The organism is Helicobacter pullorum NCTC 12824, assembly GCF_017979475.1.
Taxonomy (GTDB): Bacteria; Campylobacterota; Campylobacteria; order Campylobacterales; family Helicobacteraceae; genus Helicobacter_D; species Helicobacter_D pullorum.
Map to the genome: position 1 here is coordinate 1 of NZ_JAERIT010000009.1, position 54,835 is coordinate 54,835.

Below are 54,835 nucleotides of genomic sequence, written 5' to 3' on the forward strand. Positions count from 1 at the left end.
TAAGAAGTAGCACAATGAGGAATCTCAAATGGGAATACCTAGATGAAAAAGAAAAACTTTTAAGAATCCCAGCAAGTGTTATGAAAGCCAAAGAAGAATTTCTTGTGCCACTAAGTCAAAGTGTGCTAGATAAAATCCTATCTATTAAAGACTTTGCCTATCCAAGCCCTTATATGTTTCCAAGCGAGATTAGCAAAAATAAATCCATAGCAGAAAACACTTTAAATTATGCCATTAAACGCTTAGGTTTTGGAGAATTAATGGTATATCACGGATTTAGAAGTAGTGCTTCAACCTTTCTTTACGAGAATAAGAATAAGCACAAGCAAGACTCTGAAGTGATAGAGCTTTGCCTTGACCATAGAGAGAGAAACAAAGTAAAAGCAGTTTATAATAGAAGCCTGAGGTTAGAGGATAGGCGAATCTTAATGCAATGGTGGAGTGATTTTATAGAAGAGTTGAAGAGGTAGAATTAAAGTATTTATTCACAATCTTATTAGGTCGCCAATTATGGCTACCTGCTAAATGGGCATTATAGGTGCTACCTCCAGCGAGATTTTCATAAGCATTATTAATAGAATTTAATAATGTAGTATCACTTACACCATTGTATCCATATGCCATTCCATTAGCATCAATAATCCCTGTTGGATTAAACATATCCCCTCCAGCCAAAACTTCACTCCTGCATACCCCTCCAGCTAGCCATTCTCCTTTTTCGATGATATTAAAAGCATTGTAGGAATAATATGTTGTGATTTGGTATCTCATCATCTCTTCTGCTTTTGCTAACATATCCCCTATTGTATAGGCTTGATACATTAATAAAGCAAATGTAAGAGCAAGTGAAGTCCCCAATGTAAAAGGCGATAGTATTACTCCAAGAGCCATACCAGCACCATAAATCATTGTCTTAAAATCAAATTCAATAATTCCCATTCCAAGAGTATATAAGCCCTCTCCTATTTTATCAAATAGGCTTGTGCCTGTGATTTTAGATAAACCCTTAAAAGCCTCTCTAACAGCCTTTACACCCCAGCTTGATACTTCCTTTACTGCGTCTTTGATAGGGTCAAAGACAGAGTCAAACAAATCATCTATAAAGCTACCACCACCCATTTGCTACCTCTTAAAATAAAAATTATAATTATTGCTACCTAAAGTCGCTCTAATATGTCCTCTTAGATTTTCTTGTATGGATTCTTTGGGTAAATGTGTTTTTATTTTCATTCCCCTCAAAAATCCCCTTATCACACCAAAAGCCAATTTTACATTTGCCCTATTTCTATGATTAGGTTCAATGTATCCATAAGTTATAAATCCGAGTTTCTTTTTTTCGCTCCTAGCTAAAGCCAAAAATCCCACAATCTTTCCTCCAAACTCTAATACCCTAACCAAACTAACTCCATAATCAATTCCCTTAATATGCCTTTTTAATTCCCCTCCGATTCCTTTTTGATTTAAAATAGGCTTGAGAATATTAACTATGGATTGTATATCTTTAAAAGTCGCAATCCTAGCCTTATATGCTAGTTCCATTGCTACCACCACTAAGAAGTGTATTAATAGTATTGAAATATCCCTCATAGAGATTTTCAGAAACAGCAGTATTATTAGAAAGTGCCATACCAATGATATTGGAGTAAAACTCACCACTTTTAATAAGCCTATTATCCTTTGTCGCTTGTTGCATTTCATTGATTTGTGAGAGTTGAAATTTCATTGATTGTTCTGCTTGTGTAGCAGAATAAGCAAATTGCATAGCGGTTTGCAAAGCTCCCAAATAAACATTAGCATACAAAGATTCTGTAATTCTATTGTTGTCAAATTCCTCCCTAACAATAGGTTGAATAGTTTTCATTATAGATTGTAAATTTTTATTTCCCTCCTCAATAATATTTTTTACAATAAGCTCTACATTGTTTTGGTCATATTTAATAGAATCATCTGGCGTTACAATTAATTCTTTTATTTCTTTAATTGCTTCTTGTGTTGTTTTGTCTAGTTCTTGCTTATAGGTTTCTATATCAATGGTATTTAAAACTCCAATAATTTCATTAATTTTATTATTTTGAGTCGCATCATAAGAACCCCATACTCCACCTTGTATTGCTTCAATAGCCATTTTACACTCCTTTTAATTGATTAATTTCTTCTTGCAAATCTTGATTTTGACTTTTTAATAGCTCTATTTCTTGCCTTAAAGCATTGATTTGCTCTTGTAATTCAAGCCTTATATTTTCCCCAAAGGCTTGATTGTTGTTACCACTTTGCTTTACTCTACCTAGCCCTACTCCAAGCGGTAGATTATTTAATTGTAATCTCATTATTTACTCCTATACAATCTTTCAATGTCCTCTCCACTTCCAAAAAATAAATCCCCAAAGCTTTGTGTGATTCAAAGCTACCATTTTCTTTTGGTTTTTTGGGTATTTCTAAATTGCATTTTATGGGGATTAGAATCTCTTTAGTTTGCACTTGCACACTAGAAGCACAAGCACTGAAAATCAAGCTTAAAGAAATTAAGTAAGTTTTTTGTAGAATCTTTTTGAGGTTTGCTCCAAAGAGGCGGCAACCTCTTTGGAAGTAATTTATAACCTCGAAAGCGAGGTGAGTTAAATGCACTACCAAACTGCAGTGATAATTATACTCCTTTGTCTCTTTATAGTCAAGGCGTATTAATTTTAGGGGCTTTTTGCCCCACACTGCAAAGCCTCTTTTCATTCTATCTCCTTTGTTTAGATTTTAAGTTTCCATTGCCTTTAAAGTTTCCATACTCCACTAAATTCTAGCACACTCCAAATTCTAGCAGTTGCGTATCTGCTTTAGCAGTTTTGAAGGCTTTTAGGGGTAAGAGTTACCTAAGGGTAATGACTGCCTCTAAAAGCCTTCAATCTACTAAATGAGACTACCAAATGCGAATTTTTCATCTCCCCATCTCCTTAAAAAGTTTCTTATAACCCATAAGTTCTGATTCACAACTAGAATCTTTGAGCTTGATTTCCTTAATTACTTCTATTTCCTTTGGTGGCTTGCTTGCCTTTACCTCCAAAGCTTTAATCGCCAAATTTTGTTTGTCAATCGCCTCTTGTAGAGCCACCACATTTGCCTTGCTTAATTGCAAATCCTTTTTTAGCCCTGCAATTTCCTCTTTTGCTCCCACATAAAGCCAAAAGATAAATCCCAAAGAAACAACCAAAACCAAACACACTCCACCCAAAATGCTTTTAATATCCATTGTATCCCTCTAACTCCTTAATCCCAAAAAATCTTATAAACAACTCTTCCTACAAAATCAGGATTCAACACTTCACCATAATTAGCATAAGGATTGATAGGCATTAACTTAAAATTATTTCTTCCTCCTTTGGGAGTGTAGTTATAAGATGAATTGAGAGTAAAACCTTTTTTTAACATAGCAGGATAAACAACCTCTTTGATACTTAGCACATTTGCAATTCCCCAAGTTTGACCAGGGAGATAGTATCCTCCACTCTTTTCCTCTACACTTGTTTCATAAAGATAAAGCCCACATCTATCCTGTGTATTCTCACTCAAAGTTAAATTTATATCAATCCAATAATTTACTCCAATATCTAAGACTTTATAATGCCCTTTCCCATTTTTATCTGAAATCCCCCAATTAGCTGTCATAGAATTTGTTACCTCATTGACAATCTCCAAGAAATTATTATAATATTTTCCATTAGAGGCTACTGCCCCTCCACTTCCTACTATAAACATCTTTTAGCCCCCCCCCCCCCTACACAGCATAAACATTTTATCTCCTTAGTTATAATATACTTCGACACTTGCCTTATGGAAGCTATCATACCAACCACTACTAGCATTTGCACTTCCATTGTTATAGTTATGAAAAATAATCCCCACTGCATTTACTCTAGCTTTAAAGCTCTTTTTAGTTACCTCTCCTTTTGCTCTATATCTTGCATATCCAGTTAGCTGCACTTGAGCAATTCCGCCTCGCAAGAAACTCGCTTCACTCCTTGTTTTCCAAGTATGTCCCTTAATGCAAGTATTAGTTACCACAAAGGCACATTCTTTGCCCACACAGCTTGTCGGCAAATTTTGTGGTGTTTCACTACAATTTGGAAAATTCAAAACCACCTTATTGCTATATTCCATTTTACTCCCATTAACATCTATTTGTATGGTAGGACTTCCAAAAAACATTTCACACTCCTAGTTTTATAAATATTTATCATTTCATTTATACTCCCACCTTGCTTTTTTACCCCTTGTATCCAAATGCACAAATCCTGCATACTCATCATTCGGATTATTTTTAACTGCTATTCCTAAAGGTAAATCACCATATTTCTTTAATATATGATGATAGACTACTTTTGTTGGCACTTTTGGGATAACAAAATCAGCAGCACTCCCTATTGTGTGTTGTGATCTTGGAGAACCACCTACTTTAGCATTGTGGTCTTTGCAACGATGCCCACTATTTATTTGTGGGTGAGTGCCAAAAAATTCCTCAATCTCACAAAGCAAATCTACTAACTCATCGCTAGGCACATCGGGCGGTAATTCGCATTTGCCACATTTGCATTTGAATTCATCTTCTTTAAAATATTTGTTAGGCTTCATTTTTATCCTTTTTAAATTTATCTTTGATTTTTTTAACAAAATCTTTATAGGTGCTATAAAATCTCACACACAAATACATAAAGCTTCTTCTAACCATACCCACACCCTCATTTTTAAGAGCTGTTCTAAAGGTTTTATCACACACTTTCCTTTTACTTATTTTGCCTTGTATATACAAATTTAAAAGATAATCGTGTAGAACATAGGCTCTGGTTGGAGAACCTATTGGACTAACTAAGCTTTGAAATAATTGTGGAATGCTTCCAAAATCAGTGTTAAATCCCTTAGGGATATTGATATAATAAGTCTTAGTGTATCTATTATCATATTCTTTAGCAATTCCATTGACTATTAATTCCCTCTCTATTGCCAAATCTTGTTTGAATTGATAGTTAAAATCCTCTATTAATTTGAAGTTTTTTCTACCCAAAAACACTACTTCCAAATAGGTTTTATCCAATGGCTTTCCATTTACATACTCACACATTACTTCAACTCCTTTTCTATTGATTTATTAATATATCTCTCAATATCCTCTTGTCTTATTTGCTCTCTAAAGCCCTTTTGCTCATTGATACATTCTGCCAAAATAGCATTGCTCTCTTGTAACTCTTTTAAAAGCCTTATGTTATAGGCAAGGCTTAGGATTAAAGCCAAGATAATGATTACAATTTGCAGGTGTAAAAATGCCTTGAAGCTCACTTGCCACCTCGCTTAAAGCTTAGAATCTCTTTAGCATAAGAAATAGCCTTTTCAATTCCCAAAAACCCAATGCAAGCACTAATCCCTACCCTTGCTAGATAGGGTAAGTCTGTGGCACTAAGTATGGAGTAAGCCACCACGCACAAAAAGCTAGATAGAACAATCCGCTTGAGTGCGATTTTAAAGCATTTTCTAATATCCTCACTATTATCCAATGCCCCCATAAATCCTGCCAAAAGCCCCACTAAAGCAATGGGCAATAATTCTAAATAAGGGTTAAGAGATTCCAAATAACACCTCTATGAATCTAGCACTTGTTAGGGCGACACTCAAAATAATAAATAACCACAAAGCCTTATGGATACTCCAATAGTAGGGCTTCAAGTGCTTTGGAACATTGCAGTGGTATTTTCCTATCAAAAACCACTTAAACAAAAAGAAATAATATTTCATCTTAGATTTTACTCTTCCCATACTACTGCCTCTACTTCCTCTTTTGTTTTTGCATTAACCACCTTATCTTTGAGGCTTCTAGCTTTAAAGGTAACTTGCTCTATAAATAAAGCCAGTGCGGTTGCAAAAGCAACAAATTCTTGCGGATTAAAAGTAGTGATTGTATTATCTTTGGCTATCCAAGAAATACTTTCGCTAGGGTTGAGTTGTGCTTGAGTAACTTTACCTAGTATCAAGGTTTGGTCATAAGTCTCGCATTGATAAACCTTATCTTGATGGCTAAACCCTTGTGAGATAACCTCTTGTTTTTTCTCATCGATTTGCAGATTCTTAACTTCTTTGATATTCTCTAGGGGCTTATCTATTAGCTCATAAGTGATTTTATAGAGATTTTCTTTCTCCACATATTCTTTAATCTCTTTGACTTCTTGATACAAAGAAACTTCACTAGGCATTTGCCCTCGCTCAACCTTAGCAATACCCAGCTCTTTTAACTCCTCATTGCTTAACCTATCCAAAAATATCGTATCCACTCCCTTAAACTCTTCTACCTCTCCATTTTCATTTTCTGCTTGAAAGCTTGTTTCTTTTAAATAAATATTGTTATAAAAGATTTCATTTTTTGCTATATCATAAAACTCCATTTTAACTCCTTACGATTCGAATTAGATTACTTGCATAGCAGTAATAGCTAAACACCTCTGTTCCACTAAATCCACTTTGTGCGATTCTGAAATTGAAAGGGGCTTTAAATCCTGTTATCCTGTTTGCATTCAATATTGTGATAGTCCCACTTTTCCCAGCTACACCTCCCCAATTTGCTACGCTAATTTGGGCATTAGCCGACAAATTAACCATAAAATGATTTCCTTTTCTAAAATCAATAGCAGCTCCAGAACTAACCACTCCACCTAGATTATCCACATAGAGTTTGTTAGCCAAATGATTATTGCCTGTTGGCTTAACTGCACAATTTGGAATAAGTTTAAAAGTAGTATTTCCATTTAATGCAATCGCCCCATTTGCAGTGAGTGTTCCAGCTATTGTTGTATTTCCAGTTACTGCTAGTGTTGATTTAGCAGTGATTGCACCATTTGCAGTTAAAGCAGCAGTTGTTGTAGCACCGCTAAAGGTTTTATTTCCAGCGATAGTTTGATTCCCACTTAAAGCCACTTTAGTATTACCCACAGAATCTACATAAGCCTTATTTGCTACTTGATTATTATCTCTAGGATTAGTTGCGGAGATAGGTGGAGTTGTGAAAGTTTTAACATCGCTTATGCTTTGGTTGCCTGTAAGTTTCACATTTTGAGAATCTTTTTGATTGATTGTCTCATTGATACTTGTAATATCTGTGTCTATATCATCTAATCTTGCTACTTCAGCAGAAAGAGAAGCAATCGTTTGATTAACACTTTCTTTAAAAACCTTAAACTCATTCAAAAAGGCTTGTGCTTCAATCTCTTGTATTCTTGCTTCTAAGTCCGCCTTTAAAGTTTCATAAGCCTCTCTATCCTCTGTGATTGCTTCATCGTGTTTAGCAATGTTTTCATTCACTTTGTTTTGCAAATCATTCTTTAAAGATTCTATCTCTTGAGTTTTGGTTGCAATTAATTCATCAATCTTAACCTTAAATTCCTCTTTATACCCTTGCAGTGTTGGAGGAATAGTGTCTAAAACTTCTTGCGTTTTGGTTCTTAATTCCTCTAAAATCTTTGTAGCATTAGGGATAATCACTCCATTATCTAAGGTTACATCTCCAGCTTCACTGCTTGTCCAATCCCTTATAATTTCTAATTGCTTCTCTGTTTCTCCACAAACTTTTAAGAGTGCATCAACTGCTAGAGATAAAGAAGTCTTGAGAGTTTCATTAACCGCTAAAGCCTCGTCCATTTTAATAAAAAAATCTTGTAAATTATCATTTTGCAATTCCATTGTTTTCCTCCATTTGTTTAATTCCTGTTTCTTCTCTTAAGTCTCCCAATTCAACTCCTGCTAAGAGTATTTTAGAATATAAAGAGGGTTCAAAAAGCTTCAAAAGTCTAAGCCTTGCTATTTCCTCTCTTAAAGCATTTGCTCTCTTTTCTAATGCTTCTATTTCATTACTAAAGTCCTCCTTTTGTAATTCTTCTATTTGTCTTTGTAGCTCTGCTATCTCCGCTTCTTTTTGAGATATGATTTCCTCTGCATTCTCTTTTTGCTCTTCTAGCCCTGTCTTTTCTGCTCTTAGCGTTGTGATTTCTGCCTCTTTAGCTTTTATTTCATCGCTTAGAGCTTTAATCTCTCTATTTAGTGCATTTATAGCCTCTGCAAGCTCTTTGTATGCTTGCTTCTTTTGTTCGAGTAGAGCCTCATTTTCAGGCACTTTTAATTCTGCATAATGCTTCCTTGTTTCAAGCTTTGGGATTTCTTGATTATGCAAATTTATTTGTTCTTGCAATTCTTGTGCTTGTGCCTCTAAGTTTGCTATTTGTGATTCTAATTCTGCCTTTTTAGCTTTAAGAGATTCTAGATTCGCATTTGCATTTTGCAATTCTTGCTCTTTTAAGGCTTTTTGTGCCTCTAATTCCGCAATGCTTTGTCTAAGAGATTCTAGCTCCTCATTATCTGCACTTCCCGCATTAGCAATTTGCTCTTCTAATTGCTTGATTTGCTCTTGCAATTGTGCTTCTTGTGCTTTTAGAGATTCAATCTCTTTTAGCACTGCTTCATTCTCCGCTTCTTTTTGTGCTAACTCCTCTTGTTTTTTTGTGAGTTCTTGCTCTTTTTGTGCTAGATTCTCTTTGCTAGTTTCTAACTCCAAGCTCGCATTATCCAAAATAGCATTGATTGCACTCAAAGTTTGGTTTAATTCCTCTGTTTTTGCAGCAATGCTATCGATAATCTCTTTTAGCTTCAAATCTTTGTGAGCTTGAGAGGGGAAATAAGCAATAGCAATCTCATTTCTAGTCGCTCCGCTATATTCTTGATTGTGAATAATTGCTCCACCAAGTTTAATGGTAACTCTATATTTTGCTAATCCACAATGGGGATTACCTTGAAAAGAAAATTTAGAAAAAGCATTTTTGGGTAGAGTGTAAGTTAGAGTTGCACCCACGCTACTTGCATTCCAAGACCATTGACTACCGGGATTTTGATACAAAGGATAATAACAATAATAATATGAGCCATTGCTATAAGTGCTAGGGGCTGAAATGCTTCCTTGTATTTCATTTTCACCTAGTTGATAACTACTAGGAATTGCACTGCTTCCACCACCATTACCACTATAACTTGTAGGAATCTTACCATTTCCATCTAGCCTTAAGATGAAGTTTGCAGAGGTTCTATTTCCTGTAATATAAGGCACACTGCAAATTCTATAATCTTTATCATAAAATACAAGCCCACTAATTCCACCTATAACATTGGAGTTGTATCTAGTGAGAATTGTCCAAACAATCTCTAAAGGATTATCATCTCCTACATCTGCACCCTCTGCTACTCCAATTTTTTCATTATAACTCTTATCTTGCTCTAATTTCTCAATCTCTTTTTCTAATTGTGCTTTTTGTGTATAGAGTTGTGTAAGGCTCATTTGATTCCTTTTCCATCGTTAATAACTAAAGCTTTTTTGTGATTAATCAATTCACGCAAAATAGTTGGAGTTTCTATCTTTTCTAATAGCACTACAAAAGCTTCCTCCTCTTTTAAAATAAATGGTGTTCCTACCACTCCTATTACTTCTGTATTTACATTTTCTATCACTTCTAGCGGATAATGTTGCAATTTCAATCGTTCATCATTTAGGCTTCTAAATATCATTACTCAAACTCCTTGTGGGATAATGGCTAGAATTTCAATATCAGAATTGCTAAAAGGTGCTATTCCAAAAACTACTTTAGAATCTTGCAAGGAATAATCCTCACATTTCATTCCCTCTACAAAAACATTAATCAATGCTTTATCCTGCGTATCTACTCCACTAGGCAAAGCAAACTCTGTGGTTTGATTATCTCCAATATAACTTTGCTTTGTTACACTCACTCCCCCTATTAAACTTGTATTTTCTTCTAAGTAACTAACAAATACACTTCCTCCACCATTGATTTCTACTTTTAATTTTTGGTTAGCATTCAAATAGATTCCTCCCAAAAACAAAAGCTCCCTATCTGCAACAATATAAAGCTCTTTATCGGTGCTATCTAAGACACTAATTTTTACTTTAGAGTTAGGCGTGGTTGGTGTAACATATACATTAGCCTCGCAACTAAAGGCAAAAACATTCACAAAAGGGCTAACCCCACCAGCATTTCTAATCATAAACAACTCCTTTTTTTAAGAGATAAAAACAAAATCCCCCTATGTTTTAGTGCAATATCTTCTTTTAGCGTTTTGATAGTTTCTAAATCGGTTCTGATTAAAGCATTCATTGCTTCGCTTTGTTTGTGGTTGTAATAGCTCTTTGCATTAAGCATTTTATTTTCATACAAAAAAGCTATACTTTGGGCGTTATTTACAAACCCAAAAGCTTGGAATACCATTACCTTAAAGGGCAACCCTTTATCTGCAATAAAATCTTTTGCTTCATTGATTTTATCTAGGGTAGTTTCTATTCCTTTGTGGATTGTTTCAAAGGCAACTTGTTTTTGTTCTAGCTTTTGTTCTTGAGCATTAAAAAGATTTTCTAGTTCTAGTTTCTCTGCTTTTAGACTTTCATCAAAGCTAACTTTAGCTTCCTCTTTAATATTTGTGATAGTTTGGATATTTTGGGCTAAAGCCTCTTGTGCTTCTTGTGCTTTTAGCTCTATTGTTTCTTTAAAACCAGCAATATCGCTTTTAATTCTAACCCCAACTTCAACAATGCGTTCCAAATAAAGCGTTACTTTCTCTTTAGCTTCAGTGCTAGTTTTTAAAACTTCACTCAATATTTCTTGGTATTTTGGTGTAAGGATTAAAGATTCTAAGATTTTTGCAAAGCTCTCTTGTGTATTTAAATCCTTATTTAAAATACTTCTTATTAGGCTTTCTATATCTAGGCTTTCTAACTCATTACTAATTTGCTCTAATTTATCTATAATGGCTTTTGTTTGGTTATATTTAGATTCTAGTTCTGCTTTATTTTCCTCAATCAATAAAGCACTGCTAATCGCTTCTTCCAAAGTAGTTTTGTATTTGTTTAACTCGCTAGAAAAAGTATTATAAAGGCTTTGTATTGCACTTGAAAGCTTTGTAGCTTCTGCCAAATTGCTTTCAAAATCTCCATAAGCATTTAATACACTAGCAACCAATTCTCTAAATGTATTGACATTTGCCATTATTTCACTCCCTCTTGAATTAATTCTTTTGTCGTTTTACAAAACAATAAATCCAAGCTTTCATTAATATTTTCAAAATGCTCGGTGCTACCAAACTTCTTGTTATAATATTTGTCTTGATGGTCTAGCCACTCCTTAATCGCTCTTTGTTCGCTTTTATTTAATGCAATAGGATTAACTAAATACTTATCTAACTTTGCAATAAAACTATTTTCCCAAACCACTTCAATTTGAGTGTGGGATTCCTTTAGTGTGTAGTATTCTAATACCCCTGCTTTTTCTTGCTTTTTTCGTATCTCATTAGCAGAGTAATTATGAAATCTACTTCCCTCTTTTGCAATATATTCCATTTAGTAATACCCTATCCATAGTGATTCGTCCTCATCACTTCTACTTAATGCCTCATAAGTAGCAAACCTATGTTTCCCTAATTCCTCTTGATATTTCTGCTCATAATACTTTCTCCTATCCACAATCACAATGCTTGAAGCCACCTTAAAAAGTAGTGCTAATTCCAAAGAAGTATCAATGAGTATCTCATCGTCTTGCATTTGTGGGGTAATTGGTTCTCTAATATAATGCAATCTATCAATTTGCCTAAGAATCGGATAGCGTTTATAGTCTTTGGTTAAAAGCACCACAGGCACTACTTGCATAGCTATATCCCTAAGAGCCAAAGAGATATTAAGCCTAATCACTTCCATATCGTCTTTGCCCTTACTCTCTCCTAGTAGCAAAGTCTTTAATTGCTTAGAAAACTCCCCTAAAGTCATTAAGGTTGCCCTGCCCCTGCATTATTGGTGTTTTCGGATACATCAATCCCTACCACTGCAACAAAGGCATCGGCATTCTTAACAATCAAAGTTGATTCAGTTTCAAACGCCCAGCCTTTAGAAGTGCGGTTTGTTTCGTATTCATAATGATTAGTTGGGATAAGCAAACCATTTTTCATATACTCAAAATTCCCAGCAATCAGCACACCCTCCATTTTGTGTAACTTAGATAAATAGCGGTGTAATTGCAATTCCACCACCCCAAAATCCGTAGCAATTTTTGAAATTAAAGGATTTAGTGTATCTCCATCACGAATAATCCTCCTGTCCCATTGCTTAGAAAAAAGCTCCTCAATCTTAGTTTTTGTTTCTGCCCCTACAAGAATCTTTTTAGGTGTTTCGCCATTGTCATAAATCACCTGCAAATATTCCATAAGTTTTCGCCAAGTTAATTGCCCAGCATTACCAGTCCAATTTTGCTTATCATCAACAGCAAAAACATTCCCTCTCCTGCCATTTTTAAAAGTAGTTTCCCCTTTGGCTAAAAAGTGAAAGATACCAGCAGAAATGCCCGGGTCAGTATCGCTTGTTCTTGCGTGTGGTGCAGTCCATACACTCACTTTAGGGTCTGCATTATGCCCTAGTCCAAAGAATGAATACTCAATATCTAATGCGTGTTCTTTTGCAGTTTTACCTCTTTTATACTCAATCTTATCTACATTCCCATAAGTCTTAACCGCTTGTTGTGTATTGGTTACTTCATATTGATTAATGTGGTGTTGCACCGCATTAGTATTTTTTTGCACTGTAGATTTATCGGTATCTTTGCTAAACTCATAAAGTTCCGCTTGTGGTTTATTTTTTGGTTCTCTTAGTTTATCAATATGCCAAGAGTGTGAAATATTTGTTACGCTCTCAGTCCCAATCATTGATAAAATCGGTGTATCATACGCCCCTACTTGCACTATTCCATCATACACCGATGGGACTAAGCCCTCCCTACTTGTAGCAGGTGTTTGAAAGGTTGTAGTTGAAATCGCCATTTTTTGCTCCTAATTGTAATTTCAAAATCCAATTTTTTAGGAATCCTAAAAAATATTTTGAATTTTTACACATTAAAAAACCAAAAACTACCCTGCCTTTTTTCTTTAAAATATGTTATAATAGAAAAAAATTTTGAATAACAAAAAGAGAAATTAGAAAAAGAAGTTCTACAAGAATGTGGGCAAGAAGCCTATTAGTCCTCCTGCTTTAATTTTTTCCTTAACTCATTGATATTATAGGATTTTGTATTAACAAGCAATGTGCTAAGTAATGATTCTAAACTGCTTCTTTCATTATAAATTTTACTTCTTCTATTTTTATCTTGCTCTATTGAATTAACCAAAGCATTTGCCCCTTTACCAAAAGGCGCAGGCATAGCAAAATTAAATAATTCTACTCCCCTATCCATTGCCCCTTTTGCACCCTCTCTCCTTGTATAAGGACGATTCATAGCAAGATTATAATTGAGGGCTTGTTGGAAGAGTTGTTGAGGGATTCCATTGGTTGCAAGTTTGGCAAAAAATTCAGGAATTATATTGCCCTTGATATTTCCTAGTGAAGCAAACTCTAATAATCCCAAATGAGGTATCATAGATTTAATTCTAATTGTTTGGACATCATTGCCAATTCTAAATATTGGCAATTCACTTCCATAATATCCATTTGGCATATCTCCATTAGTTAGAGTTTGATTAAGCCCCTCATAAATTCCATACATAACAGCCATTCCAAAAAGCTTTTTAATGGGTGCATACTCTCCCTTAGCATTCTTTTGGAGTGGATTGATACTCTTTAATAAAGTTGGCGTGCTATAATAAGTCCAGCGAATAAAAGGCATTAACCCCCAATTATCAGCTCTCCTAAGCCACGCAGGAATAGGCTTAGTATAATCAGGCAAAATATTATTAGTAATAGCTACTGCATTATCTAAACTATACCCCTCTTTAAGATAAGATTTTACCAGCACATATCTAGCCAATGCGTCTTCTGCATTATAAATTCCGCTTAACTTTTCATCAATTCCCTTTAGAACTCCTATTGCTTTATTATCTGCTTTAAAATCTACCTTTGTTTCTTTATAGATTTGTTCTGTTACTGCATTTAAGTTGCTCCGATTAAAAATACCATAATCATCAAGCTCTTTAAGTAGTTTCATATTATTATCATTTTTGTATTTGTTGTAAATTGCAATTTGTTCTTTGGAAGCTTTAGAAATAAGATTATTTTCTATAATAGTCCTTGCTTCTTTAAATTTATTATATTCTCTTAATATGCCTCCAAAGTTAGAGATATTTTTAAGATAATCCTTAACTGCACCAAACTCCCCATTAATCATTAGCAAATTAAGATTACTAATAGTATTATTAAAGTGCGTTGTTGGATTATAGGAGGTTTTGCCTTTTTTCCAAAAAGTAACTGCACTACTCCAAGCTCTTATATATTTATTAAGCTCATCATCAATAGCTAAAAACTCACTTTTTAAGCTATCAGCAATTTCTTTTCTCACATAAAAGCGACTTAATGCACCCCACTTTTTACCCTCCAAACTTGCATAACCTTGTGGAGCTTCTACTAAGCCTTTTTTATTTAATACAAGATTAGAATCCTTACTTAAGTTAGCCAAGAATTGATAGCTATAAATATCCCTATAAATCTTATCTAAAGTTCTAGGTAGATTATAGGCATAGTTATCAATCTGCCCCCATTTATCCCTTTGCTCTCTGCTCCAATCTCTGCGTAAATGGATTTTTCCATTATAGCTATCATACATTTCCCATTTGCCCTCTATGAATTTTCCTATTTCTCCTGCTTCTTTCATCTTTTCATAAGTGCTTTGTGAAACAACTTTTGTTTCCCCTCTGTGTTTGCTACCTTGTATCCCCACATCTTTTTGAGATTTAAAGTATCTAGTGATAATATTTTTATCAATCTTACTTGCATACTCTCTCATTAAATAAGTGCTACCCATTTCCTTAAATGTTTTCTCATCTAAAAGCCCATACTCCACAAGCTTTTGACCTGCTTGTTTGATATATTCCCTTTGGGTATCTGCAAAAGCTTTAAGTTCAGGGCTTATTGCTTTTTCATCTAATTCACCTATATGGTATTTAGCGAGTTTTTGTAATTGCTCTTGTGTGAAAGCCTTATTTAGCATTAAACTTAATTCACTAAGGTTATTGCCTAGTTTAGAAATTTCTCTTTTGTGGTTTTCTAGTGCATTCAAAAAGGGCTTATTGCGATAAGCTTGTGTGCCTAAAACTTTATTGACAATAGGGCTATACCAAACATTATTCACAAATTTTTGACTTATTTTATCTACAAATCCTTTTAAATACTTAGCCTTTTGTTCTTTTAAATAAGCATATCTAGCATTAATCCCCTCATCATATTTAAATCCAAAATTCCTAGTCAAATCCTGTCTATCTAAAAAATCTGCATTAGCTTTATTCTCTCTATCCTCCCTTATCTTTTTTAGGATTCCAAACTTCTCATCATAGGCTTGTTTCACTGCTTGATTTTTAAATTCAAAAGTTTTACCTAGTTTAAGGTTTCTATCGCTATAAAATGTTATAATTTCATCATTAGTAGCATAGGTTGAGGTAATGCGGAGGTTTGTCTTAGCCCCTATGCTATTAATATTTTCATTATTTACTACAATCCTAAATCTATCCCCTTTACTATTAAACCATTCATAAATCCTAGCACCATTTCTATCGATAAAAGGCTCTTTGTATTCTTTGATATATTCTCTTATATTCTTGCCCATATTGATTATTTCTTGTGGTGTTACATAGCCCATTTGATTAGAATCACTATGCACTTTTATAATATGTTTTGCTCCTTTGTTTCTATCCCCCATTGCATACCTTATAATCCCCTCTTTAATAGAATCCAAATCGGTTTTAATCATTGTTGCCATTTTGCCATTATAAGTTACATTATAAATCCCTCTTAATTCTTTTTGGGATTTTAGATTTTCTAAGGTTTCTTGTATTTTTTTAGAATCCCATTGCTTTGTAAAGTTTGGATTATAATTATCTAATATCTTATAAAGAGCATTTTTAGCCCTTGTATATTGATTGCTTTCATAGATTTTACCCTTGATTTTAAAAGCATTTTTAATCCCTAGCACGATTTTAGAAATAGCTTCTTTGATTTTATCAAATACACTTTGATTTTTCTTTAGGATATTTCTAAACTCTGGGTTAGAAAGCTCTGCTACAAACTCATCTAAACTTCTTAAACCATAAGGCAGTTTTTCATTGCCTAGCTTTTTATTGCCCTCTATGGCTTTAGAATAAATTGCTTTTAGTTCTGCTATCCCCTCTTTTTGCAAAGGTGTAAGCAAATCAGGACTAGCTCTAAAAGCCCTTGCAGTTGTTGAATGGATAAGCTCGTGGAGCAAATCCTCACTTTGATGAATCTTATTTTCAAAGTTATTAAAGATTGTTGCTAGATTTTTATAAATATCATAGCTTCCCGTTTCATTTGTGCTAATGCCTTTGTTTTTGTTTTTGATTTCTACTTTTACCCCTAGTTGTTTTGCACTCTCTATTATCCTATCAAAGAGTAAATCATTCTCTTTATCTTTGTTGATAGATTTAAAGAGTTGTGTTGCGTTTTTTAGACTAAGGCTAGATTCTGTTTTATCATTGACTTTTTGGATAATCTCTTTGAGGTGGTTTTGGTGTTCTTGTTGCACCTTTGGATTTCTAAATCTTATCTTGGATAATTTACCATTGAAAAGTTCCCACCCCTCTTTATAATCCTCAAGGCTAACAGGCTCTTCCCCTCTATCATAAGATTCTTTTAGATATTTATAATAATCATTATAGAGTTCTTGTTCTCTTTTAGGCAAAGCTTCATTACTATATCTTGGATTATTATCTAAGTTCCCCAAATCTTTTTCTAGTTTGCTTAAAAGTTCTTCTGTGATTTTACCTTTTCTTAGATTGCTAACATCTGCTTTGGATAAACTCATATCATAATAATAATTAGGCTCTCCACTTTGTATGCGTGTGCTAACTATTTCTCTACCATTATCAGTATGAATCACCTTTTGAGTATAAGTATTAGGTTGATATTTCTTGCCCAAATCTTTTGCTAAAACATTTTCTTGTATAGATAAAAGTTCCTCATATCTTGGGTGGGATTTAAGAGCATTAAATTTAGTTTGCAAAGTATCAGTATCATTTTTATAATTTTCTATTACCTCTTTTAACTTAGGATTATTATTAACTTCATACACTAGCCTTTCTTTTAAGCCTTTTAAAATTTGATTTTCAACATTAGTTCTTTTTGATTTTTTCTCTAAATTGTTAATATTATCCAATAGATTCTCTATTGCTTTTTGGTTATAGGGTTTTGCCTCTGCACTTTGGAATACTTCCTCTTGTTGTGGTTGTGGAGTGTTTGCTTTATTGTTTGCCCTCACTTGTGCTTTATAGGCTTTATGTTCTTTGATTAATTCTTTAGCGGTTAGATTTTTTATTTCCATACCCTTAGATTTTACATAAGATTCAAAGCTAAGATTATCTTCTGCTTTTAAGCTTTCTTTTGGTGTAATGGGGGTAGAATTAGATAAATCCTTTGAAAGTGCATTTGCACCATTCCGCCCATCTGTCCTATTGGAGAGTGTGTTGAGGGTGGCGGGCTCAGCCAAAGGATTCTTATCCTCCCTTTTTATAAGGCTTCTAATTCTTTTATCCCCTTTTGAAGTTTCTAGAATATGCCCCACTTTACCAGCATTATTACCTTGTGTTACAACTCCCATTTCTGCAAATCTATTATCCCCTAAAAACTTGCCTACAAGTTGCATATCTAATCTATTATTCTTAAAAAAGTATTCAGGATTATCTTTGATATTTTGCATTAATTTTGCTACTGCATTTGTATTGCTAAAAAGTTCAGGGTGTGTATTTTGTAATTGTGTAAAATCTGCTTTGATAGAATCAAAATCTACCCCTAAATTATTTTTCGTTGTTTGGTTAATAGGCATATCGCTATAATGTTGTATTCTACCAGCTTCGCCCATTACAAAGCCATCTCCCATTACTTGCTTAGGTAAATTATTAGTATTGTTAGGCATATTAGCAAGATTAGTGTTTGTTCCATTTGCATTTGTCCTTATATTGTTGTTAATCTCATCTTGCATTCTTGCCATATCTAGCATTCCAAAGCTTTCATTTGCAGGATTTGTAGCATTTATTTTAGAATCTACAATGTTGCGATAAGTTGCATTATTTTCAGGTAAGCTTTGGTAATACTCCATTAATCCAAAAGGCTTGTTAGTTGGGTTTGTGATATTAGGCTCTATAATAGTTTCTGCAGTGTTATTTGTGTTGATAGGATTTAAGCCTAAATCCCTTGCTTGTTTATCTAATATCGCTTGATAGATAGGATTAGTAGTAGTCGTCAAATTTGACGATACATTATTTGCATTAGATTCTATTGCATTATTAGCAATATTTGTAGCAGGTGTGCTATCACTTAGCATTACATCGCTTTTAGGTGCTACCCATTTCCCATTAAAGATTCTATTTGTTAGCCCTGCACCCACTCCACCTAATACACCCCCTAATGCAGTGTTAAGCCCAATATCAGCTACTACATCGCCTTTTGTCTCATTATAGTTATTTGGATTGATTGCACTATTTAATCCACCTCCCACTCCAGCATATAAAGCATTCTTAACAATAGGTGCATAGTATTGTGCTCCCTTAGCTACACTAGCTACTTTTACAATATTTGCAGGTGCTACAAAAGTAGTGGCTAAATCAATAGGGTCAGTCGCATAATTTACTAAGCTTTGCATTACTCTATCTGTTGTAGTGTGGTTAGGTTGATATTTAGAAGCTACCCTTATTTTTTCAATCTCTTTATAATGTGGATTTTGATAGTTTTCATTGCCAGTTAGGAAGTTATAGCCATCTTTCAAAAAGCCCTCTATTCTATTTCTTGACATATCTAAACCATATTTGACACTATCAGGAACTAATCCTGCTTTATCTAATAACACACCAGCAATCCCCAAAGGATTTGCAATATCCATAGATTTAGGCTTTGTTGGATTATTTCTTGCTTCTTGAAACTGCTCTAAATTTAATCCACTAGGATTGTGATTGCTATAATCCTCCCAAGCTTTATAAGCATTAGGGTCTTTAGCTTTAAGCTCTGCCCCTAGCACTTCATTATTATTTGCTATTACTGCATTAGTGTATTGCTCTAATTCCTCTTGATTTTTTAATAAACTTGCTTGAGAAAGAAATTCATTTTTGGGTATATATTTCTTTTGTTGTGAATAGAGATTAGAATCCAATAATCCCATATAACAATCCTTTAATCAAAAATAACTACGATTTTATTATGAAAAAAGACTAAAAACTACCCTGCCTTTTCCCTTTAAAATGTGATATAATAATAGATTTTGCTTTTTTTCTTAAGCGGATTTTTTGTAGAATCTTTTTGAGGTTGCAAACCAAAGAGGGATTTTACCAGCAACCTCTTTGGCTTTGTAATCTCCAATTCGCATAGAAAGGAGAAATATGAAGTCAAATAAGATACTTAAAAGTATCTTGCGTATTATTATACTACTTTGTATAATATTTAGCAAGTGCTTCTAGGGTTTCCCTAGCACCCTTTGGGTGTTAAGTATCTCCCTCTTTAATTATAATACACTTCAAAAGCAGCAGAAATATTTTGTGGTCTCCAAGTACACCCAGCATCGTCAAAGCAAACCCATATTCTACAATAAGGACCAATAAAATAATTTCTTGTTGGGGTATATACAAGACTTACATCTGCATTTGTAACTATTCCATCAAATTCATAGTGGGTTCGATTCCCAAATAAAGGCAATGTTCCTTTAACAAATATCTCTTTCCCTATAAGTTTGTGTGTATAGTTATTATAACTACTCATAGTTAAAGTTAATTTATTAGCATATTCTCTAATGCCCCCCCCCCCCGACATCTACGATATAATTTGTTCCACCAAGTAATAACATTTTTAATCCTTATAAATTCTTTGCAAGGCTTTTTCTAATTGCTCTTGCTTAATCTGTGTTGCTTGATTTTGTGCTTGTTGTGCTTGTTGTGCTTGTTGTTGCAATGCTCTCAAATCCACTCCAAGCCTACGCATTACTTCAGGACTTAATTCATAATTCCCCAAAGGTGTATAAGATTCAGGGTCATTTGCACCAATTAGATTCCAACCATCATCATACTCCCCAATTTTTCCAGCATTAATAGGATTAAAGAAATCCTGCATTGCTTGAAGTCTTATATTAGGGTCTTTGTATTTTTGAATATCTGCCCAATTATCACTATTGTTTGCAATCAAATCCAAATACCGCTTATATTCATTCTCATTTTGTCGATTTTGATTCTTGTATTGCTCTTTAAACATAAAATCCGCTAAACCATTATTCACTCCACTACTAGCATTCCTTGCCTCTGCTTGTGCTTTCTCTAAATCTGCTTGTGCTTGTAGCATTCCATAATTGTTTAAAATTCTATTTTCTTGTTGCTTTCTTTGATTATCTAGATTCGACCCATAGAGATTAGATTCCAAAAGTCTAGGTGTATAAGCATTTTTAATTTGTTGGTCTTGATTATTAAAGATTACGCTATTATATTTAGCTTCCCTTTCTTTGTCTCCCCACTTTTGATTTTGTGAATTTTCCCATTTTTGTGCCTCTGCTTGTAAATCCAATAAACCCATTTGTTTTTGTCTTAGTTTATCTTGCTTCCAAGTCTCACTTAGGTTTGTGAGTTGCTTCCCAGCCTCACTCCACGCACCACCTCCAGCTTGTCTTATGAGTTCAGGACTTACTCTATATCCATTATACCAACCACCCATTGCCATTGTGTGCCTCCTTTATCTTTATTGCATTCCCCCATACAATCCACTTCCAAGCATTCCACCTTGATTTTTCTTTTTATTTTGATTAAAAACATCATCATAAGCATTATTCATATTGTTTTGATTCTGCATTCTTGTGCTATTCCATTGATTATACATATCTTTTTGGAAGTCGAGTTCTTTTTTAGCCATTTTTTGTTGATTATGTGCTCCATAGATACTAGCCCCAGCACCCAAAAGCCCAACTGCATTACCAAAAGCACTGCTTCCTAAAAAATTACCGATTGCACCCCACATCTAACACCCCCTATTATCCAAAGATTTTACCCATTTCAGAGTATGTTGCATTGCCACTTTTTATTTTGTTCATCAAATCATTTGGGACGAAATTTTGATTTTGCGTGCTAGCCAAAATCAAATCAGGATTATTTTGTACTTGTGTAGCTTGTGGTTGATTGACTATGCTTTGATTTTGTGTTTGTTGTGTTTGTGTGAGTTGTTGCATTCTAAGCTGATTATAAATCATCTCCCAACCTTGTGGATTATCTAGCCCTTGTGCCATTGCAGGATTAGTTTTGTTAAGTTCATTGAGATAGTTAAAAATCTCTTCCCCTTTAAACCCTTCTAATCTACCCTCCATTTCTGCAATAGAATTTTTAACATTGATAATATTTCGCTCCGAGTTTAACTTCTCTAACTCTTGCTTTAATTCATCAACTTGTTTTTTGTATTCACTAATCCCCAAAGCCTCAGCAAGTTCTCCATATTCTCCTTTTTGTTGTGGCTCTTGCACTTTAGCATTTTGTTGAATATTTTGAATCTGTGATTGTTGAATGATATTCAATATTTGCTCCATTTGCACTTCATTTAAACCTTGTTGTTGCACATCATTTGGAATTGATTCTATTTGCCCATTTCCTTGTGCTTGTGGCTCTTGAATATTTTGTTCTAAACTGCCTTGTCCTTGAATATTTTGCCCATCTCCTTGTGTTTGTGGAGCATTGATAGCTTGATTTAAAGTTTCTAAATTTTCCATACGATTCCTTTTAATTATATTCTACATTTTCATTTTCTTTTTTACTTAAATTATCCAAAGCATTTTCTAAAATGCTTAAACACTCTGCTATCCCAAAAGCCCTATCAAGCATTATTTTAGCTCTTTGGGGATTCTCCTCATTCATTGCTTTTATTTGATAAGAATTATATTTTTTAAAAGCCTCCTTGATTATAAATTGGTATGCCTTGCTGTTCTTGCAAGTAGTTAGCTCCGATAGTGTTAGCTCCATTATTGTTTCCTCCTACAAAATAATCCTCTTTGTTTTTGATTCCAAGAAGTGGTAGCATATCTTGCACAATTCTTACCATTCCTTGATAATTCTGTATTTGTGCAAACATTGCAAAAGCTTTCTCATAAGATTGTAATTGCACTTGTTTATTTGTAGCTCCAAGCCCTGTATTAATTGTAGCAATAAGCTCCAAAGGAGGCTTAACCACCAAATCTCCCAAAAATTTAGTATCATATTTATAGATTAAACTAGCAAGTCTAGCAAACATTACTTCAATAAAAGTCTCGTTATAGCTTCTAATAAGGCTTTGTATCCTTGTATTTGCTTCAGCGGATAAAACACTAATCCCTGTTGCAGTATTATTTAGCATTTGTGAGTTCGTTCCACTATTATACGCAGTTACCCCTAATGCTTCTTGTGCTTCTAAATCCAATCTTTGCACATCAAAAGTTCCCTCATTGATACTAGGAGGAGTAAAAAATTTAACACTATTTGGGTCATTACACGCAATAATCTCTCCTGCACCTTTTTTAAAAGCCAATGGGTCAATCCCTCCTGCTAAATCCATTAATACTCTAGGATTCAAAGATAAATCAATAGCGTCTATTTGTTGATTTCTCCTTGTATTAATCTCTTGTTGCAATCCCAAAATAATAGCGATGGGAGAATCCCCATAAAGTCTAACTACTTCTTCATTGTATTCTCTAATTTGTGGGATTAAATTCCCAATTACAAAAGGCATTCCATCATTCAAAGGTATATCTCTTAGTTTGTTATTCTCTAAAAGTGTTGCTAAATACCATTGATTATTGATTTTATAATACACTTCTTGCAGTTTCTCACGCTTATAAAGTCTGCTTATGTCGGTTTCTTTTTGGATTTCATTCTCTGGAGTAAAGATTCCAAGCTTAATGTAGTTTAGAATCTGTGCTTTAGAGAGGTAAATATTATGCACCAAATAATTTAAGTCCTCATTGCTTGTCGCATCAGGGTCTAAGAAAACATCATAAATATTAATGTTTTCTAGTTTTGGCTTATCTCCAGCCCAATACACACGCATTATTGGAGTTCCATAAATAATTGCTTCTAACATATTGCTAGAGAGTAGATTAAAAAGCTTCATTTCTTTTTGCGTATAATGATTAAATGCTTCTTGAATTTTATCCACAATCGGTGCTAATTGTGCAACCTCTAAAACTTGCTCTATCTTGACAATATCCTCATTGCTAAAATAAGATTCTTGAAAACTAGCTAATATCCTGCGTGTCTTGCTAGGCAATACAGGGATAAAAATATGAGATTTATTCCTTTTGCGTAAAAACTCCATCACTTCATTGCGATATTTACCCAAATAGCTTCGAGTGAGTTCATTAAAACTAGGTAAATATTTTTCGTGCCTATTTCTTGCAGTTTGGATTAAAGTTTGCAAACTTGAAGTATCTAGCATTATTCCTCCCTTAGATACTCTTGCAAAGTATCTTTATCAATCTTTGTCTTTTTAGCAATCTCCTCCAAACTCTCCCCTTTTTTTATTAGCTCTTTAAGCAAAATTTTCCTATGCGTTTTTTTTGGGATTGAAATATTTAATCCCCCAAATTTTTCACAAGCAACTAGCGTTTTAAACACATCGCCATTAAACATTTCTATCAAAAAAGCAAGATTTGTGTTCAAATAAAACCTCATTTTTTAAGGGCATTATACACCTAAAATACGAAACATCAAAATATAATCAAAAGCTATTAAATTTATTATCACTTTATTATAGAAAGCTTTTCAAAAGTTTTTAACAAAACTCTAAAAATATTACCAAGCACCCTCGATTTTTTGGTAATTGTAGAGTGAGCTTTGTGGATTTTGTGGTTTAGCACTTGTATAAATGGCATAACGAATGGCATCAAGAGCGTGATTATAAGAATCAATAGGTTTATCTTGCATTTTTCCATTTTTGTCCTTATCCCAAGTGTAATTCTGTATTTCTCTAATCACATTCACACTATTTTTTGTGATATTTAAGCGGTATTTTTTAACTTCATTGATTCCATCAATAATGCTTTTCTTTGCTTCTCTTACCCTAAATCCTGCCCTTTTAAATTCCTCTATTTTATCAGGTTCTGCAGTTTCAAAAAAACCAATGAGCTTACTCAAATAAAAATGCTCTCTCTTTAAATAATCAATCACATCTCCGCTTGTATATCCACTTTTATAAAACACTTCATCAATAAATACTTCATTATAATAAAATCCCACTTTTATAATAGCAGTTGGGTCGTTAAACCCAAAATCCACTCCATAGATTACCATTTGTAAATCATCAGGGAATTTATCTACAATCTTATATTTTTCATATACAAGCCCCTCTAAATTTCCCCATTCACCCAAACAATAAATCTTATAATAGCTAGGATTATTCTCTTTTAAATCCTCCAAAGTTTTTTTATACACATCATCTAGGAATCTATTATCAAGATAGGTTGTTTTCAAAATGCTTGTATCTTCGCATTCTTTATCAAAAAATCTCTTTTTTAACCAATGTTCTGCACTAATGGGATTAAAACTAATCATTATTTGCTTAGGATTTTCTGTGATTCCTCTAAGCCTTAAATCTAATTGTGTGAAATCATCAAAACTTAACTCGCTCGCTTCTTCAATCCAAATGCAAGTAATTCCATCAATAGATTTAATTTTTTCAGGGTCATCGATACCTTTAAACAAAATCTCATTATTGTTTATTGTGCAAATTATGCTCATATCGGATTTATTAATCTTGAAAAAATCCGATAATCCCCAAGAATTAATGTAGGAATTGATTAAAGAAAAGCAGGAATTACGCAAAGTGTTTGCTACTTTTCTAATCACTAGGATTTTATGCCCTTTTTCAAGTAAGATTTTATAAATTATTTTTTGCCCTACAAATCTACTTTTACCACTTCCAGCACCACCATAAAAAACCTCATATCTTTTTGTTCCATTATAATAAGGGATATATTTCTCATTTGTAACTTTCTCAATACCTCTTAAGTCAATTACCATTTACCCACCTTTTGATTCTTTTTTAAGTCGTCATTTTTGACGATAGCCTCTAAACCCCCTATTTATCAAGCTTACAAAATATAAACCATTTAATAGTTGCAATTTTTAGCATACCTTTACCCTTGCCCACTTCAAAAAAACCTCTCAAATCGCTTCCTACAAATTAAAACAATCTTAAATTATAGCTTTTGTCCCTTTTTGTCCCTTATTTTTCTATTTTGTCCCCAAATGGAGCAATAACCTTAACTTCATTTGCACCGATTACTTGTTGCATTTGTGGTGCAAATCTTGGATTAACTTTTAAAGTCATTGAGGCTTTATCTGCCAAATCCGCAATATCTCTCAAATCTCTAGGCGTTAGCTCTTCCTCTACTTTCTCTAAACTCTCCCCCACAGCAACCCCATTGCTAACTTTAATGTGCTTTCTAATTGTCCCTTTCTTAAGCAGAGATTCAGCCCTCTTAAGTGTGAGAATAGAAACATTATTCACAAGTTCTCTCTTTTCTGCCTCATTTAATGCAATGGAATCTAGCAATCTAAACTTATCATAATAGTTTCCATTTTCTTTTTGCAAATCCTGCTTGATTTTTTTCTCTTGCTCTTTAATGGTTATCTTTGCTTCCACATAATCTTTATATTTTCCTTGCTCCCAACCCTCCCTTTTTGCAATTCTTGCTAAATTAGATTTAGAGATTCTTAAATCTCTAGCAATGGAATTGAGACTTTGCCCTGTTTCATATTTTGTTCTAGCTTCAAAATACACACTCTCACTAAGTGCCATTTATACCCCTTAAATTTTTCTTAAATTATACCATAATTTGCAGTTAATAGAAGCATTAAAACCCATAAAATAGGGATTTTTTAAGCTTTTTCAAAAAGAGCAGAATCCACCCCTTTTTCAAGTTCCATATTTATTAAAGAAACTTTTTAAAGGCTTCGCCCAAGCTAAATTTAATCCATTTTAAAATATCGTTTTTGTCCTCTTACCACACCAACATCAATGCGTTAGTAAGCATTACCCCTAATTTTTAAAAAATCTATTTTTAAAGAAAGGACAAAAATCATTATTTAAAAAAGCTCTTAACTCTAAAAGCCTTTAAAAAGATTCTTAATAAAAATGCTATTTATAAATGGGAGCTTTCTTTGCGAGAATGAAATTTTATCGATAGATAAAATAAATTGAGCAAAGATTTTCTAAATGTGAGATTAAATTTCGATTTGTGAGAAATTTAAGCGTAGCAATTGAGAAAATTGCGAAAGCGATTTTAACATTTTTTTTAAATTTGTCAAGGGCAAAATAATAAGCTAAAAATAAATATATAATTCTAATTAATTCTAATCATTTCATAATGTTTCAATTCTGTTCAAAAAAATTTTTAAAAAATTTTTGTTATAATTTTAGAGTTTAAAGGATTAAGATGTTAGAGTTATTAAAAAATATAGGTCTTGGTCTTTTTGTTAATGGTAATTATGCGTTGCTTAGTGGGAGTGTTACTCCAAACAATATCTACATTGTAATTGGTAGTATCTCATTAATGGCTTTCTGCATTTACGCACAAAAAAGGATAGATAAATGATAGGCGAATATATTGTAAGCGGTTTTTTAACCATTTGTTTAATTATTGCAGGTTATCAAGCATACAAGGCTTATAAGATAGACAAAAGCAAAAAGCACAAAAAAGCCCATTAATTATAGCTTGATTCTAGGTCGTCATTTTTGACGACTAAGATTAAAACTCCAACTATTTCCATTTTGGAAATAATCACTCTCACTTCCCACCAAAGCAGGATTTATCTAAGGTCGTCATTTTTGACGATAGGAGATTGAAGTAGATTTTACTCTACAATCTTTCTTCCAAAAAATTTCTAAGAAATTCGTAATCTACAAAGTTATCGATATTTTGTCTATAAACTGCTTGGATAATAGCTTTAATAGATTTTTGGACTTCGCCCTCTGGGCTATATAGCATTTTATTTGCTTCAAAATAAGCTTCTATTTCATCTTTGCTTTTCAATTCTATTGCACTTCCTCTAATTTCGAGTGTTTCTAAATTAATTAAAAAACCTTTGTAGCTAATAGTATCCTCATCTATTAAATCAAATCTTTCATTGTTTATTGTATTTTCTATGAGATTAACTATAAAGAAATCAATCAAGATATTTTCTAAATTGATGATTTTCTTTTTTATTTCTTCTGCAGGAGTATTTTCTGTAATAGAATCTAAAATACACTCATAATTTGTGCCGTGCAAATGTCCTAAATTGTCATAATAAAGAATCTTCCCATTTTCGCAAACTGCCATATTCTCATCAAACAAAAAGATTTTTTCATCGTATTGTGTTTTTTGTGGAAGTATGATTAGTTTCATTTTTTACACTCCTTATCCATTAAAATCATTTACAATTAGTAATATTTACCCTTTTTGTATTTGTAAAACTCAACCACAGGTATTGCCATTGTTATTATTGTCCATAAAATAGTAATTGTAGCTAGATTTATGTTTTGCTCAAAAGCTTGTTGTGGTATATTCTCAATAAGCCTATTAATAATGCCAAACAAAAAATACAAATAGATTCTTTTAGTCTTATAAAGGAATTTAAACCCACAATAAAGATACAAAGCAATAAATGGGATATTAATAAAAAGCAAAGGCTCCATAAATGCTGCTATAAAAACAAATACAAGCCCTATACAAGATATTACCAATATAAGCTTAGAAACCGATTGCCAAAATGGATTAGCACTTACAGGATATTCTCTAAGCTCTATCTTTTCTTGCTCCACAGGCTCTATCTTTTCTCTCTCCACAGGCTCTATCTTTTCTTTCTCCACCTCTTGTATTTTTAATATAAACTTTCGCCTATAATCCCCATAAAGCAAAATCGGAATCGCAAGATTTAAAGCTAAGCCTACAAGAAGCAATACAACATTATTTCTCAAACCATCATATACAAACAGTGTAGAAATAATAGTTACAAGTGGCATTAAGCCAATCAAAATCTTATCCTTATTTGTAAGCTCCACCCCTTTTTTCTCTTTTAAAAACCCTCCATAAAGCCAAAACACAGCAAATTCAATAATCAAAAGAATAACCCAATACCAAAAAACAAACTCTACTCTATCATTATGGAATCTTCCTTCTTGATATGTGTTATTTACATAAAAAGCAAATATAATCCCAATATAAACAATATTTATTACCGCCAATACCCTATTAATAAAGCTAATTTTCATAAAATCACCCCGCTATAAAGATAAAATAAGGCCACACAATAGCTTTTAGTGTAGCAATAATCTCGCCAAAGAAAAGCCAAGCCAAAAAACCATTTTCATTTGCATACAAAAAATTAAAATATGTTGCCATTATCATCACTGATAACCCATACAACGCTAACAATATACTTACAATCGCTTCAGTAATTTTCATTATAACTTCCTATCTTAAGATTCTCTCTACATCGCAAGTGCTACCATTTTCAAATATCAACTTATCGCTATATCCATACCCCTCATACTTTAAAATAGCTTCATCGCCATAAGCATATTCAAGGCAATACCTAGTTTTTATATAAATACCCTCAGTAGTCTTATATAAATCCTGTGCTTCCCTAGTGATAAACACCTTGTAAAACTCAGCATAACCAACGCCACACAACAGCAAAAATACAAAAACTATCTTTTTCATTATATCCTCCTATAATTCAATTCATAAACACCAACCACACGCCCAATGATTCTAATTTCTTCCAACTCCTTAATTGCAATGTTAGAATATTCCTTATTATCGCTCACTAGCTCCAAAGGGCGTTTTTTCAGCCTTTTTACAAAGACTTCATCTTGATATTGCACGATATAAATCGCCCCCTCAATGCTTGTGCTATCATCAACAAAAACTAGCATTTGACCCTCTTTAAGTGTAGGCGACATCGAATCCCCAATTACTTGAATAATCCCTATTTTATTAAAGGAAGTAATCCCAAACATTAACGACAATTCCCTTTTTTTAAAGGGTATTAACTCCACTTCCCCTGCAAAGTTTTCAACCCCAAACCCAGCAGAAACTGCAAAATCCTTATAAAAAGGAATATTAACCATTTCAGAATCCTGCGGAGTGGATTCTGTATTTAGGACATTTGTCTTAACTAAGGACTTAATTTTAATATCCCACACAGGTGGAATGCTGTTGCGTTGTATCCATTTATCAAAGTTTTGCTTCTTTGCACCTATTGCATTGCAAAGCTCTATATCCTTTGAAAAACTCATTTCGTCTTTTACCTTATTTATATATTCTCTAACTTCATTCATAATAAATTCCTCCTATTTAATAATATTTTAAGGACATAATAAGGATATTTTAAGGACAAAGCAAATATAATTCCCCTATCAAAAGTTTTTAACTTTTTAATCAATTCCTTTTAAGATTTTAATCAAATCTATTTAAGAAGCAGATTAAAAGTTTTTAACTTTTTTGTTCTTTAACTTATTGATTCCGAGAGAACTAAGGATTACCAAATTAACCTAGTTTTTCTTTTGGTATTTAAATTTTAATAATAGTTACGATAACTATGCTTAAGTGTTATATTAAGTGATGTTATTGCTAACTTTGGTTTCTAATAGCGTGGCTAAGCGTGGCATTAGTTTAAGTTTATTAGCAAACGACAAAAAATAAAATGGATTCCAAGAGAGTGCAAAACAGGCGTTCTAATGAGCGGTTAATTTACATTAGTTTAAGCGGGAGTAATGCGTTCTTTTTTTTAAATCCTTATTTTTGATGAGACTTTTTTCATATTTCATTACTCCCACTTAAGCTAATTAGCTTAAATTTTATCCTAAAGGGGATTAAATGAGTATTCCAAGTTTAATTAAAGATTTAAAAAAGCAGGGGCAAGATTTTGAATTTTACCCCACAACAAGTGAGATGATAAACTGCATTAATGAGCATTTCAAAAGTTTTGGCTCGGATAAGCGTAAGCCTAGTTCTATTTTGGATATAGGGGCAGGAAATGGCAAAGTTTTAGATAGTTTGGATTTTGGAACAAATTTAGAAACCTTTGCTATTGAAAAAAGCGACATTTTGATTAATGAGCTTAACCCTAATACTCTTGTAATAGGCAGGGATATTTTTCAAACTTCTTTAATTGAAAAGGAATTTGATTTAATATTCTCTAATCCACCTTACAGCGAATACGAGAAATGGGCAGATAGAATCATAAGAGAAGCTAACGCAAAATATTTAGTTTTAATCATTCCACAAAGGTGGAAAAATTCTAAGATTATTAGTGAGGCTCTAAAGGCTAGAAAAGGCATTATCAATCAAGAGATTTTAGGAAGCTTTGATTTTTTAGAAAGTGAGGATAGAGAAGCAAGGGCAAAAGTAGATATTTTATTTATCGAGTTTCACTACAAAGAGGATATTTTTCAAGATTTCTTGAAAAATGCCTTTGGCTTAGATTTGGATTCTATTTCAGAATCCTATGCCACAATGGCAGAGAGGCAAGAAGAGAGGGACAGGCTAGAAAACGCTACTAAAGAGGTGGCAAGTAGTGATATTATCGATACACTTTGCAAACTTTACCAAAAGGATTTAAATGAACTTGTAGAGAGTGTTTCAAAACTTAAAGCCATTCACCCAAAAATCTTTAAATCCTTGAACATTGATAAAGACAAGCTTACAAAAAGTATCGCTAATCAATTAAGAGAGTTAAAAGCTCTCTATTGGAGTGAGCTTTTTAACAAGCTAGACACGCTTACAAGCAGGATTATACCCGCTTATAGAAGCTATGTTTCTAGTTTTATTGCAAGTGAAAATGGCATTGAATTTAACAAAGGCAATATCTATGCAATTTTAATATGGGCAATTAAAAATACCAACCATTTTATCCATCAAGGGTTCTTGACACTCTTTGATGATTTTGCAAACAATGAGGCTTTGGAATACAAAAGCAATAAAAAGTTTATTAACAATACTTGGAGATACAATGATGAGTATAAATTCAAAGCCAAAAAACTCGATTATAGGGTGGTTTTGACAAGAAGCGATGGGGGATTGAATGAAAGCCTAAGAGTTTTAGCCAAAAATCTAGGCTTTAAAACTAGCCCTTATTGCTTTAGAGATATGGAGTTTAAAGAATTTTTGGAAAATAGAGGCAGATATTATTTTGCAGAGAGATTCCACGAGCTTAAAAGCAATGGAACTATTATGTTTGATAATGGAGAAATCTTTTTTGAATGGAAAGGCTATAAAAATGGAAATATCCATTTGAAGTTTAATAAAGAGTTTATATCCAAATTTAATATTCAAGTTGGGAGGCTTAGAGCTTGGATAGTTAATAAAGAACAAGCCAAAGAAGCATTCCCTGAAGTCAAAGAAAACCTAATTGATGAGGCTTTTAACCTTAAAACACAAATGGGTTTTAATGAGATTAAATTGTTAGGAGCATAAATGGAAACTCAATTAAATGATGAGGAGATTCTGTTCTCCTTATTAGACAACAAAGATGATGTTTTAGATTGGCTTTTAGATGAGCAATATCAAGAAATGAAATTAAAAGATTTTGTGCAAGAAATTATAAGGAGGTATGGAAGCTATGTGTAGAATCATCATTAACAAACAAAATATAGGTGGAGAGGAAATCAACAGCGTTAATGCTAGAAACTTACACGAAGCCTTAGAGGTTAAAACAGAATTTAGCCATTGGATAAAAAGACGATTAAAAGATTCAATGGCGATAAAGGACGAGGATTACATTGTTTTAGAAGTATCGTCAAATTTGACGACCTTATCGCCAAAAATGACGAAAGCCAAAAAAGACTACATTATTACCACAGATTTAGCAAAAGAAATCTCGATGTTAGAAAAGACAGAGAGGGGAAAGCTAGTAAGAAAACATTTTATAAAAGCAGAAAGGGACTACACCAAAGCTTTAATAGCTAAAAATCCTAAAGGGGTGGAATATCAACTACCTAAAACTTATAGTGAAGCCCTCAGAGCTTTAGCAGATAGCGAGGAAAAGAAAAGCACACTCGAAGCTCAACACAAAAGACTTTTTCTTAGTGATGAGACTTATCCTAGCACCTATTTAGCAAAGGAACTAGGCTTATCCTCCGCAAATCTACTCAATGAAATTTTACATAAAGTTGGGATTATTTTCAAGCAAGGCGATGTGTGGCTACCTTATGCCAAATATTCACATTATGGAATCTTGAGTATCAAAACAGGCAAAGATTTCAAAACCACTTCTAATTGGACTCAAAAAGGTAGAGATTTTATTCTCAAAAATTGGGAAAAAATAAAAGCAAGGTATGATGAAAAAAACAATCAAGAAATACAAGAAATTTCAAAAACTCTAAAGGCTTAAAAATGGAAAAAATAGTTTTTTATAGAGGCTTAAAAGCTACTTATTCAAGCAGATATTACAGCGTTTTTGAGGGGCTTATATGGAGCAGACAAGGTTTAAATGCAAGACCAATAGACACTTTTTTGGGGGTTAAATGTTAAGTATCAACAAAGAAAAAATATTAAAGGACTATGGCTTTATTAGAAACTTTCTAAAAGAAAACAATCTCACAGAAAGTGATTTGCATAACTTGCAAAGAGCATTAAGGGATAACAAGGGACAAAGACTAAACAAAAATGGAAAAATACACAAAACATTTCTAATCATTAAAAAACTAGGATACATACAAGAAAGGAAATAAAATGTTAGATGTTAGACGCACAGATAGAATTACAGGAAGCAGAATCGGAGCAGTTTTAGGACTAAATCCCTATCAAAGCAGAAATCAAGTTTTAAAAGAAATGGTGCTAGAGCATTTTGGAATCAAAAAAGAAAAAAACAATTTTGATATTCAAAGGGGTATTACTTTTGAACCAATCATCATTAATGAATTAGAAAAAAACTCTATGAAAGTGGAGCAAACAGGATTCTTAATTCACCCAAAATATAATTTTTTAGGTGCAACTCCTGATGGAGTAATTAATGATGTTTTGCTTGATGAGAGATTAGCCTTAGAAATCAAAGCACCAAGAAAATTTTATGAGGATATACCGATTTATTATTTTGCACAAATGCAATTAGAAATGGAAGTGCTAGAGGTAGAGCAAGGATTATTCATTCAAGGAATCAAAGGAAGCAAAGGGATAGAAATAAAAAAAGAAAATATCCACAAAACAAACTTCATAGAAGCAAACCTCCCAAGCCTAGAAAGCTTTATGGAGGAATACCAAAGAAGCATAGAATCACAACAAGATTTTATATTAGAGGGTTTAGCAACAGAATGGAAAGACATTAATAGAATGCTAGAAGCTTACACACACAAAAAAGATGAGTTAAAAAAGCAAATCTTAGAATATGTAGGCAACAAGCCTATTCAAACACAGCATTTAAGCATAATCGAAAAAACACGCAAAGGTGGGATAGATTATAAAAAATATTGCAATGATATGAATTTAACAATCCCAAATGATTATCTAAGAAGCGACACCACTTATTTTGAATTAAAGGCAATGTAATGAATAATGTAACACTACTAGGAACGCTAACAAAAGATGTGGAGTTAAGGTATCTACCTAGCGGTAGTGCATTAGCAAATCTAAGCCTAGCCCACAACAAAAGATTTAAAAGAGCAGATGGGGAATATGATGAAAGAGTGCTTTATGTTAAAGCCTCTTGTTTTGGTAAAACCGCCGAAGTGATTAATCAATATTTCAAAAAAGGAAGCAGGATTCTAATTCAAGGAGAACTTGTGTTAAATACTTGGACAGACAACAATGGAAACAACAGACAAGAGCATTCCATTTTAATTGAAAAAATCAATTTTGTTGATAAAAAGAATCAAGAGCAAACAAAACAAGCTCCGCAAGAAACAAAAATAATCTATGAACAAAGCGGAGAAACACAAGTTATTCAAAATAACAATAAAAATACTGCAGTTATTGATATTGGTGATGATGAAATACCATTTTAAAATAAAGGATAAAAAATGAATAATGAAATAATGACAATCGAAAAAAATGAAGTGCTAGAAACTGCAAAAAAATACCTTACAAGCTTAGGTTGCAACATTCAGCCCAAACATCAAGAACAATTTTTAGAAATTTGCAGAAGCTTTAAACTCAATCCTTTTGCTAGGGAAATTTACGCCATACCCTATGGAAATAATTTCAATGTTATTGTAGGGTATGAGGTTTATATTAAGCGAGCAGAGATGAGCGGACAACTAGCAGGGTGGAAAGCTTGGAGTGAGGGAGATGGAGCAGAGTTAAAAGGAGTTGTGGAAATTTACCGCAAAGATTGGAGAGAGCCATTTAGGCACGAAGTTTATTTTAGTGAATACAATCAAAACAATTCTATGTGGAAGAGCAAACCTAGAACTATGATTAAAAAAGTAGCAATAGCACAAGGATTTAGAATGTGCTTTTCTTGTGAGCTAGGCGGAATGCCTTACACCGCAGATGAAATTCCACTAGAGGAAAAGGCAGAGACTTACACAGCACCACAAGCCCCACAAATTGAAACACCAAAAAGGAATCTAGCCTTAGAGTTTTCAGAAAAACTAAAATCAAAGGGCTTAAGCAAAGAGGAAATCAGAAATTTTTGTTTAACTAATCAAATCAAATCAAGTGATGAGGCAAAGCTTCAAACTCTTTTAGATGATGAGGGGGGATTAGATTTGCTAATCCAATCTTTTTTAAAAGAAGAATCAGAAACACAAGAAGTAGAGGCAGAGGAGATATTCTAAAATGACAAGGCAGGAGCTTATAGATGAGTTTGCAAAAAAGTTTTATTCTTTTAATAAGCTTGACTGCCAAGCGTTACAAGAATATTTAGAGCCTTTTGATGAAAAGCAAATCTACAAAATATACAAAGCTTGTGTGAGTGAAAACAGGTTTTTAACATTAAATCTAGTTGCCAATGAATGTAAAAAGCTTAAGGGTTATGAGATTTCAAAATGGGATAAAGAAAGCTTATCCCTCTTTAACAAAGTCGAAGCAGTAATAAGATTCATCAAAGACAATAAAATGGTAGATGATTTTATTGCAGGTAAGGTTTATTTTGCAAAACTCAAAAACAAAATAAACAATGAACCACTTTTTACAAAAGAGGAATTATTAATCTTAAAACAAGTTTTCAATAATCACAAAGGTTTATATTACTGCATTTCACAAGGTGGCAATGAAGAGTATATCCAAAGAGAATTTTCAAAAATATTCTACTTAAGGGGACTTAGTGAAAATAACAATAGAAAATGTCAATCCACCTAGTATTAATCACTATTGGCTAGGCAATGGATACCATAGGTATATCAGCAAAAAAGGAATAGAGTTTAAAAGGCTTTTAGCTCTTAAAGCTAAAGAGGCTGGAGCAAAACTCTCAAACGAACAAATAAAAATGCAAATCATTTGGAGCTATAAAGGCAATAGAAGAAGAGATATTGACAATATTTTAAAACCTATCTTAGATAGCCTAGAGGGCGTTTGTTATCATAATGATACGCAAATAACCACACTGCAAGTGCAAAAGATTTTAGGCACTAAAGATAAATTAGAAATAATAATCACAGAATTAATTTAAATAGAAATGTAAAGGAATAAAAATGGGAAATCGTTGTGTAATTGTGAATCATACAAGAACAAAAGCCATTTATCAGCATTGGAATGGTGGGCGTGATTCAATCGAACCTTTGTTACAAATAGCAAAGGAAGAATACGAATTAAATAAAGATGGCTTTTATTTTGAGCCTTTTAATGCAGTTTTGGAGGTTTCTAAAAAGGCTTTTGACGGAGAGCTTTTAACTTTGGATAGTTACGAAAATATCAAAGTCGGAGATAATGGCGTTTATATCGTTGATGATAATTTTAAGATAATTGGGCGTGAAGATTTCAGTGGAGAGGAACAGGATTCACATAATCCCAAAAGAATGGAGTTGTTTATTTCTCTAAGTTACCATTTGGGAAGAGTGAAAACTGAAGCTATTATGGAAAAGATAGATAAGTATGCTTATTAAAGGTTTTGGCTGGTGGGTATGTTGAATTGAGATTCAATAGGAGATACAAAAAAGGTAAGTTGAATTTTGAATTTATACCTATTAAAGCACCTATTGGGTGTAGCGAAACAGCAGAAAAAATCTTAAATTATATGTTTTCCGAAAGTTGGGGAAACTATTGCATTGTATGAAAACTATTGGAAAAGAGTAGCACCCCTTAGTAAGATTAACTACTCTTTAGAAAATGAAAAGCTCTATCGCAAAAGAACGAATAAAGAATATAAGCCCTTATTCTAGGAGGATATAAAATGAGAATAGAGTTTAATGAAGAGATATTAGAGTATTGTTATAAAGAAAATACAGAAGCTAAAGGTTTTTTAACTTCTTGTAGAGAAATACTAATACCTTATATGCTAAAGAAGCATAAAAATTCTTTAAAAGAATACATATCACTAGGTGATATAGAACTTATTAATACTTTTAGAACAGTTGAAATAAAGGTGTTCAATACTGATAGAGCTATTAAAATTGATAAAGCTACTTTTAAAAATATTGAAAAGGAGCTTATACAGCCTCTTTATAATAGCTTAAAAAACTTAAATCTTAAATATGCACTTAAAATTGGATGCTATTTATATATAAATGTTAAAGGTGAAAGTAGATTTTCAAGTTGTTGGAAAGAACTTAAAATTTCAGATTATGGCTATCAAGCAAGATTTGTTTGTCCTAGCTTAGATATGTATTAAAAGGGTATATAATGAATAAGTATGAAGCAGAAAATTATCTATTAGATAAATACAAATCTCTTATTTATGAGTATTCGGACTTATATGCAAAAGAGCTTAAAGATAGAAATGTTGGCAGAATTAATGTTGCTAGAGCTGTCTTAAAAGCTTTTAAGAATAGAAAGAGCATTTTTGCTTTTGATTTTGTTTTTAATTGGCTTGGATTCTTTGTAATTATATTGATATTCAATCTTATTAGAAGCCCTTATGATGCGTTTAAATTTGCAAATGAATCGGAAAGTTTGGCAGAGGGTTTTAAAGACTATTATTTTATCTTGAAACACTACAAAGAGCTAAGGGCTTTTTATAATCAATTTGTGAGCTTTAAAAAGGAATTCGACAAAGAGAAAGAGAGGGATTTAGATAATGAATGCTATTGAATTAAGAGAAGAGGACTTAAGAAGCGTCCTTTTTAACTTTGAGGAGGCTTTGGAAAAAATAAGCCTATTAAAAGAGGAGTTACCAAAAATGGAATCAAAGCTAAAAAAGATTTTGGAAGATTCTAAGGAAATGGTTACACTTGAAGAATTTGAGAAAAAGCATTTTAAAGGGAATTATTTGAAAGATTTCTCATATCATTTGAATGAAAGTGCTTGTGAATTTTATCAAATATTATCTATTTTGACGAGCGATTATTTTAATAGGAGTTGAATCGTGAAAGATTATATTTTTGAGACTTATATCAATAGTTTAGAGACTAGATTTAAGGATTTAAAAGCTATTACTAGGAAACTTGATAAGGTGGATTCAGATGAAAAAATACAAAAAGCTTTTAGTCAGATCCATATTGAGCTACATAATGCTCTAGCAAGTGTATTGCTATCTTTGGATATTGCTAAAGAAGCGTTTAAAAATAGGAAATAAGGGGATAGTATGGGATATGCAGGTAATGCTTATGCTTTCAAAGATAAGAAAGAGTTAAAGGCATTTAAAAAGAAACACTTAGAATTAAAGGATGAGGATAGAATAGGTTATCTTGGTAGTGATTTCTCTAATCTAATGCTAGATTATTTTGGTTACTCAACAAGTGGTATCTACACATTAACCTATGAACAAGTAGAAGAACTTATAGGTATGGCTGATGGGATTCTTAAAGGAATGCTAAAAGACCTATTACAAGCATTAGATGCTAGTCAATGTAGAATACTTTATGTGGAGGGATATAATTAATGAAAACAGAATTTAAAATTTTTGAAAGTGATTATTTTACTTATCTGTTAGAAGAGGATATAAAAGAATATCAAGAAAAACATAATGCAGAAATTAAAAATGTGGTGTTGATAAGAAATAACGATGATAAAGCTATTATCGGAGTTTTATTTGAAAAGAGGAGTGAAGATGAAAATAAGTGAATTTATAGAGAAGTTGCAAGATTTCAAAAAAGAAAATGGAAACTTGGATGTTGCTATTGAAAAAGCCCCTGACAAAGAAAATTTATACTTTCTTGATATTTGCTTAGAAAAGGTTACTGATTGCGAGGTTTATAGCTGTTATTTTGGTGAAGTTGAGTTGCAAAAAGGCACTGAATTTTTAGGAATATACTAAGGAGTTTAAAATGAATAGCGAAGTTAAAGAGATTTTAGAACAAAGAGGCGAGAGCTATGGGGATTTCAATGCAGTATCAGGCGATTTTTGGAGAATGGTTGAAATAATACAAAAAGGTGATGCGTGGAATGATTTAGACTATAACGCCAAAACTGCATTAATAATGGTGACTATGAAACTAGCTAGAATTATAAATGGTGGCTTACAAAAAGATAGCTTGTTAGATATACAAGGGTATATCGAATTAATCTTGAAAAATAGCGTAGATATTAAGGAGGCTTAAATGACAGAAAAAGAAATATCAAAAATGATTTTTGATAAGTATAATAAACTTTGGTTAAGCAAGAAAGAGACTTGCAGTTTGCTAGGTATCGGCTTAACTACTATTTATCGCATAATGAAAAACAATAAAATCAAGTATTCAAAAGTGGGTAATAATGTAAAGTTTGGCATTGATGATTTAGCAAATTTTATCGTATCCCAAAAGGATACATAAAGGGATACATAAAAAAATTTATGTATCCAAAACATCGTATTTTACGAAGTTAAATATTACAATATTAATCCCTTCCTCTCTGCCATACTTTTATATCCTTTTATTTTTGTTTCCATTCATTCCATAAACTGCGTAAAATACGATGTTTAATCTATCCTATCTATTTCTAGTGATTTCTATTGATTTGCCTTTATGTTATATCAAAAGTATATATGATAGTATAAAATAGATCAAGGGGGATTCACAAAAGCTCTATCATTCCTCTTTTTAATGCGACTTTATTTTGTTTTGCCAAATCTTTTAGCACTCTTGAAACTGCCTCTCTAGCACTCCCAAGTGCATTTGCAATCTCTTCGTGCGTAATATAAAGAATCTTTTTGTTGCATTGATTAGCCAAAGCTATTTCTTGAAGAAACTTCAAGATTCTATCTGCCAAAGGCTCAAAAGCCAAAGAAGTCAGAGAATCAACCACCTTGCTTAATCTTTGTGAAACCAAATCCAAATGAAACTGCTTTGCTTTTGGATACTTTGTGCTTAATTGATTGAAAATTTTGCTTGGCAAAATAAAAACATTTGAAGTTTCTACAAATTCCAAATTCACTTCAAAACTAATATTTTTTAGCATACAAGAAGCCGAAAGAATGCAATAATCTCCCCCATGCAACACAAAAAGATTAATCTCTTTTAGACAAGGCGAGATAATATAAGCCCTAAGCGTTCCATATTCAATCAAAACCAATCCCCTGCACTCATCTTGTGTGCTAAAGATTTTTTGCCCTTTTGCAAAATTTTTGGTATATATGCTTTGTGAATAAAACTCAATATCCTCTTTAGAAACTCCCCATTGTTCCATTAATTCTATTATTTTTTGATACAATTTTGCCCTTTCTATCAAACCTTAAATATATAATTTTACTAAATTCCCCTTACAACTTGCATAAAAATAACAAACTCTAAAAAGAAATTAAGCCAAAAATCAAAAAAGTAATACTATGATAAAACATTACAAACTAAAGGAATTTATTATGAAAACACTAATACTTTTTGCCCACACATTTTGGGAAAACTCCAAAGTCAATAAGGCGTTACTAGAATCACTTAAAGATTCTAATCACATCAAAATCCACAATCTTACCACCACTTATCCTGATGGCAAGATTGACGCAGAAGCCGAAAAGGCACTACTCAAAGAGGCGGATACGATTATCTTTCAATTTCCACTTTTTTGGTTTAGCACTCCAAGCCTTTTAAAGGAATGGCAAGATAGAGTGATGACGGGGATTTTGTATGGGAATGAACCCAAGTTGCTAAATGGCAAAAAATTTGGCATTATCACCACACTAGGCGGAGCAGAATCTAGCTATGATGGACACCATGGTGCAACAATCAAAGAGATTCTACTCCCAATTTACCATAGCTTCAAATATTTAGGATTACAAGAAAAAGAACCTTTTTGTATCTTTAGTGCCAATGCTGCTAACTTGCCATTGCAAGAATACAAGAAATACCTTGATTCATAAATTTAATCCCCTTTTTAAGGGGGCAAATCCAAACTTATCGCTTTTTTTGATTTTCCTCTTGACTTAGACTAACTCTCATCTTTTATAATTGTATTTGTGATTTAACATTTCACAAAATTGCTATTTTCAAATTTGCACCCAAGCAATTTGCGCTAAATTGATTTGCTGCAAAATAAGAGACTTCAAGCCTCAAACACGACTACAAAGGCAATTTAGAAATTTAAATCCCAAAATTACTTTAGGAGACAACATTGAAAAAAATACTCATTTTAACTTTATTTTTAGGGGGTATGCTTATGGCAGCAGATACACAAACGATCACAAGAAATGGCGAATTAGGGAGCTTCAAGGGAGATTCTAAAATCTTTAGTGGCGAAGTCAAAGTTTCTATGCTGTTTAAATCAACATCTTGGAGAGAATTTGGCGGAGGTTTAGTGGAATTTAGCAAAAACGCTAGGAGTGCGTGGCATACACACCCAGCAGGACAAACACTCATTGTTACAGATGGCGAGATTCTTACCAAAATCCCGGGGCAAGCAGCAACCATTGCAAAAAAAGGTGATGTGATTTCTTGCCCACCAAATATTCGACATTTTCATGGAGCAACTGATACAAGCCATGGAAGCCACATAGCCCTCACACAAGAGAAAAATGGACAAAATGTGAATTGGGAAGAGTTGGTAAGTGATGAAGAATATGCTAAAGCACTCAAAGAAGCAAAAAAATAACACAAAAAGGAATCCAAAATATACAAAGAAGAGAAGCGCTAAAAACAAGTGCAAAAGTGCTAGGTGTGGCATTAGCCCTTAATATGCTGGGGGGGGGGATGAAAAGGATTTCCCCTCAAAATAGTTACAAACTAAGTAGAATTAATCCATTTGTCTTCTTAAAAATGCAGGGACATCCAAATATTCTTCATTAGTAAAATCATCACCACTTATCTTTTTCTTTGCACTAAGTAAAGTATTTTGCTGATTGATTCTTTGACTCATATCTTTTGGATTAACCAACTTCAAAGTCGAATTATCATTAGATTCTGCAGAATGAGTTTGAGAAATTTCCTTTTCAAAACCTGTCGCAACAATAGTAATTCTTACTTTATCTCTTTCCAAAGTCGCATCTGTAGTAGTTCCAAAAATCACTTCCGCATCCGAATCAGTGCTATCATAAACAACATCCATTGCATTAGAAATTTCCGCCATTGGATAATCTGGATTAAGATAGAAATGCACCAACACACCTTTTGCCCCACTAATAGACATATTATCAAACAAAGGCGATTCAATAGCAATCTTGATAGCTTCTTTGGCAGCATCTGTCCCTGCGGCTTCTCCAATCCCCATTAATGCTAGTCCTTTGTAGCTCATCACGGTTTGCACATCCGCAAAATCCACATTAATATCCCCTGCACTATGAGAAAGAATCACTCCACTCATACCATTTACTGCACGCACCAAAACATCATCAACAATTCTAAAGCTATCTTTTAATCCTAAATTTTTATCGATGATAGACAACAATTTATCATTTGGAATAACAACAATCGAATCACTCTCCGCTTTGAGCTTTCTATAACCTTCTTCTGCCAATTCTGTTCTTTTTCTACCTTCCCATCTAAAAGGCTTTGTTACAATACAAACCGTAAGCGCTCCTACTTCTTTAGCGGCTTTTGCAACTACTGGAGCTGCACCTGTGCCTGTACCTCCACCAAGTCCAGCTGAAATAAAAACAATATCTGTCCCTTCTAAAAACTTTTTCAAATCCTCATAACTCTCTAATGCCGCATCCTCCCCTACTTGAGGCTTCATACCTGCACCCAAACCTTTGGTAAGCTTTTCGCCAAGCTGTATTCTAACTGGTGCTAAAGATGTGCTAATAGCTTGTGCATCTGTATTTGCCACTGCAAGTTCAATCCCTTCATAAGTCCCAGTACTAATAAGATGACCAATCATATTGCTTCCGCCACCACCAACACCAATTACTTTGATATTTGCACCAAAATTTTGTTTCACTTCCTGAATATCAAACATCTTTCTCTGCTCCTTTTTAAATTAAAACATTTGGGTTAATTTCTGCCAAATTTGAACAAAAACATTATTACTGCGTGGAGTAATTTTTTTAATCTCTGTAATACCGGATAAATCCTGTTTTATATCCGCTGCACTCTTAGGAATACTATTGACTGGATTAATATTTGTAGCAGTCTTATCTTGAAGAGGATTCATTAGATGAATATTTCTATGGAATTGTGCAGTATCATCTTCTAATTTCTCATTACGATAACGAATTCGTTTTTCAGAATCAATTTCATAATTTGTATATTTCCCCGAAGCATACAAAATCAATCCAATTGCCGTAGAACATTCTGGACCTTTAAGATCGGTAAATAATCCATCAATTTCTACCGGTTTTGCAATACGAACTGGCGCAGAAAATAACGCCGAAGCAAGCTCCCTAAGCCCCTCTAATTGCACCATTCCACCAGTCAAAACAACACCACTGCCTAACTGCTCTTTGAGATTGCTTTTCTCTAAAGATTTTTCCAATATCATCAAAGTTTCTTCAACACGGGCATAAACGACATTATGCACAACTGATAAAGAAACTTGATGTTTAGAATTGTCATCGCCACCAATACTCGGTATTTCTATAAGATTTTCAGAATCTTCTTTGGTTTTCAACAAACCACCATATTGAATTTTAACTTGTTCGGCAATAGATTGTGGCGTATGGAGTGCCATAGCCAAATCATTGGTAATATGATTAGACCCAACACCCAAAAAGTCATTGTAACGCAAAGAATTACCCACATGAATCATAAGCTCACAAGTGCTTCCTCCCATATCTATACACGCTACACCTAGATTCTTTTCATCTTCACTTAAAACAGCAATAGAAGAGGCATAAGAAGCAAGCACGATATTTTGAATCTCTATTCCTGCGGATTTAATCGCCTTTTTAAGATTCCCCAAACTAGATTTTTGTGCAGTGATAATCCGCACAGAAACCTCCAAACGACTTCCTGTCATTCCCATTGGATCATCAATAAAATCTTGATCATCTAACTTAAAATTGTATGGCAAAATATGTATTACTTCATATTCATTAGGAATAGTAGCATTATACAAAGCTGTTTGAATCGCTCGATTAATCTCTTTAATCCCAATTTCATTATTTGGAATATTTACCACTCCAGAATTATCAGTGCTTTTTGTATATGCTCCAGAAATAGAAATAATCGCCTTATTATTGTTGGTTCCAGCAACCCTTCTTGCGTCATTAACTGCTTCTTTGATTGCCCTACTTGCCTGTTCAATATTAGTAATTGTCCCCTTTTTCAAACCTTGAGACTTATGAAAACCAGTCCCAATGATATGAGGAATCCCATCTTTACAATTTGCAATAACAGCACAAATTTTTGTTGAACCAATGTCGATTCCTAATATGGTTTGCTCCAATTCCTTTCCTTTATAGCTCGTTTCCATTCTTTTCCTTAGATTTTTCTAACAACTTTATAAGTTTTTGATAAATAATTTAAAAACTCTATTTCTACCAACCTTGATTTAATTTGAGTGCCATTTTGTGTTAAAAAATCTAAATTTTCTTTAATTATAGCAGAATTTTTTACTCTTTGGTCAAAGATTTGGTATAAAATTGCTTTATTTTCCAACAAAATATAACCTTTTTCTTCCTTTTTTGTTGTGAGTATGCGTATAAAATCACTTGCTTCTTCTTTTGTTAGTTCTGCTAATTCTACCTCACTTCCATACCCTATATAGCCAACATTCACGCCTTTAAATGCTCCAAGTTGCTTAGTGGCTTTTTCTTCTAATAATCTTATCTGTTCTGCATTCACATAATCTTCTTTTGCATTTGCCTTTGCTACCTCATAAGTTTGCGGCTGACTTGGAATAATCTTAACCACCTTAGCAGTAATATATCCCTCTTTGCCTTTATTATTTACTCTAATAGGCTTCAAAGTTTCTTGCTCTTTTGCTTGACTTAAAAGGTTAATAAAATCCGCTCCATATTCATCGCTTCCCTCATAAATAGTAGAATCTTTAGCCTCTTGATTCTCCCCTTTGCGTAGAGAAATATATTCTTTAAGCGCCTCCTTTTGTGCTTGTGAATCTCTAAATTTTTCAATTACTTTATCTTTGGCTTGTGCAAATGGGATAATTTGACCATTAGAATCTAAAAATTGATTTTTGAAATCCTTATAATACTGCTCCAAAGCATTTTCCTCTACTGCAATAGAATCCAAAGGTATAAAAATGCTAGAAATCTCATATCCTCTTTGTGTTTGATAAATATCTTTATTATTTTCCCAATATTTTTTAATTTCTTCTTCTTTTGGGGTAAAAACAATGTCTTTTTTATTGATAACTTCAATATGCACCAAATCTTCCATCGAGTATGCAGCACCCAAAGCCTCAATTTCAAGAGGAGTAAGAGGTATATTCAAAAGTGCATCTAATTTTTGAAGCAGCAAACCTTCCTCAATGCCTTCTTCAAAATCTTTTGGCTTTAGTTGGTTGTCCTTTAAGGTTTGTTTATAGATTTGTTCATCAAATTGTCCCTTATTTTGAAAACCCTCAATAGAAGTGATTTCTTGAATAATCTCTTCTTTGCTTACACGCAATCCCAAATCATAGGCATAATTGAGCATTAATGCTTTCACAATCAAATTATTAATTGCTTGCTCTTCAATCCCCATTTTTTTAGCTTGCTCATCATCTAGTGTCCCTCCAACTAGCTGATTGTAAATATTATACAAGCGCGCATATTCGCGTTGCATTTTATCAATAGAAACTTTAATATCCCCGACAACTGCTACTGCATTGCTTGTAGAAGAAAAACTATAACTTCCCCAACCCACAAATCCTGCACCAATAAAAGCAATTGTGCTTATCCAAATTATAACCATTAGGTATTTTTTATGTTTTTGCATAAAGCCTATCATAAGAACCCCAAACTAAAAATTGTTTTAAAATATCATTTTAACGCATAAACCTTTAAAGAATTATGTAAAAAACAAATTTTATCCCTTAAACAAAGAAGAAAGGATATCTAAATCATTTTTTTCATTCTCTTGATGAATATGCTCACTATTTTGAAGATTTCCTGTGCCAATTTCCTTAAGCTCAATCTCATAACCTGTCAGCATAGAAGCCAATCGAACATTAATTCCATTCTTGCCAATGGCTTTTGGTTTTTGCTCATTAGAAATAGTCACAATTGCCCTTTTATCTTCTACCACAACGCTAACAATCAAGGCAGGCGAAAGTGCTCGAGCAATGTAAATTTCTGGCTGCGATGAATACTCGATACAATCAATGCTTTCATTTTTTAATTCTTTAGAAACAGCATTAATACGCACACCTTTTACACCCACAGTTGCTCCCACTGGATCAATTTTGGCAGAATCTGTTTTTAGTGCTACTTTTGCCCTCTCTCCGGGTATTCTTGCACAACTTACAATCTCGACTTCCCCATCTTTAATTTCTGGGACCTCCAACCTCAAAAGCTCCTCAAGCATTTTTGGTGTGGTTCGACTAAGCTCAATGCTAATCCCATTTTGCTTATCAATCCCAACATACTTCAAAATCGCTCCCACTACTTGACCGATTCTAAATTCCTCGCCCTTAATGCGATTTTTCTTTGGCAAAATTGCTCTAACCTCATCAATTTCCACAAAAGTATTTCCAAGATCATCAATTCTCACTACGCTTCCGCTTACAATCTTTCCAACTTGTGCTTTATATTTATCAAATAATTGTGTCTCAATAAGGCGTTGAATCTTAAACTCTAGCTCCCTAAACAAAGCATTAACCGCACTACGATTCATATTTTCCAAACTCAATTCATAACGCAATTCATCACCTACTTTTATTTCGCTATCATGCTTCCTTGCTTCACAAAGCGGTATAAAATGCTCTTTATCTTCTTTTGCATTATCATCATCAGCACAAACACTAATGACTTGATACAAATGTAAAGTTTTATTTTTTTTATCAATTTCTGCATCATAAGAAATATTAGGATCCAAAGTCTGCTTTGCTACTTTAATCACAGATTCTTTAACAACCTCCGCCACACTTTCAATTGGAAGTCCTTTTTCATAAGAAATTCCCTCAATAATATCTAATATCTTCTCCAAAATTTATCCTTGAAAAAATCTTGTAATAAAATGATTTTCTTTCTTGTTGTGATTCTAACTTAAAAATCCTTTATATGGGCTTTATAGATAAATATTTTTATAAACTGCAAAAATGGAATCCTTTTTGCTTGAACAAAATTCTAAAACACTCAATCTAAACAATATTGAAGGAATTGTAAGCCAATGTTAGTCAATCAAAATATGGGAAATTTAAGCGGAATCTTCAATGAAGCCAATCGCTTATTGAGCGATTCAAATAATATCAATTCTATTACTAAATCACAAAAAATCCAACCCACACAACAAGAAAATGAAGAAGAAAATTACCAAAAAGAGCGTATTACCTATGGTATGATAAGCCTAGAGCTTATGAGTGATGAACAATATATGGCTTTTGAAAGAGTAACAGCTGGAATGTCCCCTAATGAAAAAATTTCGGTTGCACAAACTCTCACTAGAGCAGGAAATTTAAGTGCAAGCGTAGAGAGGGTAGAACAAAAAGAAAAAAGTCTGCAAGAAGAATCAAATAGCTCCAAAGATTCTGAAAAGTGGTTTTTGGGAATCACACCAAAGGGTTGGGGGGAAGTTGCTCAAGAATTTCAAGAAAACCTCAATAATCTTGATGGAATCTACACAAAAAACTACAACAAAAATCTAACCTCAAACTATAATGATATTATGCGTAAAAGCCAAGAAGCAAAAACCCAAAGAATTTTGAGAGAATTTTCCCACGCCATTCATTTAGGAAATACTCAAATTGATACCCTAACATAAAAAACAAACTAATTGCATTTTAATGATAATTTAAAATAAAAAGAGTATAATTCCACTTCCTCTTTTGGTATGCCAAGGTAGCTCAGCTGGTTTAGAGCGCTGGTCTCATAAGCCGGAGGTCGGGGGTTCGAGTCCCCCCTTTGGTACCAAATGCGCTCATAGCTCAGCTGGATAGAGCAACGGCCTTCTAAGCCGTAGGTCAGAGGTTCGAATCCTCTTGGGCGTACCACTTTATTCAATCACACTTATCTTTATCCCAAACACAACTTGTAGCATTTTTATATTCTTTATTAATTCTATAAAAGTTTTTTTAGAATCTATTAGTATAATTTTGCCTTTATTTATTCTAAAATATCCAAAAGAGGTTCAATGCAAGTTTTCACCACAACTCAAGAATTACAAAATTTTATCTCCACTTACAAAAAAGAAAATCCAACTAAAACCATCGGATTAGTCCCAACTATGGGGGCATTACACAATGGGCATTTATCTCTTATCCAAGCAAGTCAAGAATCTTGTGATTGCACTATTGTCTCCATTTTTGTAAATCCTACACAATTTGGACCCAATGAAGATTTTGACAAATATCCACGCAAAAAAGAAGCCGATTTAAGTGTTTGCCAAAAAGCTATGGTAGATATAGTGTTTATGCCAAAAATCCAAGAAATCTATCCATTTTCTTGCGAATTTCAAATCACTTTTAATGCACCAATGGCAATGGCAAATATTTTGGAAGGCAAAACGCGTCCGGGGCATTTTAATGGCGTTTTGCAAGTCGTGCATAAATTATTCAATCTCACTCAAGCCAATAAAGCATTCTTTGGCAAAAAAGATGCCCAACAACTACTCATCATTCAACAAATGGTAGAAGATTTGTTTTTGCCAATAGAAATTATACCCTGCCCGATTGTCCGCTCTCAAGAAGGTTTAGCTCTTAGCTCACGCAATGCTTATTTGACCAAAGAGGGCAAAAAAGAAGCACTCAAAATTTCCCAATCTCTAAACACCGCAACAAAAATGATTATGCAAGGAGAAATAGAATCCGCAAAAATCAAACAAGCTGCTTTAGAAACCCTTAAAGGCTTAGAAGTAGAATACTTTGTAATTGTAGATAAACATTTACAAGAGATTCCAAAAATCCAAAAAAATTCCACACTTATTTTGGTGGTAGCAAAAGTCGAGGGGGTTCGCTTATTAGATAATCTCTGGCTTTAGTTAGATTCTTTTAAGCAAAATGGGGATAGAATCATCTCTCCATTAAGTTTTCCGTGTGAAAAGCAACAAGTCTTCTTAAATTTCGCTAAATCTTGCTGCAACTTAAAAAATAGGTTCTTTATATGCAAGAAAAATCTTGTGTTTTTATGGGTGCGATTCCTACAGGTGCGTTATTTTTTATGCGTCTTGAAAACGCATTTTTATTGTCCAACAAGGGTGATATTATCGAAATAATTAGCCAATATGATAATCTAGAAAATGATTTGATTGCATGGTGTAGATTCAAAGGTGAAAATTTCCAAAAAAAATTCTCTCTTAAGAATAACAATAGCACATATTTTGCTTATATAATGCAAAAGCAATCTCCAACAAAATTTACAAAATTCAACCCTGATTCTACACTCTCGCCAATCCATCAAGGACTAGCACCAAATGGCTCTTCAATAGAGCTAGCAAGTCCCAAATATCATTTTCCTTTGAATAACAAAAATGAAATTTGGGGGAATAATTTAGAGCAAATTTATGAAGAATCCAAAAAAATGCAATGGAATGCCACTACAGATATTCTTTGGAGCGAGATTCCTTCATTAGATTCTACTTTAGAATTTGCCACTGCACAAATTATGACTTACCTAACAGAAAATGAGTTTTCAGCACTCTATATTCCAAGTCGATTTTTGGCACAAATTTCCCCATTTTTTACACCCATTCCTTTGGTGCTTTCAAGTATTATCGGCGATGAGGGAAGACACATCGAATCTTTTATCAAAAGAGCCAATGCAACAGGGCTAGGAGTGCAGTATTCCACTCTTACAACACAACAAAGTCTTTATAGTTTGTGGAATGAAAAGGATTATTTTAAATCTAGTTTTTTACTCCATGTAATGGGCGAAGGGACTTTTATTGATCTTTTAAGATTTTTAGAAAAATGTTTTGAAAATCTAGGGGATTTACAAACTGCAAAACTTCTCAACCTAGCAAGACGAGATGAAACAAGACATGTTGCCTATGGAATGAATCATATCAAAAGCACAATTTCACAAAATCCTTCAAAAATAGCCATTCTCAAAGATGCTGTTTTCAAAAGAAAAAATTACCTTGAATCACAAAGCGATGAATCCTCTTTGTTACTTGAATCAATGGCAATTTTGGCTGGAGGAAGTGAGACAAAAATATCAAGCGGTTTTGAATCTGTTTTGGAATTAAAAAAGAAAATGGAAAAAAATCGCACAAAAAGGCTTATGGAATGCGGGATTGATGAAGATTTAGCAAGAGATTTAAGTCGCTCCCATACGCCTAATTTCATGTAATTAAAATTTATGCTATAAAAGGAATAAAATGTTAGATTTAAATAATTTAGAAAACTTGACACAAAAATTAGGTAAAGAATTTATCGCACCTTACGCACAAGAAATTGACCAAAAAGCGAGATTCCCAAAAGAAGCATATGAGGCATTAAAACAACAAGGTTTTATGGGCTTACTTATCCCCAAAGAATATGGCGGCTCTCAAGGTGGAAATCTTGCCCATATTCAAACCTGCTACTCTTTAGCAAGCTTTAATGCTTCAGTGGCACTTTGCTATATGATGCACAATGTTGCCACAGCTTGTATTGTCAAATACGCTAGCAAATGGCAAAAAGACCTTTATCTCCCAAAAATTGCAAAGGGAGAAATTAGTTTTGCCCTAGCTTATAGCGAAAGTGGCTCTGGGACACATTTTGTCAATCCAGATATTACCGAATCCAAAAAAGGCAACCAAAGAATTTTAAATGGTAGAAAAAGTTTCGTAACTTCCGCACAAGAAGCTGATTTCTATCTAACTTATACAAATTCTTGCGAACTTGCGGGTAAGAAAAATAATTGGATTGTGCCTAGCACACACCCTGCCTTAATTCATGAAGAAGGCGTTTGGAATGGATTTGGAATGCGTGGCAATGTTTCAAAACCCGTGCAATACAACCAAGCAGAATTAAATCCGCAAGATTCTTTGTTGGGTAATGAGGGCGAAGGCGAAGAACAAATCAATTTAGTTGCAATGTATTTTGTTGCTGGACTTGGAGCGGTTTATAGTGGCGTTGGAAAGGCGGCTTATGAATGTGCTTTGGAACATTGCAAAAGCAGAAAATACTCTAATGGGAGCGATTTGGCAGACAATGAACTTGTAAGAGTGCATTTAGCAGAACTTTATACCAAAACGCAAAGCCAAATTGCTTTAGTCAAAGATGCTGCAAATTCTTTTGATATGGGCTTAAGCGATGCACCTGCAAAAATCTTTGCTTGCCGAATCAATGCTACACATTTAGTAATGGAGATTTGCGAGCTTGCAATGCGACTTGGTGGAGGAAAAGCATATAGCAAACATTTACCACTAGAACAATATCTAAGAGACGCTCTTGCTAGTCAAGTTATGGCACCAAGCTTAGATATTCTAAAAATTTGGCTAGGAAATGCCATCACTAATAAAGGATAAAAAATGAAAAATATTTTAGTCGGTGCGGTTGCCTATGCACCACAAATCGTTCCAATTTGGGATACTATTAGAGATTATGCAAACGATTATTTCAAAGGAAAATTGCGTTTAGATTATGTGCTTTTTAGCAATTATGAACGACAAGTAGAGTGGTTGCTAAATGGGAAAATCGATATTGCTTGGAATACTAATGTCGCTTATGTGCGTTCTAAATTTGCCACTAATAATCAAGTAGAGGCACTTTTAATGCGAGATACAGATATCGGATTTAAGAGCATCTTTGTGGGTAGAAAAGAAAACATTACAAATTTAGAATCCCTTAGGGGCAAAAGATTTGGGCTTGGCAGTTTGGATTCTGCACAAGCAGCCATTATGCCACTTTTCTATCTCCAAAAAGAAGGTTTTAACACACAAGAATTTTTAGCCAAAGATTTACAAACTTCACAAAATATCGGAGATTCTATTGCGATTATCCGCTACAATAGCGATGTTGGCAAACACGGCGATACAGGTAGAAGCGAATTTGATGTGCTAGATTCAATCAAAGCAGGCATTCTTGATGCAGGTGCGATTGGCTCAACCACTTGGGCTAGAATCTTGCAAGAAGATTCTTATCCAGAAATTTCTAGCTTTTATGCAAGCCCTGATTATTGCCACTGCAACTTCACTGCCCTCAAAAATCTAAATGCAGATTCAAAAGACCTTTTTATTGAAATGATGCTCTCTCAAAATGCGCTCAAAAATGATCCTGCCATTGCTCAAATGATGAAACTTGAAGGCTTAAATCAATGGGTAATTTGTGATGAAAAAGCACTCAAAGGCTATGATGAAATCTTTGAGGCTATGCAAAAACAAAACCTCTTAAACCCCTAAAATTCACAAATCTATCCTAGTATTGGATTTCTTGCATTTTGCAAGAAATCTAACTTTTAGATAGATTATTATATAATTTCTAGCATTTTATACAAGGAAATATCTATGGGCAACAAAAAACCCAAAGTTGCTGTTGTCTTATCGGGAAGCAATGCCTATGATTTTGCAATAGCCAATGTGATTATTGGGCTTAAACGATACAATGAAGATTTAATCACTAATATTTTTATCTACCATGATATTAAACAAGAGACAAGAGAAAAAATCTCTTCACTTTGGAAAGATAAAATCATTTGGATTCCTTATGCTTATGAAGATTTTTTAAAAGATATCAAAGAAGATATTGCCAAAATTCTCATTCCTCAAGGCTCTAGGTGGGGACATTTTATTTATGCCCTATTTCATATTTTTACCCATTTAAAAGACTATGATTATGCCCTATACCTTGATACAGATATTTTAATCTTAGATTCTATTGAAGATTTACTTGCAAAAGATATCGATGCTAGGGGTGTAAATGTGGGAGATTCTTTTGAAGTAGCTAGAGCATTAGAGATTTTAAACCACCCCATCACACAAGAAGACTTATCCAAAGCCCAAAAACCCTTTATGAGTGTGGTTGATAATCCTATCTCATTGCAAAATCCCTTTAAACCTAATGCTGCATTTCTAAGCTTCAATTGTTGTATTTTAGAGAAATTTGGCAAAGATAACCCAACTCAAAAATGCTTTGAATACCTAAAGCTTATAGCCCAAAACCATCTACTCCCTACCCAAAGTGGAAGCAATGAAGCACCTTTTGGAATCTTAGCTCATATTTATAAACTTGAATTTGAATTTATTGACATTTCCTACAAAGTTGCTATCATCCCAAGACATATACAAGACACACACACCATTATACACGCTTATTCAGATAGCAAATTTTGGAATACTTCTTTGACTTTTGTTGCTTTTCAAGAATGGTTTGTCAATCACAAAATATGGGAAAAAATCAATGGCAAAAAGCCACTGACTTTCAAGCCTGACAATCTAGGCGGACTGACAAGCCCTCACAAACTTTATCACTTTTTATGGAATCTTAACGCACTCTTACCACTTTATCATGAAATTTATAAACGATTTTTACAGGGGGGGGGGGGGCAACATTTAAGGCTTATGCCCTTACTTGATAGTCAAGATAGATTCTTAAAAATCCATAGCAGTTTTTTTATGGATAATGTATTTTATCAAATTGTTGCAAATGAAGGTTTAGGGACAAGCCATATTTATTATGAATTGCAAATTATGTGCAAAAATAACAATCTTTTAGAATCTATGAAAAATATCGCCACAAGTAATAATTTCACACTTTTATGCCATCAAACAACATCAGGAGAGATTATAGATTCTTATATCACTTTTGATATTTCTACACTCTCCACAGAACAAAAAATACAAGCCCTAGAAAGACTAATATCTCTAACTTTTAACACATTTTACAAAGCCATCTACCATCAAGACTTTATCCCCTTTTCTACCTAAATTAAAACCGCCATCAAAATCTTACACGATACCTTTTATTCCCAAAATTTCTAATTTATTTTAAAATAAATTTTAAAATTTTTTTGCTATAATCACAAGCTTTTATTTTATCAAAACTCACACACGCTAATCCTATGTTTGGGTTGCAAAACGGCTTTATTGCGAGGTTTTGTTGATGAGCGTGGAGGGAAAACCAAAACATTAAAATAGGAGAAAATTATGGTAACAATGAAAGATCTTTTGGAATGCGGTGTGCATTTTGGACACCAAACAAGGCGTTGGAATCCAAAAATGAAAAAATTTATTTTTGGTGTAAGAAAAAATATTCACATTATTGATTTGCAAAAAACTTTGCGTTATTTCCGCTACACTTACAATATCGTAAGAGATGCTGCAGCAGAAGGCAAAACAATTATGTTTGTTGGGACAAAAAAGCAAGCAAGCGAAACTCTTAAACAATACGCAGAAAGCGTGAATGCACCTTATGTTAATTATCGCTGGCTTGGTGGAATGCTCACTAACTTTTCTACGATTAGAAAATCTATTCGCAAATTAGAAATCATCGAAGAAATGGAATCAAGTGGGCAAATCGACCTTTTGACAAAAAAAGAAAAATTAATGATTCAAAGAAAAAAAGAAAAACTTACTCAATATCTTGGTGGAGTAAGACAGCTCAAAAAAGCACCGGATATGATTTTTGTTATTGATGCTGCAAAAGAAAAAATTGCCGTAGCAGAAGCTAGAAGACTTGGAATCCCTGTCGTAGCTCCGCTTGATACAAACTGCGACCCTGATATGGTGGATTATCCAATTCCGGGTAACGATGATGCTATCCGCTCTATCCAACTTTTCTGCAAAGAAATTGCAGAAGCAATCACAGAAGGAAGAGCAATTGCTGGTGGAGAAATCCCAGAAAATCAAGAAGAAGTAGCACCTGCTAGCGAGGAAGAAAAACAAGAAGTTATCGAAGAAGCAATGAGCGAGGAAGATTTCACTCAAGAAATTCAAAAAGAAGCAGAATAAGGGAGTAAAAATGGCAGATATTAGCGCACAACTTGTAAAACAACTTAGAGAAATGACTGATGCAGGAATGATGGACTGCAAAAAAGCCCTTGTTGAAACAAATGGAGATTTAGAAAAAGCAGTAGAATATCTACGCGAAAAAGGCTTAAGCAAAGCTGCTAAAAAAGCCGATAGAATCGCAGCTGAAGGTAGCATTAGCATTCAAGTTTCTGATGATTTCAAAAAAGCAAGTATGGTAGAGATTAATTCTGAAACAGACTTTGTAGCAAAAAATGAAGGCTTCAAAGAATTGAGCGCAAAAACTATCGCTATTGTTCAAGATTCAAATATTTCAAATGCAGAAGAATTGCACACACTTAATCTTGATGGTGCGAAATTCGAAGAATATCTCAAGAC

General features: G+C 33.4%; 73 protein-coding genes and 2 tRNA genes (1 of these 75 cut by a window edge). 34 read left to right on the forward strand and 41 right to left on the reverse strand.

What is annotated here, in order from left to right:
* Positions 1-470, forward strand: a 470-nt coding sequence (locus JJQ98_RS06755) for a tyrosine-type recombinase/integrase (RefSeq protein WP_210670803.1), incomplete at its 5' end; no start/stop codon positions are given.
* On the opposite strand, the gene JJQ98_RS06760 is transcribed toward JJQ98_RS06755, so the two are convergent.
* From JJQ98_RS06760 to JJQ98_RS06910, 31 genes are all read right to left on the reverse strand, one after another.
* Positions 448-1,119 carry a hypothetical protein gene (locus JJQ98_RS06760; RefSeq protein WP_151105134.1) on the reverse strand — a complete coding sequence of 224 codons (672 nt, stop codon included), beginning with the start codon at positions 1,117-1,119 and terminating at the stop codon, positions 448-450. The genes JJQ98_RS06755 and JJQ98_RS06760 overlap by 23 nt on opposite strands.
* A 3-nt stretch (positions 1,120-1,122) precedes the next feature.
* On the reverse strand, positions 1,123-1,539 hold the full coding sequence (locus tag JJQ98_RS06765; protein ID WP_151105133.1) for a GNAT family N-acetyltransferase: 417 nt from the start codon (positions 1,537-1,539) through the stop codon (positions 1,123-1,125).
* Complete coding sequence (locus tag JJQ98_RS06770) at positions 1,523-2,125, reverse strand: hypothetical protein (protein WP_151105132.1); 603 nt, start codon at positions 2,123-2,125, stop codon at positions 1,523-1,525. The genes JJQ98_RS06765 and JJQ98_RS06770 overlap by 17 nt, the downstream gene beginning before the upstream one ends.
* Before the next feature lies 1 nt (position 2,126).
* On the reverse strand, positions 2,127-2,327 hold the full coding sequence (locus JJQ98_RS06775; RefSeq protein ID WP_054198778.1) for a hypothetical protein: 201 nt from the start codon (positions 2,325-2,327) through the stop codon (positions 2,127-2,129).
* A complete protein-coding gene (locus JJQ98_RS08850) occupies positions 2,308-2,724 on the reverse strand; it encodes a hypothetical protein (protein ID WP_247596716.1) in 417 nt (138 codons plus the stop codon). Before JJQ98_RS08850 ends, JJQ98_RS06775 begins: the two co-directional genes overlap by 20 nt.
* Positions 2,725-2,926: 202 nt before the next feature.
* Positions 2,927-3,238: a hypothetical protein gene (locus JJQ98_RS06785; RefSeq protein WP_151105131.1), complete on the reverse strand. Its 312-nt coding sequence runs from the start codon at positions 3,236-3,238 to the stop codon at positions 2,927-2,929.
* Positions 3,239-3,255: 17 nt separating this feature from the next.
* On the reverse strand, positions 3,256-3,744 hold the full coding sequence (locus JJQ98_RS06790) for a hypothetical protein (protein ID WP_151105130.1): 489 nt from the start codon (positions 3,742-3,744) through the stop codon (positions 3,256-3,258).
* A gap of 45 nt (positions 3,745-3,789) precedes the next feature.
* Positions 3,790-4,194, reverse strand: coding sequence for a hypothetical protein (locus tag JJQ98_RS06795; protein WP_126442049.1), 405 nt, complete (start codon positions 4,192-4,194; stop codon positions 3,790-3,792).
* Between the two features lie 33 nt (positions 4,195-4,227).
* On the reverse strand, positions 4,228-4,617 hold the full coding sequence (locus JJQ98_RS06800; RefSeq protein ID WP_126442050.1) for a YcbK family protein: 390 nt from the start codon (positions 4,615-4,617) through the stop codon (positions 4,228-4,230).
* Complete coding sequence (locus tag JJQ98_RS06805) at positions 4,607-5,104, reverse strand: DUF1353 domain-containing protein (RefSeq protein ID WP_151105129.1); 498 nt, start codon at positions 5,102-5,104, stop codon at positions 4,607-4,609. The genes JJQ98_RS06800 and JJQ98_RS06805 overlap by 11 nt, the downstream gene beginning before the upstream one ends.
* A complete protein-coding gene (locus JJQ98_RS06810) occupies positions 5,104-5,319 on the reverse strand; it encodes a hypothetical protein (RefSeq protein ID WP_151105128.1) in 216 nt (71 codons plus the stop codon). Before JJQ98_RS06810 ends, JJQ98_RS06805 begins: the two co-directional genes overlap by 1 nt.
* Complete coding sequence (locus JJQ98_RS06815; protein ID WP_151105127.1) at positions 5,316-5,609, reverse strand: phage holin family protein; 294 nt, start codon at positions 5,607-5,609, stop codon at positions 5,316-5,318. The genes JJQ98_RS06810 and JJQ98_RS06815 overlap by 4 nt, the downstream gene beginning before the upstream one ends.
* A complete protein-coding gene (locus JJQ98_RS06820) occupies positions 5,596-5,793 on the reverse strand; it encodes a hypothetical protein (protein WP_126442054.1) in 198 nt (65 codons plus the stop codon). The genes JJQ98_RS06815 and JJQ98_RS06820 overlap by 14 nt, the downstream gene beginning before the upstream one ends.
* Positions 5,781-6,416 (reverse strand): DUF4376 domain-containing protein, encoded by a 636-nt coding sequence (locus JJQ98_RS06825; protein ID WP_151105126.1) that lies wholly within the window; start codon positions 6,414-6,416, stop codon positions 5,781-5,783. The genes JJQ98_RS06820 and JJQ98_RS06825 overlap by 13 nt, the downstream gene beginning before the upstream one ends.
* Before the next feature lies 1 nt (position 6,417).
* Positions 6,418-7,707: a synaptonemal complex protein 1 gene (locus JJQ98_RS06830; RefSeq protein WP_151105125.1), complete on the reverse strand. Its 1,290-nt coding sequence runs from the start codon at positions 7,705-7,707 to the stop codon at positions 6,418-6,420.
* Positions 7,691-9,349 carry a coiled-coil domain-containing protein gene (locus tag JJQ98_RS06835; protein WP_151105124.1) on the reverse strand — a complete coding sequence of 553 codons (1,659 nt, stop codon included), beginning with the start codon at positions 9,347-9,349 and terminating at the stop codon, positions 7,691-7,693. The genes JJQ98_RS06830 and JJQ98_RS06835 overlap by 17 nt, the downstream gene beginning before the upstream one ends.
* The gene (locus tag JJQ98_RS06840; RefSeq protein ID WP_151105123.1) at positions 9,346-9,576 is read right to left on the reverse strand and encodes a hypothetical protein; all 231 of its coding nucleotides are present in this window, start codon (positions 9,574-9,576) and stop codon (positions 9,346-9,348) included. The genes JJQ98_RS06835 and JJQ98_RS06840 overlap by 4 nt, the downstream gene beginning before the upstream one ends.
* A gap of 3 nt (positions 9,577-9,579) precedes the next feature.
* Positions 9,580-10,074, reverse strand: a complete 495-nt coding sequence (locus JJQ98_RS06845) for a hypothetical protein (protein ID WP_151105122.1) — start codon at positions 10,072-10,074, stop codon at positions 9,580-9,582.
* Positions 10,071-11,069 (reverse strand): coiled-coil domain-containing protein, encoded by a 999-nt coding sequence (locus JJQ98_RS06850; RefSeq protein WP_054198751.1) that lies wholly within the window; start codon positions 11,067-11,069, stop codon positions 10,071-10,073. Before JJQ98_RS06850 ends, JJQ98_RS06845 begins: the two co-directional genes overlap by 4 nt.
* The gene (locus tag JJQ98_RS06855) at positions 11,069-11,419 is read right to left on the reverse strand and encodes a hypothetical protein (RefSeq protein WP_054198752.1); all 351 of its coding nucleotides are present in this window, start codon (positions 11,417-11,419) and stop codon (positions 11,069-11,071) included. The genes JJQ98_RS06850 and JJQ98_RS06855 overlap by 1 nt, the downstream gene beginning before the upstream one ends.
* Positions 11,420-11,842 (reverse strand): hypothetical protein, encoded by a 423-nt coding sequence (locus JJQ98_RS06860; RefSeq protein WP_151105121.1) that lies wholly within the window; start codon positions 11,840-11,842, stop codon positions 11,420-11,422. It lies immediately after the preceding gene.
* Positions 11,842-12,885, reverse strand: a complete 1,044-nt coding sequence (locus tag JJQ98_RS06865; protein ID WP_151105120.1) for an SU10 major capsid protein — start codon at positions 12,883-12,885, stop codon at positions 11,842-11,844. Before JJQ98_RS06865 ends, JJQ98_RS06860 begins: the two co-directional genes overlap by 1 nt.
* A 194-nt stretch (positions 12,886-13,079) precedes the next feature.
* The gene (locus JJQ98_RS06870) at positions 13,080-19,214 is read right to left on the reverse strand and encodes a hypothetical protein (protein ID WP_151105119.1); all 6,135 of its coding nucleotides are present in this window, start codon (positions 19,212-19,214) and stop codon (positions 13,080-13,082) included.
* Positions 19,215-19,549: 335 nt separating this feature from the next.
* Positions 19,550-19,858 carry a hypothetical protein gene (locus tag JJQ98_RS06875; protein WP_151105118.1) on the reverse strand — a complete coding sequence of 103 codons (309 nt, stop codon included), beginning with the start codon at positions 19,856-19,858 and terminating at the stop codon, positions 19,550-19,552.
* A gap of 36 nt (positions 19,859-19,894) precedes the next feature.
* Positions 19,895-20,752, reverse strand: a complete 858-nt coding sequence (locus JJQ98_RS06880; protein ID WP_151105117.1) for a hypothetical protein — start codon at positions 20,750-20,752, stop codon at positions 19,895-19,897.
* An 18-nt stretch (positions 20,753-20,770) separates the two neighbouring features.
* Positions 20,771-21,046: a hypothetical protein gene (locus tag JJQ98_RS06885; RefSeq protein WP_151105116.1), complete on the reverse strand. Its 276-nt coding sequence runs from the start codon at positions 21,044-21,046 to the stop codon at positions 20,771-20,773.
* Positions 21,047-21,059: 13 nt separating this feature from the next.
* Positions 21,060-21,785, reverse strand: a complete 726-nt coding sequence (locus JJQ98_RS06890; RefSeq protein ID WP_151105115.1) for a hypothetical protein — start codon at positions 21,783-21,785, stop codon at positions 21,060-21,062.
* A gap of 173 nt (positions 21,786-21,958) precedes the next feature.
* Entirely contained in the window at positions 21,959-23,482 is a 1,524-nt protein-coding gene (locus JJQ98_RS06895) for a portal protein (RefSeq protein WP_151105114.1), read from the reverse strand.
* Positions 23,482-23,706 (reverse strand): hypothetical protein, encoded by a 225-nt coding sequence (locus JJQ98_RS06900; RefSeq protein ID WP_054198728.1) that lies wholly within the window; start codon positions 23,704-23,706, stop codon positions 23,482-23,484. Before JJQ98_RS06900 ends, JJQ98_RS06895 begins: the two co-directional genes overlap by 1 nt.
* A gap of 132 nt (positions 23,707-23,838) precedes the next feature.
* The gene (locus JJQ98_RS06905) at positions 23,839-25,065 is read right to left on the reverse strand and encodes a PBSX family phage terminase large subunit (RefSeq protein ID WP_151105113.1); all 1,227 of its coding nucleotides are present in this window, start codon (positions 25,063-25,065) and stop codon (positions 23,839-23,841) included.
* A gap of 205 nt (positions 25,066-25,270) precedes the next feature.
* Positions 25,271-25,846: a hypothetical protein gene (locus tag JJQ98_RS06910; protein WP_054198726.1), complete on the reverse strand. Its 576-nt coding sequence runs from the start codon at positions 25,844-25,846 to the stop codon at positions 25,271-25,273.
* Between the two features lie 637 nt (positions 25,847-26,483).
* On the opposite strand from JJQ98_RS06910, the gene JJQ98_RS06915 reads away from it, so the two are divergent.
* Positions 26,484-26,642, forward strand: a complete 159-nt coding sequence (locus JJQ98_RS06915) for a hypothetical protein (protein WP_170252222.1) — start codon at positions 26,484-26,486, stop codon at positions 26,640-26,642.
* 264 nt (positions 26,643-26,906) lie between these two features.
* On the opposite strand, the gene JJQ98_RS06920 is transcribed toward JJQ98_RS06915, so the two are convergent.
* Genes JJQ98_RS06920 through JJQ98_RS06940 form a run of 5 tightly spaced genes read right to left on the reverse strand, consistent with a single transcriptional unit; the run spans position 26,907 to position 29,371 of the window.
* Positions 26,907-27,434, reverse strand: a complete 528-nt coding sequence (locus tag JJQ98_RS06920) for a hypothetical protein (RefSeq protein WP_054198725.1) — start codon at positions 27,432-27,434, stop codon at positions 26,907-26,909.
* Between the two features lie 35 nt (positions 27,435-27,469).
* Positions 27,470-28,300 carry a hypothetical protein gene (locus JJQ98_RS06925; protein ID WP_151105112.1) on the reverse strand — a complete coding sequence of 277 codons (831 nt, stop codon included), beginning with the start codon at positions 28,298-28,300 and terminating at the stop codon, positions 27,470-27,472.
* A 4-nt stretch (positions 28,301-28,304) separates the two neighbouring features.
* Positions 28,305-28,493, reverse strand: a complete 189-nt coding sequence (locus JJQ98_RS06930) for a hypothetical protein (RefSeq protein WP_054198723.1) — start codon at positions 28,491-28,493, stop codon at positions 28,305-28,307.
* Between the two features lie 9 nt (positions 28,494-28,502).
* On the reverse strand, positions 28,503-28,751 hold the full coding sequence (locus JJQ98_RS06935) for a hypothetical protein (RefSeq protein ID WP_054198722.1): 249 nt from the start codon (positions 28,749-28,751) through the stop codon (positions 28,503-28,505).
* Complete coding sequence (locus JJQ98_RS06940; protein WP_151105111.1) at positions 28,751-29,371, reverse strand: LexA family transcriptional regulator; 621 nt, start codon at positions 29,369-29,371, stop codon at positions 28,751-28,753. Before JJQ98_RS06940 ends, JJQ98_RS06935 begins: the two co-directional genes overlap by 1 nt.
* Before the next feature lie 538 nt (positions 29,372-29,909).
* Between JJQ98_RS06940 and JJQ98_RS06945 the strand changes: the two genes are divergently transcribed.
* The 20 genes from JJQ98_RS06945 to JJQ98_RS07040 all read left to right on the forward strand — a co-directional run bounded on the left by JJQ98_RS06945 (position 29,910) and on the right by JJQ98_RS07040 (position 38,878).
* Complete coding sequence (locus JJQ98_RS06945) at positions 29,910-31,508, forward strand: class I SAM-dependent methyltransferase (protein ID WP_151105110.1); 1,599 nt, start codon at positions 29,910-29,912, stop codon at positions 31,506-31,508.
* Positions 31,509-31,661: a hypothetical protein gene (locus tag JJQ98_RS06950; protein WP_170252221.1), complete on the forward strand. Its 153-nt coding sequence runs from the start codon at positions 31,509-31,511 to the stop codon at positions 31,659-31,661.
* Positions 31,645-32,424 (forward strand): antA/AntB antirepressor family protein, encoded by a 780-nt coding sequence (locus tag JJQ98_RS06955; RefSeq protein WP_151105109.1) that lies wholly within the window; start codon positions 31,645-31,647, stop codon positions 32,422-32,424. Before JJQ98_RS06950 ends, JJQ98_RS06955 begins: the two co-directional genes overlap by 17 nt.
* A 2-nt stretch (positions 32,425-32,426) precedes the next feature.
* Positions 32,427-32,564 (forward strand): hypothetical protein, encoded by a 138-nt coding sequence (locus JJQ98_RS06960; RefSeq protein ID WP_155462874.1) that lies wholly within the window; start codon positions 32,427-32,429, stop codon positions 32,562-32,564.
* A complete protein-coding gene (locus JJQ98_RS06965) occupies positions 32,558-32,764 on the forward strand; it encodes a hypothetical protein (protein ID WP_054198719.1) in 207 nt (68 codons plus the stop codon). Before JJQ98_RS06960 ends, JJQ98_RS06965 begins: the two co-directional genes overlap by 7 nt.
* Before the next feature lies 1 nt (position 32,765).
* Positions 32,766-33,578 carry a lambda exonuclease family protein gene (locus JJQ98_RS06970; protein WP_151105108.1) on the forward strand — a complete coding sequence of 271 codons (813 nt, stop codon included), beginning with the start codon at positions 32,766-32,768 and terminating at the stop codon, positions 33,576-33,578.
* The gene (gene ssb, locus JJQ98_RS06975; protein ID WP_151105107.1) at positions 33,578-34,033 is read left to right on the forward strand and encodes a single-stranded DNA-binding protein; all 456 of its coding nucleotides are present in this window, start codon (positions 33,578-33,580) and stop codon (positions 34,031-34,033) included. Before JJQ98_RS06970 ends, ssb begins: the two co-directional genes overlap by 1 nt.
* A 15-nt stretch (positions 34,034-34,048) precedes the next feature.
* Positions 34,049-34,807, forward strand: coding sequence for a phage recombination protein Bet (gene bet, locus JJQ98_RS06980; protein ID WP_151105106.1), 759 nt, complete (start codon positions 34,049-34,051; stop codon positions 34,805-34,807).
* A 1-nt stretch (position 34,808) separates the two neighbouring features.
* A complete protein-coding gene (locus JJQ98_RS06985; protein ID WP_151105105.1) occupies positions 34,809-35,330 on the forward strand; it encodes a hypothetical protein in 522 nt (173 codons plus the stop codon).
* Positions 35,296-35,640, forward strand: a complete 345-nt coding sequence (locus tag JJQ98_RS06990) for a RusA family crossover junction endodeoxyribonuclease (RefSeq protein WP_151105104.1) — start codon at positions 35,296-35,298, stop codon at positions 35,638-35,640. The genes JJQ98_RS06985 and JJQ98_RS06990 overlap by 35 nt, the downstream gene beginning before the upstream one ends.
* A gap of 22 nt (positions 35,641-35,662) precedes the next feature.
* Complete coding sequence (locus JJQ98_RS06995) at positions 35,663-36,073, forward strand: hypothetical protein (protein WP_151105103.1); 411 nt, start codon at positions 35,663-35,665, stop codon at positions 36,071-36,073.
* Positions 36,074-36,360: 287 nt separating this feature from the next.
* Positions 36,361-36,798: a hypothetical protein gene (locus JJQ98_RS07000; RefSeq protein WP_151105102.1), complete on the forward strand. Its 438-nt coding sequence runs from the start codon at positions 36,361-36,363 to the stop codon at positions 36,796-36,798.
* Between the two features lie 11 nt (positions 36,799-36,809).
* A complete protein-coding gene (locus JJQ98_RS07005) occupies positions 36,810-37,217 on the forward strand; it encodes a hypothetical protein (protein ID WP_151105101.1) in 408 nt (135 codons plus the stop codon).
* The gene (locus tag JJQ98_RS07010; protein ID WP_151105100.1) at positions 37,204-37,488 is read left to right on the forward strand and encodes a hypothetical protein; all 285 of its coding nucleotides are present in this window, start codon (positions 37,204-37,206) and stop codon (positions 37,486-37,488) included. The genes JJQ98_RS07005 and JJQ98_RS07010 overlap by 14 nt, the downstream gene beginning before the upstream one ends.
* Positions 37,489-37,491: 3 nt before the next feature.
* The gene (locus tag JJQ98_RS07015) at positions 37,492-37,701 is read left to right on the forward strand and encodes a hypothetical protein (RefSeq protein ID WP_151105099.1); all 210 of its coding nucleotides are present in this window, start codon (positions 37,492-37,494) and stop codon (positions 37,699-37,701) included.
* 9 nt (positions 37,702-37,710) lie between these two features.
* Complete coding sequence (locus tag JJQ98_RS07020; protein WP_151105098.1) at positions 37,711-38,007, forward strand: hypothetical protein; 297 nt, start codon at positions 37,711-37,713, stop codon at positions 38,005-38,007.
* Complete coding sequence (locus JJQ98_RS07025; protein WP_151105097.1) at positions 38,007-38,189, forward strand: hypothetical protein; 183 nt, start codon at positions 38,007-38,009, stop codon at positions 38,187-38,189. The genes JJQ98_RS07020 and JJQ98_RS07025 overlap by 1 nt, the downstream gene beginning before the upstream one ends.
* The gene (locus tag JJQ98_RS07030) at positions 38,176-38,382 is read left to right on the forward strand and encodes a hypothetical protein (RefSeq protein WP_151105096.1); all 207 of its coding nucleotides are present in this window, start codon (positions 38,176-38,178) and stop codon (positions 38,380-38,382) included. The genes JJQ98_RS07025 and JJQ98_RS07030 overlap by 14 nt, the downstream gene beginning before the upstream one ends.
* A gap of 10 nt (positions 38,383-38,392) precedes the next feature.
* A complete protein-coding gene (locus tag JJQ98_RS07035; RefSeq protein WP_151105095.1) occupies positions 38,393-38,665 on the forward strand; it encodes a DUF6378 domain-containing protein in 273 nt (90 codons plus the stop codon).
* On the forward strand, positions 38,666-38,878 hold the full coding sequence (locus JJQ98_RS07040) for a helix-turn-helix domain-containing protein (RefSeq protein WP_054198840.1): 213 nt from the start codon (positions 38,666-38,668) through the stop codon (positions 38,876-38,878).
* Between the two features lie 241 nt (positions 38,879-39,119).
* Here JJQ98_RS07040 and JJQ98_RS07045 read toward each other — a convergent pair whose 3' ends face one another.
* Positions 39,120-39,755 carry a Crp/Fnr family transcriptional regulator gene (locus tag JJQ98_RS07045; protein ID WP_151105094.1) on the reverse strand — a complete coding sequence of 212 codons (636 nt, stop codon included), beginning with the start codon at positions 39,753-39,755 and terminating at the stop codon, positions 39,120-39,122.
* Positions 39,756-39,903: 148 nt separating this feature from the next.
* Here JJQ98_RS07045 and JJQ98_RS07050 point away from each other — a divergent pair, with 148 nt between their 5' ends.
* Together JJQ98_RS07050 and JJQ98_RS07055 are read left to right on the forward strand one after the other, a co-directional pair.
* Positions 39,904-40,398 carry an NAD(P)H-dependent oxidoreductase gene (locus JJQ98_RS07050; protein WP_054195824.1) on the forward strand — a complete coding sequence of 165 codons (495 nt, stop codon included), beginning with the start codon at positions 39,904-39,906 and terminating at the stop codon, positions 40,396-40,398.
* 296 nt (positions 40,399-40,694) lie between these two features.
* Positions 40,695-41,126: a cupin domain-containing protein gene (locus tag JJQ98_RS07055; protein ID WP_065826640.1), complete on the forward strand. Its 432-nt coding sequence runs from the start codon at positions 40,695-40,697 to the stop codon at positions 41,124-41,126.
* A 141-nt stretch (positions 41,127-41,267) separates the two neighbouring features.
* On the opposite strand, the gene ftsZ is transcribed toward JJQ98_RS07055, so the two are convergent.
* The 4 genes from ftsZ to nusA all read right to left on the reverse strand — a co-directional run bounded on the left by ftsZ (position 41,268) and on the right by nusA (position 46,558).
* The gene (ftsZ, locus tag JJQ98_RS07060; RefSeq protein WP_151105093.1) at positions 41,268-42,428 is read right to left on the reverse strand and encodes a cell division protein FtsZ; all 1,161 of its coding nucleotides are present in this window, start codon (positions 42,426-42,428) and stop codon (positions 41,268-41,270) included.
* A 21-nt stretch (positions 42,429-42,449) separates the two neighbouring features.
* Positions 42,450-43,856: a cell division protein FtsA gene (gene ftsA / locus JJQ98_RS07065; protein WP_005023513.1), complete on the reverse strand. Its 1,407-nt coding sequence runs from the start codon at positions 43,854-43,856 to the stop codon at positions 42,450-42,452.
* Between the two features lie 35 nt (positions 43,857-43,891).
* On the reverse strand, positions 43,892-45,361 hold the full coding sequence (locus JJQ98_RS07070; protein ID WP_151105092.1) for a peptidylprolyl isomerase: 1,470 nt from the start codon (positions 45,359-45,361) through the stop codon (positions 43,892-43,894).
* A gap of 78 nt (positions 45,362-45,439) precedes the next feature.
* On the reverse strand, positions 45,440-46,558 hold the full coding sequence (gene nusA, locus JJQ98_RS07075; protein ID WP_054198642.1) for a transcription termination factor NusA: 1,119 nt from the start codon (positions 46,556-46,558) through the stop codon (positions 45,440-45,442).
* Between the two features lie 183 nt (positions 46,559-46,741).
* Between nusA and JJQ98_RS07080 the strand changes: the two genes are divergently transcribed.
* The 10 genes from JJQ98_RS07080 to tsf form a co-directional block, all read left to right on the forward strand.
* Complete coding sequence (locus JJQ98_RS07080; protein WP_054198643.1) at positions 46,742-47,332, forward strand: HP1233 family protein; 591 nt, start codon at positions 46,742-46,744, stop codon at positions 47,330-47,332.
* A gap of 71 nt (positions 47,333-47,403) precedes the next feature.
* A tRNA-Met gene (locus JJQ98_RS07085) sits at positions 47,404-47,481 on the forward strand.
* A gap of 3 nt (positions 47,482-47,484) precedes the next feature.
* Positions 47,485-47,561: transfer RNA gene (locus JJQ98_RS07090), tRNA-Arg, on the forward strand.
* Positions 47,562-47,701: 140 nt separating this feature from the next.
* Positions 47,702-48,547 carry a pantoate--beta-alanine ligase gene (gene panC / locus JJQ98_RS07095; protein ID WP_151105091.1) on the forward strand — a complete coding sequence of 282 codons (846 nt, stop codon included), beginning with the start codon at positions 47,702-47,704 and terminating at the stop codon, positions 48,545-48,547.
* Positions 48,548-48,669: 122 nt separating this feature from the next.
* Positions 48,670-49,857: a DUF455 family protein gene (locus JJQ98_RS07100; RefSeq protein ID WP_151105090.1), complete on the forward strand. Its 1,188-nt coding sequence runs from the start codon at positions 48,670-48,672 to the stop codon at positions 49,855-49,857.
* A gap of 28 nt (positions 49,858-49,885) precedes the next feature.
* On the forward strand, positions 49,886-51,019 hold the full coding sequence (locus JJQ98_RS07105) for an acyl-CoA dehydrogenase family protein (RefSeq protein ID WP_151105089.1): 1,134 nt from the start codon (positions 49,886-49,888) through the stop codon (positions 51,017-51,019).
* A gap of 3 nt (positions 51,020-51,022) precedes the next feature.
* Positions 51,023-51,892 (forward strand): phosphate/phosphite/phosphonate ABC transporter substrate-binding protein, encoded by an 870-nt coding sequence (locus JJQ98_RS07110; protein WP_151105088.1) that lies wholly within the window; start codon positions 51,023-51,025, stop codon positions 51,890-51,892.
* A 105-nt stretch (positions 51,893-51,997) separates the two neighbouring features.
* Positions 51,998-53,416 (forward strand): glycosyltransferase, encoded by a 1,419-nt coding sequence (locus tag JJQ98_RS07115; RefSeq protein ID WP_191337898.1) that lies wholly within the window; start codon positions 51,998-52,000, stop codon positions 53,414-53,416.
* Positions 53,417-53,635: 219 nt separating this feature from the next.
* Positions 53,636-54,439 (forward strand): 30S ribosomal protein S2, encoded by an 804-nt coding sequence (rpsB, locus tag JJQ98_RS07120; RefSeq protein ID WP_005023532.1) that lies wholly within the window; start codon positions 53,636-53,638, stop codon positions 54,437-54,439.
* A gap of 10 nt (positions 54,440-54,449) precedes the next feature.
* Positions 54,450-54,835: the start of a translation elongation factor Ts gene (gene tsf / locus JJQ98_RS07125; protein WP_054198650.1), read on the forward strand. Its footprint extends 682 nt past the window's final position; the window shows 386 of its 1,068 coding nt (coding positions 1-386); the start codon lies at positions 54,450-54,452; the stop codon falls past the right edge of the window.

Excerpts from the sequence above, each read along its gene's own strand:
- JJQ98_RS06760 (WP_151105134.1), bottom strand. The coding sequence starts at position 1,119 with ATGGGTGGTGGTAGCTTTATAGATGATTTGTTTGACTCTGTCTTTGAC.
- JJQ98_RS06765 (WP_151105133.1), bottom strand. The coding sequence starts at position 1,539 with ATGGAACTAGCATATAAGGCTAGGATTGCGACTTTTAAAGATATACAA.
- JJQ98_RS06770 (WP_151105132.1), bottom strand. The coding sequence starts at position 2,125 with ATGGCTATTGAAGCAATACAAGGTGGAGTATGGGGTTCTTATGATGCG.
- JJQ98_RS06775 (WP_054198778.1), bottom strand. The coding sequence starts at position 2,327 with ATGAGATTACAATTAAATAATCTACCGCTTGGAGTAGGGCTAGGTAGA.
- JJQ98_RS08850 (WP_247596716.1), bottom strand. The coding sequence starts at position 2,724 with ATGAAAAGAGGCTTTGCAGTGTGGGGCAAAAAGCCCCTAAAATTAATA.
- JJQ98_RS06785 (WP_151105131.1), bottom strand. The coding sequence starts at position 3,238 with ATGGATATTAAAAGCATTTTGGGTGGAGTGTGTTTGGTTTTGGTTGTT.
- JJQ98_RS06790 (WP_151105130.1), bottom strand. The coding sequence starts at position 3,744 with ATGTTTATAGTAGGAAGTGGAGGGGCAGTAGCCTCTAATGGAAAATAT.
- JJQ98_RS06795 (WP_126442049.1), bottom strand. The coding sequence starts at position 4,194 with ATGTTTTTTGGAAGTCCTACCATACAAATAGATGTTAATGGGAGTAAA.
- JJQ98_RS06800 (WP_126442050.1), bottom strand. The coding sequence starts at position 4,617 with ATGAAGCCTAACAAATATTTTAAAGAAGATGAATTCAAATGCAAATGT.
- JJQ98_RS06805 (WP_151105129.1), bottom strand. The coding sequence starts at position 5,104 with ATGTGTGAGTATGTAAATGGAAAGCCATTGGATAAAACCTATTTGGAA.
- JJQ98_RS06820 (WP_126442054.1), bottom strand. The coding sequence starts at position 5,793 with ATGGGAAGAGTAAAATCTAAGATGAAATATTATTTCTTTTTGTTTAAG.
- JJQ98_RS06825 (WP_151105126.1), bottom strand. The coding sequence starts at position 6,416 with ATGGAGTTTTATGATATAGCAAAAAATGAAATCTTTTATAACAATATT.
- JJQ98_RS06830 (WP_151105125.1), bottom strand. The coding sequence starts at position 7,707 with ATGGAATTGCAAAATGATAATTTACAAGATTTTTTTATTAAAATGGAC.
- JJQ98_RS06835 (WP_151105124.1), bottom strand. The coding sequence starts at position 9,349 with ATGAGCCTTACACAACTCTATACACAAAAAGCACAATTAGAAAAAGAG.
- JJQ98_RS06840 (WP_151105123.1), bottom strand. The coding sequence starts at position 9,576 with ATGATATTTAGAAGCCTAAATGATGAACGATTGAAATTGCAACATTAT.
- JJQ98_RS06845 (WP_151105122.1), bottom strand. The coding sequence starts at position 10,074 with ATGATTAGAAATGCTGGTGGGGTTAGCCCTTTTGTGAATGTTTTTGCC.
- JJQ98_RS06850 (WP_054198751.1), bottom strand. The coding sequence starts at position 11,069 with ATGGCAAATGTCAATACATTTAGAGAATTGGTTGCTAGTGTATTAAAT.
- JJQ98_RS06855 (WP_054198752.1), bottom strand. The coding sequence starts at position 11,419 with ATGGAATATATTGCAAAAGAGGGAAGTAGATTTCATAATTACTCTGCT.
- JJQ98_RS06860 (WP_151105121.1), bottom strand. The coding sequence starts at position 11,842 with ATGACTTTAGGGGAGTTTTCTAAGCAATTAAAGACTTTGCTACTAGGA.
- JJQ98_RS06865 (WP_151105120.1), bottom strand. The coding sequence starts at position 12,885 with ATGGCGATTTCAACTACAACCTTTCAAACACCTGCTACAAGTAGGGAG.
- JJQ98_RS06870 (WP_151105119.1), bottom strand. The coding sequence starts at position 19,214 with ATGGGATTATTGGATTCTAATCTCTATTCACAACAAAAGAAATATATA.
- JJQ98_RS06875 (WP_151105118.1), bottom strand. The coding sequence starts at position 19,858 with ATGTCGGGGGGGGGGGGCATTAGAGAATATGCTAATAAATTAACTTTA.
- JJQ98_RS06880 (WP_151105117.1), bottom strand. The coding sequence starts at position 20,752 with ATGGCAATGGGTGGTTGGTATAATGGATATAGAGTAAGTCCTGAACTC.
- JJQ98_RS06885 (WP_151105116.1), bottom strand. The coding sequence starts at position 21,046 with ATGTGGGGTGCAATCGGTAATTTTTTAGGAAGCAGTGCTTTTGGTAAT.
- JJQ98_RS06890 (WP_151105115.1), bottom strand. The coding sequence starts at position 21,785 with ATGGAAAATTTAGAAACTTTAAATCAAGCTATCAATGCTCCACAAACA.
- JJQ98_RS06895 (WP_151105114.1), bottom strand. The coding sequence starts at position 23,482 with ATGCTAGATACTTCAAGTTTGCAAACTTTAATCCAAACTGCAAGAAAT.
- JJQ98_RS06905 (WP_151105113.1), bottom strand. The coding sequence starts at position 25,065 with ATGGTAATTGACTTAAGAGGTATTGAGAAAGTTACAAATGAGAAATAT.
- JJQ98_RS06910 (WP_054198726.1), bottom strand. The coding sequence starts at position 25,846 with ATGGCACTTAGTGAGAGTGTGTATTTTGAAGCTAGAACAAAATATGAA.
- JJQ98_RS06915 (WP_170252222.1), top strand. The coding sequence starts at position 26,484 with ATGTTAGAGTTATTAAAAAATATAGGTCTTGGTCTTTTTGTTAATGGT.
- JJQ98_RS06920 (WP_054198725.1), bottom strand. The coding sequence starts at position 27,434 with ATGAAACTAATCATACTTCCACAAAAAACACAATACGATGAAAAAATC.
- JJQ98_RS06925 (WP_151105112.1), bottom strand. The coding sequence starts at position 28,300 with ATGAAAATTAGCTTTATTAATAGGGTATTGGCGGTAATAAATATTGTT.
- JJQ98_RS06930 (WP_054198723.1), bottom strand. The coding sequence starts at position 28,493 with ATGAAAATTACTGAAGCGATTGTAAGTATATTGTTAGCGTTGTATGGG.
- JJQ98_RS06935 (WP_054198722.1), bottom strand. The coding sequence starts at position 28,751 with ATGAAAAAGATAGTTTTTGTATTTTTGCTGTTGTGTGGCGTTGGTTAT.
- JJQ98_RS06940 (WP_151105111.1), bottom strand. The coding sequence starts at position 29,371 with ATGAATGAAGTTAGAGAATATATAAATAAGGTAAAAGACGAAATGAGT.
- JJQ98_RS06945 (WP_151105110.1), top strand. The coding sequence starts at position 29,910 with ATGAGTATTCCAAGTTTAATTAAAGATTTAAAAAAGCAGGGGCAAGAT.
- JJQ98_RS06950 (WP_170252221.1), top strand. The coding sequence starts at position 31,509 with ATGGAAACTCAATTAAATGATGAGGAGATTCTGTTCTCCTTATTAGAC.
- JJQ98_RS06955 (WP_151105109.1), top strand. The coding sequence starts at position 31,645 with ATGGAAGCTATGTGTAGAATCATCATTAACAAACAAAATATAGGTGGA.
- JJQ98_RS06960 (WP_155462874.1), top strand. The coding sequence starts at position 32,427 with ATGGAAAAAATAGTTTTTTATAGAGGCTTAAAAGCTACTTATTCAAGC.
- JJQ98_RS06965 (WP_054198719.1), top strand. The coding sequence starts at position 32,558 with ATGTTAAGTATCAACAAAGAAAAAATATTAAAGGACTATGGCTTTATT.
- JJQ98_RS06970 (WP_151105108.1), top strand. The coding sequence starts at position 32,766 with ATGTTAGATGTTAGACGCACAGATAGAATTACAGGAAGCAGAATCGGA.
- ssb (WP_151105107.1), top strand. The coding sequence starts at position 33,578 with ATGAATAATGTAACACTACTAGGAACGCTAACAAAAGATGTGGAGTTA.
- bet (WP_151105106.1), top strand. The coding sequence starts at position 34,049 with ATGAATAATGAAATAATGACAATCGAAAAAAATGAAGTGCTAGAAACT.
- JJQ98_RS06985 (WP_151105105.1), top strand. The coding sequence starts at position 34,809 with ATGACAAGGCAGGAGCTTATAGATGAGTTTGCAAAAAAGTTTTATTCT.
- JJQ98_RS06995 (WP_151105103.1), top strand. The coding sequence starts at position 35,663 with ATGGGAAATCGTTGTGTAATTGTGAATCATACAAGAACAAAAGCCATT.
- JJQ98_RS07000 (WP_151105102.1), top strand. The coding sequence starts at position 36,361 with ATGAGAATAGAGTTTAATGAAGAGATATTAGAGTATTGTTATAAAGAA.
- JJQ98_RS07005 (WP_151105101.1), top strand. The coding sequence starts at position 36,810 with ATGAATAAGTATGAAGCAGAAAATTATCTATTAGATAAATACAAATCT.
- JJQ98_RS07010 (WP_151105100.1), top strand. The coding sequence starts at position 37,204 with ATGAATGCTATTGAATTAAGAGAAGAGGACTTAAGAAGCGTCCTTTTT.
- JJQ98_RS07020 (WP_151105098.1), top strand. The coding sequence starts at position 37,711 with ATGGGATATGCAGGTAATGCTTATGCTTTCAAAGATAAGAAAGAGTTA.
- JJQ98_RS07025 (WP_151105097.1), top strand. The coding sequence starts at position 38,007 with ATGAAAACAGAATTTAAAATTTTTGAAAGTGATTATTTTACTTATCTG.
- JJQ98_RS07030 (WP_151105096.1), top strand. The coding sequence starts at position 38,176 with ATGAAAATAAGTGAATTTATAGAGAAGTTGCAAGATTTCAAAAAAGAA.
- JJQ98_RS07035 (WP_151105095.1), top strand. The coding sequence starts at position 38,393 with ATGAATAGCGAAGTTAAAGAGATTTTAGAACAAAGAGGCGAGAGCTAT.
- JJQ98_RS07040 (WP_054198840.1), top strand. The coding sequence starts at position 38,666 with ATGACAGAAAAAGAAATATCAAAAATGATTTTTGATAAGTATAATAAA.
- JJQ98_RS07050 (WP_054195824.1), top strand. The coding sequence starts at position 39,904 with ATGAAAACACTAATACTTTTTGCCCACACATTTTGGGAAAACTCCAAA.
- JJQ98_RS07055 (WP_065826640.1), top strand. The coding sequence starts at position 40,695 with ATGGCAGCAGATACACAAACGATCACAAGAAATGGCGAATTAGGGAGC.
- ftsZ (WP_151105093.1), bottom strand. The coding sequence starts at position 42,428 with ATGTTTGATATTCAGGAAGTGAAACAAAATTTTGGTGCAAATATCAAA.
- JJQ98_RS07070 (WP_151105092.1), bottom strand. The coding sequence starts at position 45,361 with ATGATAGGCTTTATGCAAAAACATAAAAAATACCTAATGGTTATAATT.
- JJQ98_RS07080 (WP_054198643.1), top strand. The coding sequence starts at position 46,742 with ATGTTAGTCAATCAAAATATGGGAAATTTAAGCGGAATCTTCAATGAA.
- panC (WP_151105091.1), top strand. The coding sequence starts at position 47,702 with ATGCAAGTTTTCACCACAACTCAAGAATTACAAAATTTTATCTCCACT.
- JJQ98_RS07100 (WP_151105090.1), top strand. The coding sequence starts at position 48,670 with ATGCAAGAAAAATCTTGTGTTTTTATGGGTGCGATTCCTACAGGTGCG.
- JJQ98_RS07105 (WP_151105089.1), top strand. The coding sequence starts at position 49,886 with ATGTTAGATTTAAATAATTTAGAAAACTTGACACAAAAATTAGGTAAA.
- JJQ98_RS07110 (WP_151105088.1), top strand. The coding sequence starts at position 51,023 with ATGAAAAATATTTTAGTCGGTGCGGTTGCCTATGCACCACAAATCGTT.
- JJQ98_RS07115 (WP_191337898.1), top strand. The coding sequence starts at position 51,998 with ATGGGCAACAAAAAACCCAAAGTTGCTGTTGTCTTATCGGGAAGCAAT.
- rpsB (WP_005023532.1), top strand. The coding sequence starts at position 53,636 with ATGGTAACAATGAAAGATCTTTTGGAATGCGGTGTGCATTTTGGACAC.